This window comes from Parapedobacter sp. GCM10030251 (assembly GCF_042666505.1).
In the GTDB taxonomy this organism is placed as follows: domain Bacteria; phylum Bacteroidota; class Bacteroidia; order Sphingobacteriales; family Sphingobacteriaceae; genus Parapedobacter.
This window is the reverse complement of record NZ_JBHTDN010000005.1, coordinates 265,756-323,426: the sequence shown is the minus strand read 5'-3', so window position 1 is coordinate 323,426 and position 57,671 is coordinate 265,756. Positions and strand designations below refer to the sequence as shown.

Annotated in this window: 38 protein-coding genes (2 of these 38 only partly in view); 19 read left to right on the top strand and 19 right to left on the bottom strand. The window is 50.0% G+C overall.

The genetic code is table 11. From position 1 onward, the window contains the following. A protein-coding gene (locus tag ACFQRK_RS16265) for a protein-L-isoaspartate(D-aspartate) O-methyltransferase (protein ID WP_379008606.1) crosses the window boundary here: on the top strand, nt 1-175 show its end. 518 nt of this gene lie to the left of the window's left edge; the window shows 175 of its 693 coding nt (coding positions 519-693); its start codon lies off the left edge, out of view; the stop codon is at nt 173-175. On the opposite strand, the gene bshC is transcribed toward ACFQRK_RS16265, so the two are convergent. The 6 genes from bshC to rpmB form a co-directional block, all read right to left on the bottom strand. Further along, on the bottom strand, nt 169-1,758 hold the full coding sequence (gene bshC / locus ACFQRK_RS16260) for a bacillithiol biosynthesis cysteine-adding enzyme BshC (protein ID WP_379008604.1): 1,590 nt from the start codon (nt 1,756-1,758) through the stop codon (nt 169-171). The two genes, ACFQRK_RS16265 and bshC, sit on opposite strands and share 7 nt — an antisense overlap. Before the next feature lie 48 nt (nt 1,759-1,806). Beyond that, nucleotides 1,807-3,141: a 30S ribosomal protein S12 methylthiotransferase RimO gene (rimO, locus tag ACFQRK_RS16255; protein ID WP_379008603.1), complete on the bottom strand. Its 1,335-nt coding sequence runs from the start codon at nt 3,139-3,141 to the stop codon at nt 1,807-1,809. 9 nt (nt 3,142-3,150) lie between these two features. Continuing rightward, nucleotides 3,151-4,113, bottom strand: coding sequence for a signal recognition particle-docking protein FtsY (ftsY, locus tag ACFQRK_RS16250; protein ID WP_379008601.1), 963 nt, complete (start codon nt 4,111-4,113; stop codon nt 3,151-3,153). An 88-nt stretch (nt 4,114-4,201) separates the two neighbouring features. Beyond that, nucleotides 4,202-4,387, bottom strand: a complete 186-nt coding sequence (locus ACFQRK_RS16245; RefSeq protein ID WP_379008600.1) for a DUF4295 domain-containing protein — start codon at nt 4,385-4,387, stop codon at nt 4,202-4,204. A 46-nt stretch (nt 4,388-4,433) separates the two neighbouring features. After that, the gene (gene rpmG / locus ACFQRK_RS16240) at nt 4,434-4,616 is read right to left on the bottom strand and encodes a 50S ribosomal protein L33 (RefSeq protein WP_379008598.1); all 183 of its coding nucleotides are present in this window, start codon (nt 4,614-4,616) and stop codon (nt 4,434-4,436) included. A 51-nt stretch (nt 4,617-4,667) separates the two neighbouring features. Further along, nucleotides 4,668-4,901, bottom strand: coding sequence for a 50S ribosomal protein L28 (gene rpmB, locus ACFQRK_RS16235; protein ID WP_379008596.1), 234 nt, complete (start codon nt 4,899-4,901; stop codon nt 4,668-4,670). A gap of 251 nt (nt 4,902-5,152) precedes the next feature. Between rpmB and ACFQRK_RS16230 the strand changes: the two genes are divergently transcribed. Beyond that, nucleotides 5,153-8,341, top strand: a complete 3,189-nt coding sequence (locus tag ACFQRK_RS16230; protein WP_379008595.1) for a SusC/RagA family TonB-linked outer membrane protein — start codon at nt 5,153-5,155, stop codon at nt 8,339-8,341. Between the two features lie 74 nt (nt 8,342-8,415). Further along, the gene (locus ACFQRK_RS16225; protein WP_379008593.1) at nt 8,416-9,900 is read left to right on the top strand and encodes a RagB/SusD family nutrient uptake outer membrane protein; all 1,485 of its coding nucleotides are present in this window, start codon (nt 8,416-8,418) and stop codon (nt 9,898-9,900) included. On the opposite strand, the gene typA is transcribed toward ACFQRK_RS16225, so the two are convergent. After that, nucleotides 9,894-11,699 (bottom strand): translational GTPase TypA, encoded by a 1,806-nt coding sequence (gene typA, locus ACFQRK_RS16220; RefSeq protein WP_379008591.1) that lies wholly within the window; start codon nt 11,697-11,699, stop codon nt 9,894-9,896. The two genes, ACFQRK_RS16225 and typA, sit on opposite strands and share 7 nt — an antisense overlap. Nucleotides 11,700-11,747: 48 nt before the next feature. Next, nucleotides 11,748-12,935, bottom strand: a complete 1,188-nt coding sequence (gene kbl, locus ACFQRK_RS16215; protein WP_379008589.1) for a glycine C-acetyltransferase — start codon at nt 12,933-12,935, stop codon at nt 11,748-11,750. A 440-nt stretch (nt 12,936-13,375) separates the two neighbouring features. On the opposite strand from kbl, the gene ACFQRK_RS16210 reads away from it, so the two are divergent. Further along, nucleotides 13,376-14,689 (top strand): nicotinamide mononucleotide adenylyltransferase, encoded by a 1,314-nt coding sequence (locus ACFQRK_RS16210; RefSeq protein WP_379008588.1) that lies wholly within the window; start codon nt 13,376-13,378, stop codon nt 14,687-14,689. A 5-nt stretch (nt 14,690-14,694) separates the two neighbouring features. After that, nucleotides 14,695-15,210 (top strand): isopentenyl-diphosphate Delta-isomerase, encoded by a 516-nt coding sequence (gene idi, locus ACFQRK_RS16205; protein WP_379008586.1) that lies wholly within the window; start codon nt 14,695-14,697, stop codon nt 15,208-15,210. Nucleotides 15,211-15,220: 10 nt separating this feature from the next. Here the strand turns inward: idi and ACFQRK_RS16200 are convergent, their stop codons facing one another. Continuing rightward, nucleotides 15,221-15,787 (bottom strand): hypothetical protein, encoded by a 567-nt coding sequence (locus ACFQRK_RS16200; protein ID WP_379008585.1) that lies wholly within the window; start codon nt 15,785-15,787, stop codon nt 15,221-15,223. Nucleotides 15,788-16,027: 240 nt separating this feature from the next. Here ACFQRK_RS16200 and ACFQRK_RS16195 point away from each other — a divergent pair, with 240 nt between their 5' ends. Beyond that, entirely contained in the window at nt 16,028-17,584 is a 1,557-nt protein-coding gene (locus ACFQRK_RS16195; RefSeq protein WP_379008583.1) for a S41 family peptidase, read from the top strand. 14 nt (nt 17,585-17,598) lie between these two features. On the opposite strand, the gene ACFQRK_RS16190 is transcribed toward ACFQRK_RS16195, so the two are convergent. After that, nucleotides 17,599-18,264: an ABC transporter ATP-binding protein gene (locus ACFQRK_RS16190; RefSeq protein ID WP_379008582.1), complete on the bottom strand. Its 666-nt coding sequence runs from the start codon at nt 18,262-18,264 to the stop codon at nt 17,599-17,601. A gap of 358 nt (nt 18,265-18,622) precedes the next feature. Between ACFQRK_RS16190 and ACFQRK_RS16185 the strand changes: the two genes are divergently transcribed. Continuing rightward, entirely contained in the window at nt 18,623-19,864 is a 1,242-nt protein-coding gene (locus ACFQRK_RS16185; RefSeq protein ID WP_379008580.1) for an MFS transporter, read from the top strand. Nucleotides 19,865-19,997: 133 nt separating this feature from the next. Here ACFQRK_RS16185 and ACFQRK_RS16180 read toward each other — a convergent pair whose 3' ends face one another. The 5 genes from ACFQRK_RS16180 to ACFQRK_RS16160 form a co-directional block, all read right to left on the bottom strand. Further along, nucleotides 19,998-20,543 carry an NUDIX hydrolase gene (locus ACFQRK_RS16180; RefSeq protein ID WP_379008579.1) on the bottom strand — a complete coding sequence of 182 codons (546 nt, stop codon included), beginning with the start codon at nt 20,541-20,543 and terminating at the stop codon, nt 19,998-20,000. 2 nt (nt 20,544-20,545) lie between these two features. Continuing rightward, nucleotides 20,546-22,285, bottom strand: a complete 1,740-nt coding sequence (locus tag ACFQRK_RS16175) for a phospho-sugar mutase (protein ID WP_379008577.1) — start codon at nt 22,283-22,285, stop codon at nt 20,546-20,548. 95 nt (nt 22,286-22,380) lie between these two features. Next, a complete protein-coding gene (locus ACFQRK_RS16170) occupies nt 22,381-23,817 on the bottom strand; it encodes a sensor histidine kinase (protein ID WP_379008575.1) in 1,437 nt (478 codons plus the stop codon). A 347-nt stretch (nt 23,818-24,164) separates the two neighbouring features. After that, entirely contained in the window at nt 24,165-26,315 is a 2,151-nt protein-coding gene (locus ACFQRK_RS16165) for a phosphocholine-specific phospholipase C (protein ID WP_379008573.1), read from the bottom strand. A 103-nt stretch (nt 26,316-26,418) separates the two neighbouring features. Continuing rightward, nucleotides 26,419-27,417 carry a 2-hydroxyacid dehydrogenase gene (locus ACFQRK_RS16160; RefSeq protein WP_379008571.1) on the bottom strand — a complete coding sequence of 333 codons (999 nt, stop codon included), beginning with the start codon at nt 27,415-27,417 and terminating at the stop codon, nt 26,419-26,421. Nucleotides 27,418-27,487: 70 nt separating this feature from the next. On the opposite strand from ACFQRK_RS16160, the gene ACFQRK_RS16155 reads away from it, so the two are divergent. From ACFQRK_RS16155 to ACFQRK_RS16125, 7 genes are all read left to right on the top strand, one after another. Then, nucleotides 27,488-29,125 (top strand): DUF6377 domain-containing protein, encoded by a 1,638-nt coding sequence (locus ACFQRK_RS16155; RefSeq protein ID WP_379008570.1) that lies wholly within the window; start codon nt 27,488-27,490, stop codon nt 29,123-29,125. Between the two features lie 232 nt (nt 29,126-29,357). Next, nucleotides 29,358-32,342 (top strand): SusC/RagA family TonB-linked outer membrane protein, encoded by a 2,985-nt coding sequence (locus ACFQRK_RS16150; RefSeq protein ID WP_379008569.1) that lies wholly within the window; start codon nt 29,358-29,360, stop codon nt 32,340-32,342. 11 nt (nt 32,343-32,353) lie between these two features. Further along, nucleotides 32,354-33,865 carry a RagB/SusD family nutrient uptake outer membrane protein gene (locus ACFQRK_RS16145; protein ID WP_379008568.1) on the top strand — a complete coding sequence of 504 codons (1,512 nt, stop codon included), beginning with the start codon at nt 32,354-32,356 and terminating at the stop codon, nt 33,863-33,865. 47 nt (nt 33,866-33,912) lie between these two features. After that, complete coding sequence (locus ACFQRK_RS16140; protein ID WP_379008566.1) at nt 33,913-35,382, top strand: glycoside hydrolase family 30 beta sandwich domain-containing protein; 1,470 nt, start codon at nt 33,913-33,915, stop codon at nt 35,380-35,382. Between the two features lie 11 nt (nt 35,383-35,393). Beyond that, entirely contained in the window at nt 35,394-36,722 is a 1,329-nt protein-coding gene (locus ACFQRK_RS16135) for a DUF5125 domain-containing protein (RefSeq protein ID WP_379008564.1), read from the top strand. A 143-nt stretch (nt 36,723-36,865) separates the two neighbouring features. Continuing rightward, on the top strand, nt 36,866-39,676 hold the full coding sequence (gene uvrA, locus ACFQRK_RS16130) for an excinuclease ABC subunit UvrA (RefSeq protein WP_379008562.1): 2,811 nt from the start codon (nt 36,866-36,868) through the stop codon (nt 39,674-39,676). Beyond that, nucleotides 39,677-40,774 carry a glycosylase gene (locus ACFQRK_RS16125; RefSeq protein WP_379008561.1) on the top strand — a complete coding sequence of 366 codons (1,098 nt, stop codon included), beginning with the start codon at nt 39,677-39,679 and terminating at the stop codon, nt 40,772-40,774. A gap of 13 nt (nt 40,775-40,787) precedes the next feature. Here the strand turns inward: ACFQRK_RS16125 and ACFQRK_RS16120 are convergent, their stop codons facing one another. From ACFQRK_RS16120 to ACFQRK_RS16105, 4 genes are all read right to left on the bottom strand, one after another. Then, the gene (locus ACFQRK_RS16120) at nt 40,788-43,886 is read right to left on the bottom strand and encodes a HEAT repeat domain-containing protein (protein ID WP_379008559.1); all 3,099 of its coding nucleotides are present in this window, start codon (nt 43,884-43,886) and stop codon (nt 40,788-40,790) included. 302 nt (nt 43,887-44,188) lie between these two features. Then, on the bottom strand, nt 44,189-45,592 hold the full coding sequence (locus ACFQRK_RS16115; protein ID WP_379008558.1) for a right-handed parallel beta-helix repeat-containing protein: 1,404 nt from the start codon (nt 45,590-45,592) through the stop codon (nt 44,189-44,191). Nucleotides 45,593-45,773: 181 nt separating this feature from the next. Further along, nucleotides 45,774-47,009 carry an ABC transporter permease gene (locus ACFQRK_RS16110; protein WP_379008556.1) on the bottom strand — a complete coding sequence of 412 codons (1,236 nt, stop codon included), beginning with the start codon at nt 47,007-47,009 and terminating at the stop codon, nt 45,774-45,776. Between the two features lie 69 nt (nt 47,010-47,078). Further along, a complete protein-coding gene (locus ACFQRK_RS16105; RefSeq protein WP_379008554.1) occupies nt 47,079-47,864 on the bottom strand; it encodes a prolyl oligopeptidase family serine peptidase in 786 nt (261 codons plus the stop codon). A gap of 198 nt (nt 47,865-48,062) precedes the next feature. On the opposite strand from ACFQRK_RS16105, the gene ACFQRK_RS16100 reads away from it, so the two are divergent. The 5 genes from ACFQRK_RS16100 to ACFQRK_RS16080 all read left to right on the top strand — a co-directional run. Beyond that, nucleotides 48,063-49,706: a glycoside hydrolase family 32 protein gene (locus ACFQRK_RS16100; protein ID WP_379008553.1), complete on the top strand. Its 1,644-nt coding sequence runs from the start codon at nt 48,063-48,065 to the stop codon at nt 49,704-49,706. Between the two features lie 65 nt (nt 49,707-49,771). Then, nucleotides 49,772-50,941: an FG-GAP and VCBS repeat-containing protein gene (locus ACFQRK_RS16095; protein ID WP_379008551.1), complete on the top strand. Its 1,170-nt coding sequence runs from the start codon at nt 49,772-49,774 to the stop codon at nt 50,939-50,941. Nucleotides 50,942-51,757: 816 nt separating this feature from the next. Then, nucleotides 51,758-54,946, top strand: coding sequence for a SusC/RagA family TonB-linked outer membrane protein (locus ACFQRK_RS16090; RefSeq protein ID WP_379008549.1), 3,189 nt, complete (start codon nt 51,758-51,760; stop codon nt 54,944-54,946). A 30-nt stretch (nt 54,947-54,976) separates the two neighbouring features. After that, nucleotides 54,977-56,872, top strand: coding sequence for a RagB/SusD family nutrient uptake outer membrane protein (locus ACFQRK_RS16085; RefSeq protein WP_379008547.1), 1,896 nt, complete (start codon nt 54,977-54,979; stop codon nt 56,870-56,872). 30 nt (nt 56,873-56,902) lie between these two features. Beyond that, nucleotides 56,903-57,671 carry the 5' end (the start) of a SusC/RagA family TonB-linked outer membrane protein gene (locus tag ACFQRK_RS16080; RefSeq protein WP_379008546.1) on the top strand. The gene runs 2,342 nt beyond the window's last position, so only the first 769 of its 3,111 coding nucleotides appear in the window; the start codon lies at nt 56,903-56,905; the stop codon falls past the right edge of the window.

Sequence of the window (57,671 nt, the reverse complement as noted above, 5' to 3'; positions counted from 1 at the left end):
CGATAACATCCCGCACCCGCTAGTCGAGCAGCTAAAAGACGGCGGAAAGATGGTCATCCCCGTAGGACCACCTGCGGCAATTCAAACATTGGTGCTCATGGAAAAACGGGAAGGAAAAATCGTAGAAACCAACCTTACGCCTGTGCGCTTCGTCCCCTTCACGCGGAGTCAGTAAATAATCGTAAATTTAAATGCAAGCGGCTCAAAGTGCGCCACCAGCTCGCTGATCAGCCGATCCCCATACTTTACATACAGCAATCCGAAATTTTCGGACCGTTCCTGCAATACGCCTCCCGGGAACAGTTTTTCCTTAATCCGGTCGATCTGAATAAGTGCGTCCTCGTGGTTCCGTTTATCCGCCTTAAGTAATTTTTTCTCCAGGTTGTTGATGGCTTTCCTGAGTCTCGCCTTTACCGCATCGGTGCTCGGCCCTAATGTTGGGTCAATCTTATGCGCACGTAACCGCAATTTGCCGAAGATGGCATTAAGCTCCATCCATTCGTCATGGAGGTTCAACCGGTGCTTCGTATGCCTACGCACATATTCTTTTTTTAATTCATCCGTTGTCTTGAAAATACTTCGGAACGTTAAATCAAGGCGAAGCACTTTCACAGCCATGTTATCATCGGTTATCATCGCCGAATTGCGCGGCACTAAAATGGGAAACGCTATTCCATAATGCTGAAAACTCGCTTTTAGCTGCAACCAATATACCATCTCCGCCCCGCCGCCGATATACGCGAGGTTAGGCAGGATCAGTTCCTGATATAACGGCCGCATCACCACATTCGGACTGAACCGTTCCGGATGGTTGCGTATTTCTGTGCGCAATTCCGCTTCCGTAAAATAAATACCTTGATGAAGCACTTCATACCGTCCATCGTCGAGCCGGACGATGCGCTCGCGAAAAGCATCGGTTAAGTAAAAAAAATTGATTTCACGAGCATGCACCTGTGTTGCAAATCCAGCTTCCTTCAACGCCTTCGACGTTTGTTCGATGGCCTGATGGCTATGTTCACCAAGGATGTCCTGCTCGATTACCGAAGCAAAAGATTGCTTCAACGGACGATCGTCCGCGTCAAGGATAACGAGCCCATACGAACCAAACAGCCGGTGAACCAACAGTCGGGTGGCGTTGGCAAGGTTATCCTGTTGCAGATAAGCTTCATCGATCATTCTTGATAACCGGGAAGAATTTTCTGAAAGGCCGAGAAAGTTCTGATACTGCCGTACCACGTCTCCCATTCCTTCCGTTTTCATTCGCCCGGTGGCTCCCTGCGCGCTGGTTTCCCACGATATCTTTTTTCCGTGAAGCCGGGTATGATTGATTTCCGCGAAGTCATGATCTTCCGTAGCCATCCAGTAAATCGGAACAAAAGTATATGCAGGAAATGCGGCTTTCAGGTCCCGCGCAAGCCGGATGGCGCTTGCGATCTTAAAAATGAAATACAGGGGTCCGGTGAAAATATTCAGCTGATGGCCGGTTGTCACGGTGAATGTCTGCTCGTTTCCGAGCGCTTCCACATTGGCCGCCACGGCCTGTTGGTCCTGCAGCAGATCTCCATACTGTTGTTTGAGCCGTTGAACCAGCAGTTTTCTATCGACTGTCCCTTCCTTAGCTGCTATCTGTCTGGTGAAACCCTCCAGTTCCGGCCGGTTGCCGGCAAAAGGCCGTAACGCCGGATGGTCATCCAAATAAGCCAGCAGTGTATCTGAAAAGCTGTTGGTGTCCTTATAATCTATATAGGTTGCCTTCATTGCCAAGCAAAGATAAAGGTTGCCAGCAAAAGCAGCGATTGATAACGATTATTTGACAATGGTTCCATACAGATCGAAGTCTTCGGCCCGATCTATGCGCACCTGAGCAAATCGCCCGATGGTAACATACTGATCTACTGATGAAAGCAGCACCTCATTATCCACTTCGGGTGAATCATACTCCGTGCGGCCCACAAAGTATTCTCCTTCCACTTTATCCACCAACACTTTATACGTATTTCCGATCCGGGTTTGGTTTATGTCATAGGAAATGCCCTGTTGGATTTCCATGATCTGTTCCACGCGGGCAGCTTTTTCTTCCGCTGGAACATCATCAACCAGGCTGTATGCATGCGTATTCTCCTCATGCGAATAAGTAAAGCAGCCCAGGCGGTCAAAACGTGTTTCCGCAACCCACTGTTGAAGTTCCTCAAAGTCCCGTTCAGTTTCCCCCGGATATCCGCAAATAAGCGTGGTACGTAAGGCAATATCCGGCACCCGATCACGGATGGTTTCAATCAAATCGACAGTTTTCTGCTTTGTGATGCCACGCCGCATAGATCGCAGCATGTTATCGCTAATGTGCTGCAGTGGCATATCGAGGTAGTTGCAGACGTTCGGACGCTCGTTCATAACATCCAGGACATCCATCGGAAATCCGGACGGGTAGGCATATTGCAACCGGATCCATTCAATTCCGTCCACATCCGAAAGCCGGCGGATCAGGTCAGCAAGGTTGCGTTTTCCGTAAAGGTCCAAGCCGTAGTAGGTGAGGTCTTGCGCAATGAGTATCAGCTCCTTTGTGCCGTTCTTTGCGAGGTGTTGCGCCTCTTTCACCAAGCTTTCCATCGACTTGGATACGTGCTTACCCCGCATGAGTGGAATGGCACAGAAAGAACACGGGCGATTGCAGCCCTCGGCGATCTTGAAATAGGCGAAATGCGAAGGCGTGGTGAGCATGCGTTCGCCAAGCAATTCGTGCTTGTAATCCACACCCAGAGTACCCAGCAACGCTTGCAGATCATTCGTTCCAAAGTAAGCATCCACATTGGGAATCTCTGCTTGCAGATCGGGCTTATAGCGTTCGGAAAGGCAGCCGGTCACAATCACTTGCCCAACTTTTCCTTCCTCCTTGAGGGCACTGTACTGCAAAATGGTATCGATCGACTCCTGTTTGGCGTTGTCGATAAACCCGCATGTATTGATAACGACGATATCATCCGCCTGTACATGGGATGCCTCGTGAACCACCGGCATGTTATTGCCGCGCAACTGCCCCATCAGCACTTCGCTGTCGTGGATGTTTTTCGAACAACCCAACGTTACTACGTTTACACGGGGTCTACCTGCGTCTGCAGGCGATTTTATTTGCTTCGTCCTCATCTAATACGGTCACTTAAACAGCGAATCCACAAATTCCTTCTTATTGAATAATTGCAGGTCCCCTATTTTTTCGCCTACACCGATATATTTCACGGGAATTTTAAACTGGTCCGAAATGCCGATCACCACCCCCCCTTTGGCCGTTCCATCAAGCTTCGTAAGGGCCAGCGCATTCACATCAGTAGCTTGGGTAAATTGCTTGCATTGCTCAATGGCGTTTTGCCCGGTCGAGGCATCAAGCACCAGCAGAATTTCATGCGGCGCACCGGGAATAACCTTCTGCATCACTTGCTTGATCTTGGTAAGTTCGTTCATCAAGGCTACTTTATTATGAAGCCGGCCGGCCGTATCAATGATGGCTACGTCATCGCCATTGGCTACCGCCGATTTAACGGTGTCAAATGCGACCGACGCCGGGTCCGACCCCATCGCCTGTGCGACGACGCGCACTCCTACACGTTCCCCCCACAGCTTAATCTGGTCTACTGCCGCAGCCCGGAAGGTATCGGCTGCGCCCAACACCACGCTGTTTCCGGCCTCCTTGAGCTGGTGGGCCAATTTACCGATGGTTGTGGTTTTCCCAACCCCGTTTACTCCCACCACCATAATTACGTAAGGCTTATGGTCACCGTATTCGAAATGCTCAAAATCCGAACTATTGTTTTCAGCAAGCAACGCCTGTATTTCTTCCCGTAAAATACCGTTGAGCTCGGAAGTATTTACATACTTATCGCGCGCCACACGCGACTGGATACGTTCAATGATTTTCAGCGTAGTGTTCACTCCCACGTCGGAAGTAACCAACACCTCTTCCAAATCATCCAGCACTTCATCGTCAACGGTGGATTTCCCCACCACGGCTTTGGTTATCTTGGAGAAAAACCCTTCTTTGGTTTTCTCAAGGCCCCGGTCGAGCGCCTCGTGCGCCTCGGGGGTATCCTGCTTTTTTTTGAAAAAATCAAATAGTCCCATTCAGCCAATATGATAAAAGAATTTATAACAAAAAAGCCCTTCCGGTAGGCTTCCGAAACGGCTTTCTTACATATCCTGTACACAAAGACTACTGTGCCGCCGATTCAATAACGGCTTCGCGGGCCACTTCAATGGCTTCTTTTACGTGGTCGTTGTGCGCAATCAGTTCTTTAAAGGTATATGCACCGGTCTTCGGAGACCTAACGGCGGTAATGACCCTCGTGTAATCTTTACCTTTACCCGTTTTGAGTGATGCTACTGCTTTCTTTGCCATGTCTTATTACGTGTTGTGCAGATTGCTGCTGAAAGCAACCGCGGATTTACTTAATTTCTTTATGAACGGTCACTTTTCTCAAAATAGGATTGAATTTTTTCAATTCTAACCGCTCTGTGGTGTTTTTCTTATTTTTGGTGGTAATGTAACGCGACATCCCAGGAAGCCCGCTTTCTTTGTGCTCGGTACATTCCAAAATCACCTGCACCCTATTTCCTTTTTTTGCCATGATCTTATTCTAGTTATTGTCCGCCATAAACCAGACGGAACATTGTCTCAATTAAACGTACCCTTTTTTGATAAATTTGCTAATCACGGCTGTAATGCCATTTTTGTTGATCGTCTTTATCGCTGAGGTGGACACTTTCAGGGTAATCCAACGGTTTTCCTCGGGAATAAAAAACCGTTTGGTCTGCAGGTTGGGGTAAAACTTACGCTTCGTCTTCTTGTTCGAATTGGAAACGTTATACCCGTTCATCGCCCCTTTTCCTGTTAAATCACAAACTCTTGACATGATTGTATGCTGTTTTATCTTTTAAATGCCTTTTTCGCAAAGAGTTTGCAAATATCAGCATTTGTTTTTTATTATACAATTTTTTTTTGTTTTAAGGAGCAACCGTTCGATCACCGGACCCTAGGTCGTCACTTTTTCAAAACAAAACCCCCAAAGTACTGTATTTAGTTTATCCAGCATACCTTAATAAGCAGATGCATACTGTAAGTTACCGGCTAACTGTTATTGCTTGTATGCTAACGTGATGTACTATGGTAAAACGCAGAAGTAAAAGGGTGCTTAAATCGATTATGATCTGCTGGATGCTGTGCACATGGCTAACCGGTTATTCCCAACAAGACACCCTGAAACGCGAGGCGCCCCGGGACACCATAGCCGGCATCCGTGACACCTCGCAATCTGATTCAGTACAGAAACGGGTAAGCGGCAAGGTCACCGACGAAAAGGGAACGCCGCTTGCCGGTGTCTCCATCGGCATCAAGGGTTTGGAAACAAGTACGCAATCCGACGACCAGGGCGTGTTTGAAATCCGCGTTTCCACAGATTCGGCAGTCATGCTTACCTTTTCGATGCTGGGCTTTGAACCCCTTGAAATGCCCCTGCGTGTCGCCGACGGACAGACCATCGTACTCCGGCCTTCGGAAGCCGAAACACTGGAAGAAGTGGTTGTCATCGGCTACGGTACCGTGCAACGGAAAAACCTGACGGGCGCGGTGAGTTCTCTGGAAGGTGAGGCATTCCAGAACAACGCCATCACGAATACGGAAGATGGAATCGCCGGCAAAATCGCCGGTGTACGGGTAAGCCAGCGCACAGGTGGACCGGGCAAAGCCGCTAACATTAAAATACGCGGACTGAATTCCATCACGGCGTCCAGCAATCCGTTGTATGTCATCGACGGCATCCCCCAGGATCACATGCGGAATGTAAATCCCCGCGATATCGCTTCGATTGAGGTGCTCAAAGACGCGTCCTCCGCGGCCATATACGGTGCGCGGGGAGGAAATGGGGTGGTTGTGATTACTACGAAGTCTGGTGCATCAGGGGCTACTCAAGTGGATTTCCACAGCTATGCAGGCTATCAGGAAGTAGACCGCTTCCTGCCCATGATGGATACACGTGAATATACGGCTTATATCCGCTATCTACGCGATTCACGCTTTCAGCAGACCGGGGGCGACTTGTCATTGCCGATTTCCAGCCGACCGGCCGAATATCAGTATCCAGAAGCATACCTGAATCCGGCTGCACTACCTGACAACAATTGGCAGGATATTGTCTATCGCCGGGCAGCTATGCAGAATTATGCGCTGACCGTGTCCGGCGGCGGCGATGTAGGCACATTCTTATTGTCGGGTTCTTACCTGAATCAGGATGGCGTTATGCGGTACACGGGTTTTGAACGATACAATCTGCGCGCCAACACCCACGTCAACATCGGAGAAAAATTTAAGGTGGGTGCCAACGTAGCCGCTTCCTTTAACCGTATGGATGATCCGGAAACCGATGGGAAAGAAAGCAATGCCCATTATGCCTTGGCTATGCCTCCGGTGGTGGGCATTGAGGAGAATACCGAAACAACCGGCTATTCACCTGCCCAAACATACATCAATCCCCTTGCCCGGCTACGCGAGATGACAGCGCGTGCAAAGGCAAGCGAGCTGCAGATCAATAGTTTTGCCGAGTACTTTCCGATTGAATCGATCACCCTGCGTACCCAAATCGGTTATATCTCCGCACACGCTTCATACCAGGAATTTACCCCTGCCAATGTAAACCGAGGAGAACAGGCCAATGGCTATGCTTCCAGTACAGACAATTATTCGTTTAGCATTCAGAATACGGCCACCTACCGGCCGAATCTGGGAGAAAACCACTCCTTGGAACTTCTATTGGGCCAGAGTTACGAAAATATCCGCCAAGAGGTCCTCGCCGCCGCTGGCGATGGCTACCCGAATGACCTGCTTCCAACGCTGAACAATGCCAACAACCCCACTTTGGCAAGCACAACCATTGGTGAAAGCGCAGTCACGTCGTTCTTCGGTCGCGCACAGTATCAATTTCTCGATAAATACCTCCTATCGGTAAGCGCCCGGTATGACGGTTCATCACGTTTTGGGGCCGATAATAAATGGGGGCTGTTTCCCGCCGTGTCCGCCGGATGGAAAATAAACGAGGAGCCATTTCTGCAGGATGCCGACTGGCTTTCCTTGCTGAAGATACGGGTGTCGGTCGGTAAAGCCGGTAACGACCGGATCGGAAATTATGAGCATATCTCGCTGCTGGGCATTCAGGATTACAATTTAAACGGAAAACTTGTCAATGGTCTCGTTCCCGGCAACATTGCAAATCCGCATATCAGCTGGGAAACCACCGTATCAAGGGATGTCGGCTTGGATTTCTGGTTGATTAACGACCGAATCCGTTTGACTGCCGACGCATATTTCAATAAAACGACAGATCTGCTCCTGAATGTACCCGTCACCCGGGTAAGCGGTTTTTCGACCATCCGTCGTAATATCGGGGAAGTGGAAAACAAAGGCATCGAATTGCAGCTCACCACCCAGAACGTCAAAACGGAGAGCTTTACCTGGGAAACTTCCCTTAATTTTTCGAAGAACAATAACAAGGTACTCGCGCTTGCGCCGGGTATCGACCAGCTTATTATGCTAAGCACGTTGAATGACTTCAATGCATACGCAACTATCGTAGGCCAGCCCGTAGGAAGCTTCTATATGTATAAGACGGACGGGGTTTTGATGCCGGAAGATTTTGATGCCGAGGGAAACGCATTGGTGCCTATTGTTAACGGACAACAAGAAGGCAACGTGAAGATCGTTGATCTAAACAACGATGGGCAGATCAATGAACGGGATCACACGATCGTTGGCAACGCCCAGCCAGATTTCATATGGGGCTTGTCGAGCCGGCTGGTATACAAAGGGTTTGATTTCGGCTTTGATATCCAAGGGCAACAAGGGGGCGATATCTTTTATCTGGGTAGGCGCGGATTCCATAATGGGTTGGGCGAAGGCACCAACCAATACCGCGACTGGCTGCATGCCTACAAACCTGCCGCGTATGCCGGTAATGTTCCGGAAGGGATCGATATGGCTTGGGACGGACGAACGCCAAGCGTGGTGGGAGTAAACCCACCTTACAATGATACATGGATATACGATGCCTCGTTTGTACGGATCCGAAACATTACGCTGGGCTACAACTTCGCCCATGCTCTCCTGAAACGATGGAAGGTGCGCGCGATCCGGCTGTTTGTCATGGCAGACAATCTCCACACCTTCACCAACTATCCCGGGGCAAATCCAGAAGCGAATAATGCCGGTGGCGCCGACACAGGGGAAAACACCCGGCCCGGCACCGACTACGGGGGGTACCCACTTTCCAAACGGTTTACCATTGGCATGAATGCTTCATTTTAACAACGAATCGATTTAACAAATATCGATGCAAAAGGTAAGGTAAATTCAGCAAGGCATAAAAGAAGTCACTGATTATGAAAACATCCATGACCCTAACAATACGCAATGTGCTCACACTCGTGGCAATCGCGATGTCCCTGGGGTTCAGCGCCTGCAACAAAGACCTGGAACTGACTCCCGAATCGTCGTATAACACGGCTGATTTTTATAAAACCATCGGCGATTTCCGGCAAGCATTGTTCGGCGCATACGGCGGTTTGCGCTCCGTTCATGGTTTTGACTATCCAATGATGATGGAAAGTCTGAGCGACAATGTTAACAGCCTTCAGAATACAACCAATAATCCGCTCGCCCGTTTCGGTTTCACGCCGGGCGACGACCGCATTTTAGGTGTATGGGCGGCCTACTGGAGCGTAATCAACCGCACTAATAACATCTTGGATCAAATCGACGGCGGCGAATTTCCGAATGAGGAAACCAGAGCCATTATGAAAGGTGAAACGCAATTTATCCGTGGTTATTGCTATTTCCAACTGGGCTGGATTTTTGGCGGGATGCCGATCATCGACCACGCAATGAGTGCCGAAGAAATCACGACGATTCCGCGCAGCACGCAAGCGGAAACGTTTGCCTTCGCCGTGGCTGATCTGGAGGCTGCTGCGAACGCCCTTCCGGAAAGCCAGGGCGGAGACAACCTCGGCCGGGCCACTCGCTACGCGGCGAAAGCCATTCTCGCACGCCTCCATTTGTTTAACCAACAGTACGACGCCGCACGACCACTCCTCGAAGATATCCTCGCTTATGAGGGATTACGTCCATTCGATCAATTTTCCGATTGCTTCCTGAACACGCGGGACAATGGATCGGAACACATATTCCAGATCCAATATACGTCGGGTCTGAACAGCCAGGGCAACCCGCTGGTATACTCGCTCGTCCCCGAAAACCTCCGCTCCGAGCAGTTTCCACAGGGGGGACGATCCACCTGGCTAGCGGTGTCCAACGACCTGTACGAAGCTTATGATACCAGTGATGTGCGGCGCGACTTTACGATTCAGAAGGGCTACAAAAGCGCAAACAATGTAGTGGATAGCCTAACACTGCTTTTTATCAAATATGCGCATGGCACCGTCCCGCCCAACAACCTCGACAACGACGTAAATCTTTCGATTGTACGCATCACCGATGTGCAGCTTATGTATGCAGAAGTGCTGAATGAAATGGGATATGTGCCCGATGGAGAAGCATTTACCCTGCTAAACAACATACGCGCCCGTGCCGGACTGGACAGCTTGACGAGCGCGGAAATCCCCGACCAGCAGACGTTCCGTGATACCCTGCTTAACGAACGCCGTTTGGAGTTTGCCTGTGAAGCGCTGCGATGGTTTGACATTGTTCGTCAAGGCCCTGAGCGTGCAACCGCCATCATGAACGCTTTTCTCGCCCGGGAAGAGGAGGGCGGAGGCTCCATCACGTTCGACCCAAAATACCTGTTGATGCCGATACCGGACAGTGAAATACGTACCAATCCGGCATTGGAGCAAAACCCCGGTTATTGAAATTTCTTTGCGTTGATCTTCCGCTCGTTTTCCGTAAGATAGATTTTTCGAAGCCGGATACTCTTTGGTGTCACCTCGATGTACTCATCCGCCTGAATATACTCCATGGACTCTTCGAGTGAAAACTTGATCGCCGGCGCGATACGCACATTGTCATCGCTTCCCGACGCCCGCATATTGGTCAGCTGCTTGCCCTTCACCAGATTCACGACAAGGTCATTATCCCGGATATGCTCGCCGACGATCTGCCCTTCATAAACTTCCGCCCCCGGGTCTACAAAGAAACGGCCACGATCTTGTAGCTTATCGATGGAATAGGCCGTAGTTTGCCCCTTTTCCATGGATACCAATACGCCCGCCAAACGACCCGGAATGACTCCCTTCCACGGTTCATAGGCTTTAAAGCGGTGAGCCATTACGGCTTCTCCTGCCGTTGCCGTCAGGACATTGTTACGTAAGCCAATGATGCCACGCGAAGGAATGTCGAATTCAAGGTGTTGCATGTCGCCTTTGGTCTCCATAATCAAAAGTTCGCCTTTGCGCTGGGTCACCAATTCAATCACCTTGCCTGATACCTCAGCCGGCACGTCGACTACCAAAGTTTCGATAGGCTCGCATTTAACCCCGTCGATTTCCTTAACAATCACTTGTGGCTGGCCTACCTGCAGCTCGTATCCTTCCCGGCGCATCGTTTCGATCAGCACCGACAGGTGAAGAATGCCGCGTCCGTATACCAAATAGGAATCCGGAGATTCCGTGGGCACGACTTTCAGTGCCAGATTTTTCTCCATCTCTTTGTAAAGACGCTCCTGGAGGTGGCGTGAAGTCACGAACTTTCCTTCTTTGCCAAAAAATGGAGACGTATTGATGGTGAAAAGCATATTCATCGTCGGCTCGTCGATCTTGATGACCGCCAATTGCTCCGGATTATCAAAGTCAGCAATCGTATCGCCAATGTCGAAACCTTCGATCCCTACTACTGCGCAGATATCACCCGCTTTGACTTCCTGTACCTTCACACGGCCGAGGCCCTCGAATGTATGCAGTTCTTTTACGCGCGACTTGACAATTTTGCCATCGCGCTTCACCAACGATACCGGCTGATTTTCTTTGACGGAACCGCGGGCTACCCGACCGATCGCAATACGTCCTACGAAGGAGGAATAGTCCAACGAGGTGACCTGCATCTGCAGGCTTCCTTCGTGATAGGGTGCAGCAGGGATGTATTTCAAAATGGCTTCGAGCAAATCGGTAAAGTCTTCCTTGGGTTGCTTCCAATCGGTAGACATCCACCCTTGTTTGGATGATCCGTACAATACGGGAAAATCCAATTGTTCTTCCGTTGCGTCCAGGCTGAAAAAAAGATCAAATACCGCCTCGTAAACTTCGTCGGGCCGGCAGTTTTCCTTATCGACCTTGTTAACCACCACGATGGGCTTCAGGCCCAGGCCAAGCGCCTTTTGGGTGACAAAGCGCGTTTGGGGCATAGGTCCCTCGAAAGCATCTACAAGGAGGATGACCCCATCGGCCATCTTCAATACCCGTTCTACCTCCCCGCCGAAGTCGGCGTGACCCGGTGTATCAATGATGTTGATTTTGACGTCTTTATAGGCTACCGATACATTTTTTGAGACAATGGTGATGCCCCGTTCCCGTTCCAGGTCATTGTTGTCCAGTATCAGCTCACCCGTCTGCTCGTTCTCACGGAAAAGGTTGGTGAAGTGGAGGATTTTATCAACCAAGGTGGTCTTGCCGTGGTCTACGTGTGCAATGATTGCTATGTTTCTGATTTTTTGCATCCAGCAAACTATTTGTCAATTTTGAGGGCGCAAAGGTAGAGAAATTCTTTAAATAACACCTAATTCTTTACCTACTTTTGTGAAGGCCGCTAGGGCTTTATCCAAATGATGTTGCTCATGGGCGGCCGAAAGTTGCACCCGGATGCGAGCCTTTCCCTGAGGTACTACCGGATAATAGAACCCGATTACGTAAATACCTTCTTCCAGCATTTTCGCAGCAAATTCCTGGGCCAAAGGCGCATCGTAAAGCATCACAGGTACGATGGGGTGTACACCCTGCTTGATATCAAATCCCGCCGCGGTCATTTTCTCACGGAAATACCGCGTATTATATTCCAGCTTATCACGCAGCTCGGTGGTTTCACTCAGCATATCAAGCACAGCGATGGATGCCCCGGCAATGGCCGGTGCCAGGGTGTTCGAAAAGAGATATGGGCGTGATCGCTGGCGCAATAAGTCAATAATCTCCCGGCGGCCGGAGGTGAACCCTCCCGACGCGCCTCCAAGCGCCTTACCTAACGTGCCCGTGATAATATCCACCCGATCCATGACTCCGTGCAGTTCGTGGGTCCCACGACCGGTTTTGCCAATGAATCCGGTACAATGTGATTCGTCAGTCATTACCAACGCTTCGTATTCGTCCGCCAGGTCACAGATTTTATCCAGTGGTGCAATGCTGCCGTCCATCGAAAAAGCTCCATCCGTGACAACGATGCGGTGACGGGCTCCCTGGGCCGCCTTTAGCTGCGCTTCTAAATCCGACATGTCACAGTTCCTGTAACGGAAGCGCTGCGCTTTGCACAGCCGAACCCCGTCAATGATGGAGGCATGGTTCAGCTCGTCGGAAATGATGGCATCCTCCGCACCGAACAACGGCTCGAACACGCCACCGTTGGCGTCGAATGCAGCGGCATAGAGAATGGTGTCTTCCGTGCCCAGAAACTCCGATATTTTGGCTTCCAAAGCTTTGTGGATATCCTGCGTTCCGCAAATAAAACGGACAGACGACATGCCATAACCGTGTGTATCGATCGTTCTTTTTGCAGCGTCGATAACTTTTGGATGGGACGACAGTCCCAGGTAGTTGTTGGCACAGAAGTTTATTACCTCTGCCCCGCTCTGTATTTTGATATCGGCTCCCTGCGGGGTGATAATGACGCGTTCGGTTTTATATAATCCTGCGCTTTTAATGGATTGCAGTTCCTGCTGCAACGTGGTTTGAAGGGTCTTATACATGTGGCAACGTATTTTTTAACGTAAATCGAGCAAGCGCGTTCAGCGAGTTAAACCGCAAAGCGGGCTCAATAACGCCGATCAAAAGTAAAAAAAGTTAGGCTGCATCCCAAAACTTTCATTCCCTGCAGTGCTTTTCTTATTCTCGCTTTCCTTTACCTCCTTAATTAACCGATGGAGATCGTGCTGTTACCATAGACTGCTTCGATTCAGTTAGGCTGCCGTTAGTTTACACCAGATCCACAATAATTATAAGTGATTATGCAGCAATTATGCAGTAGTTTTCCAGTAAGTATGCAGTTATTAGACCTTAGTATTATCTTCATAAGCATTGGATATCTACTTTGTTTTAACCGGAGATATGATAGGAAGGAGGTATAGGTATGTGGACGATCCGTTGAAGACAACCTGTGTGCAGCCAAAGAAATCGCTATCTTTGCGCCATGGCACGCGAAATCTATGAAACCAAACGAAAAGCACTACAAATAAATCTCAATGGGGAAATCTACGGAACATTTGCTGAGATCGGTGCCGGACAGGAGGTAGCCCGTAACTTTTTCAATGCCGGAGCGGCGTCCGGTACCATAGCCAAAACGATATCAGCTTATGATATGGCCTTCAGCGACGCCATTTACGGCGCTGAAGATTCCGGAAGATACGTAAGCCGTTCGAGACTGCGCAAGATGCTCGAACACGAATACGAATTGCTTACCGAAAGGCTAACGGGCGAAAAATATCAAAACAAACGGCTATTTGCTTTTGCAAATACCGTCGCCGCGCTTAACTTCAGCAAGTCGAACGAACCGCACGGTTGGATCGGCATCCGGTTTCAACACGAGGTGGGCGGCGCACCCAATGAGATTATCTTCCACGTACGCCTACTGGACAGCGACAACTTGTTGCAACAAAAGGTATTGGGCGTACTGGGCGTCAATCTTGTTTTTGCGGCTTATTATTATACCAACGACGTGCAAACCATGATCGAATCACTAGCCGACAATTTGTCTCCCGGTGCCGTCCAGATCGATCTGGTGAAGGTAAACGGACCAGTATTTCAAGAAGTAAACGAACGGCTCATCAATCTGTATCTCATTGCGAAAGGTTTTTCGAAGGCGGCTATTTTCAATCCACAGGGTTCTGCATACCAGAGCAAGGATTTTCTTTATAAAAAAGACATCATCATTCTGCGCACCAAATACCGGCAAAAGTCTAATCCCAATTTCGATTTATTCAACCTGGCGGTGGCACAGTTTAAACGCAACCTTCAAATATCCGACGATAATTTGGTTGTCATGATAGAAGTACTGATGAGCAACGTGCTCGATCAAACACCGCAGTTTACGTCGGAAGATCTTCAATATTTTGCTGAGCGTGCTGAATACCTGTGCAGCACTGGGAACCACATTCTCGTATCCAATTTCACCCGCAACCATTACTTGGCAGAATATCTGTCGCAATTTAAACCGAGAAATGTGGGGATTTCGACGAATATTTCCAACTTGCGAAACATTTTTAACTCCAAGCAATACAACCAGGGCAAGTACACCGATGAGCTGCTGGCCTATGCAAGCGGACTTTTCAGCAAAAATGTTAAACTGTACGCCTACCCCTATCTCAACAAGCAGGATAATCAGATCATTACAACAGCGAACATGCCGGTATCGGACGAAGCACGCCCGCTCTTTGAGTTCCTGGTCAAGAACAAGTACATCATCGATATCGAAGGATACGATGAACGGCATGTTAAAACGGTATAACGACAATGGCCATAAACGAACAAGTAATCCTGGTGGATGAGCATGACCATCCCCTCGGAACGATGGAAAAACTGGAAGCGCATCAAAAGGGGCTGCTCCACAGAGCCATCAGTGTTTTTATTTTTGATAGCGGCGGCCGTCTCTTACTTCAACAGCGGGCAGCCCATAAATACCACAGCGCAGGGCTATGGACCAATACCTGTTGCAGCCATCCGGCACCCGGCGAAACGGCTCTGGAGGCGGCTCATCGCCGACTGGAAGAAGAAATGGGCTTGCGCGCACCCTTGACCTTTGCCTTTACTTTCTGCTATCGCGCATCTTTTGACAACGGACTGGTGGAAAACGAATTAGATCACGTATTCATCGGACATACCGACCATGCGCCTACTCCCAATCCGGCAGAAGTGGCCACGTATCGATGGGCAGATCGCGAGACAATCGAACGTGAAAACATGGAAACCCCCGAAGTGTATACCGCTTGGTTCAAGTTAATCTATGGGAAGGTGTTCGAAAAAGCTTGAACAAAAGCCCTCAATGCAACCGCTTCATAAGCTGTTCTTCCACAGCTTTGTAGACCTGCAGCGGCTTTCGGTTACGCCAGCTTAAGTCGTCCAGCTTACCCCCGAAATTGATAAAGTAATCGAGGTTGCTCGATTTGAATTCGTCAATCACGTGGCCGCGGAAATTAATGCCCGCTATCCAGCCATCCTCAATGTCCTGAAACCACTCTTCATAATAGCAGTCGTCCGAAGCGTGGAAATTAAGCACATTCTCACCAATCATGATAAATTTGTTAATTCCCGCATCGACCATCAAGTCGATCACTTCCCTTTTGAGCAGCATGATATCGTTGTATATCGCATCATTCCATTCGCCGATCAACTCGATAATGGCATAACCTCGCTGGTAATCGGCAAACAAAACTTTAAGGTACAGTGTGTTGGAGCCAAAATTATCCCATTGAGGATGAAGCAGGAAGTTGTATACCTGTTTGTCAAATTCAAATTCACTGTACTCCGTTCCGTAAAACGGAGACAACTCATCTTCGGCTGCGATGTAATCATCTCTCCATCGGTAATAAGGCTCAATCTCGTGCATCGCTTTGCGTATTTTATTTTTGCAAAAATGAGAATATTTCGTCAGAAAATAAATTGCCTTCACCCTGGCCGACCTCGCATAGCCTATCGATAATGGCCGCTTCCGACAGACTACTTTTTTCGCCAAAGCGAAACCATTTTTTTGTAAATTTTGCATGTTTCAGGCAGAAAATGGGGGAAACTATTTAATTTAGCGCGTGTTATCAAGGATATGCGCAAGGACACTAAAAGAAATTTATTTATGGCTGCTACCTATGGGGCAGCGTTGTTACTAGGTCTCTTGCTTGGACAAAATTATGCCGACGAAAACAGCCATTCAGGTACAAATAGCTTGCTACCCCTGGGCATTACGGACAAAACTGGAAAAGTACAGCGCATGATCGATCTGATTGCCGAAAATTATGTGGACAGCCTAAATATCGATCAACTGCAGGATCTTGCCATCGATGAAATTGTGGAGCAATTGGACCCGTACTCCGAATACCTTAGACCTAATCAGGCACAAAAACAGCACGAAGCGCTCGAAGGAAGCTTCGAAGGCATCGGCATCGAGTACTATAATTTAAATGATACGTTGATGACCGTAGGTTTGGTGACCGGCGGGCCTGCCCAACGAGCGGGTATGCGCGTAGGAGATAAATTGATAGCAATCGATGGAGATACCATTGCCGGAGTCAACATCTCTGAGAAAGCTATTGAAGCGAAAGTACGCGGCCGTCGGGGAACAACCATCGAGCTCAGTATAAACCGCAATGGCAAAAGTTTGCCTCTGCCGCTAAAAATAATTCGCGACCGGGTAGATGTAAGCAGCATCGATGCGGCATATATCCTAGACAGTGCAACCGCATACATTAAAATCAGGCGTTTCGGTGCAAAAACGAGCGACGATTTCAAGAGCGCCCTTCAACAACTAAAGAAACAAGGCGCGCAGCGGTTAATTTTGGACCTCCGGGAAAATGGGGGCGGATATTTTAACGCCGCAACGGCGTTGGCCAGCCAGTTTTTCGTCGACAAACGGCTGATCGTATACACAGAAGGAGCACACGAACCCCGAACCGATTATTATTCAAGCGCCGATGGTGTATTTGGCGATGGCGATCTGGCCATCTTGATCGATGAACAGTCTGCATCTGCCAGCGAAATCGTTGCAGGAGCGATCCAGGACCTGGAACGCGGCATTATCGTTGGCCGACCGTCATATGGAAAGGCCCTCGTGCAAGAACAGTTTGGTTTTGGCGACGGCTCGGCGCTAAATCTGACGGTGGCGCGTTATTACACGCCTTCGGGAAGATGCATCCAGAAATCATATACAAATCCAAGAATCAAGAGTCTTCAAAAGAAGGATACACCTGATTCCGCGCGGCGCGATACCGACAACTTGAGTTTTACAACCTTATCGGGCAAACATGTGTATGCTGGCGGGGGCATTTCACCTGATGTTTGGGTTTCCGCAGACAGCAGCAAAATAAGTGCTTTATATCGGAATATCCGTCAGGCGAACCTGATTGAAGACTATGTTTATGGGCGGCTGACAAAATCGTTGCCGGCCTACTCCGTGGAAAATTACCTGAAAGGGTATTTTTTGCCCGACCGGGAATATGCTAATTTTTTGCAGTACGTAACGGATAATGGCGTTCCTTTCACCCTTATGGAGGCCGATCGGATAAAACCCATGGTCCGGAGCGACATAGAAGCGCTGTTGGGCCGTTATTATTTTGGCAATGAAGCCTTTTTCAAAGTCCGCAACCGCTCAGACAAAGTACTGGCGCAAGCACTGATTGCGCTGCAGGAAAACTGAGACCCAGCATGTCCTTATTTCACAATCTGGCCATCTAGCAATTCGATGATCCGATTGCCATATTCGGCATTTTTTTCCGAGTGTGTCACCTGTATGATGGTTACCCCATCTTCTTCATTGAGCTGTTTGAAAAGGTTCATGATTTCCTCGCCCTGCTTCGAGTTCAGATTGCCGGTAGGTTCATCCGCCAACAACAGCTTGGGAGTCGTAGCCAATGCCCGCGCGATGCCTACTAATTGCTGCTGACCTCCGGATAATTGCGTCGGAAAGAGATCTTTTTTACCAACGATGCCAAACCTATCAATCAAGTCCCCGACGATCGCCTTGCGTTCGCTGCCTTTCAGATTTTTGTAGATAAGCGGCGTCTCGATGTTTTCATACACGGTCAATTCGTCGATGAGGTGATACGCTTGGAATACAAAGCCAATGTGCTGTTTATATAACGCCGAGCGCTGCTTTTCCTTCAATCCGAGTACATGCTCGCCCATGAACAGATATTGCCCCTCATCGGGTTCGTCCAAAAGTCCTAAAATATGGAGCAAAGTGGATTTCCCTGACCCGGAAGGCCCCATAATGGAGACGAACTCACCCTCGGCGATATGAAGATTTATGTCTTTGAGTACGAAGGAACGGCTCCCCCCCACATTATACCATTTGAAAATATTGTTCAGTTGAATCATGTTTTGCTCGGTTTTCAGCTATCGGATTTTTTCTATTGTTTGATTATGCGCGCTGCGTTAGTAATCGAATTGACGACACGTGTCTGTCAGATTCAAATATATTAATTACATCGTTCCTTGCCAAAATCTCTCCATTAGTATAACGCGTTATTAACGAGATACATATCAGAAACCGAGTTGGAGCAGTGTGCGATACCGGACAATTGATTGTACGATTTCGTACACTTTTCTTGCACCCTCCTGCAGCAATTATCAGGCTTGTATCATTTTTTGGCGATTTTATCCGGCTGCATAAGCAAGCAAAGAAAAATCGCATTACCTTTGTGTACTTTTTACACTAAGTGTTAAATAACGCACGATGCAAACAACAATAAAGAAAAGTCTACTGTCGCTTCTATTTGGGGGATTGGGCATTGGCATCACTGAATTTGTAATGATGGGCTTGCTGGAAGATATCGCAAGTGACCTGTCCATAGACATCCCAACAGCAGGTCACTTAATCGCTGCGTACGCCCTTGGCGTGGTCATCGGTGCGCCATTACTTGTAGCCACTGCCAGCAAATATCCGCCCAAGCGCATTCTCATCGGACTGATGGTGCTTTTCACGGTTTTCAATGCATTTACCGCCTTCGCTCCGGGCTATACGTCATTGCTCATTTCGAGGGTGCTAGCGGGTTTACCGCACGGGGCCTTTTTCGGCGTAGGGTCAGTGGTGGCCAGCCGTCTGGCCAAGCCGGGTAAGGAAGCGCAGGCCATTTCCATCATGTTTGCCGGTCTCACCATTGCCAACCTGATCGGCGTGCCGCTGGGTACCTACATTGGACACCACTTTATGTGGCGGTATTCGTTTGCCATTGTGGTATCGGTGGGCATCGTAACGTTGCTCGCACTGAAACTGTGGATGCCCAGTATGCCAGTGAAACATGCGGGCGACCTAAAGACCCAGTTGGGCTTTTTTAGGCGTTCTGAAGCTTGGTTGATCGTCGGAATGATCGCTATTGGCACAGGCGGCCTTTTTTCGTGGTACAGTTATATTTCGCCGTTGATGACCAAAGTGGCGGGCTTCTCCGAGTCGTCCATGACATACATCTTAATGTTGGCCGGCCTGGGGATGTTTGTCGGCAATCTCGCAGGCGGACGCTTGGCCGACCTTGTTTCGCCGGCCAAGGCTTCCCTCATACTGCTCGTTGCAATGGCCGCGGCGTTGGTTGCACAACGATATTTGTCTGTTTATCCGATTCCCTCTTTAGTGATGACTTTCGTGCTGGGCGCCACGGCTTTTGCTTTAGCAGCTCCCATCCAGATGCTGATGATCAATACCGCCAAAGGGTCGGAAATGCTGGCCGCCTCCGTAAGCCAGGCCAGTTTCAACATTGGGAACGCGCTGGGTGCCTTCCTGGGTGGGTTACCCATTGCCATGGGACATGGCTATACCTCACCGGAATGGGTGGGCGCTGCCATGGCAGCATTCGGCGCTCTTTTCGCATTGGCATTCATTCTACAGCAGGCACGGAAAAGCCCCGCGCCGACCGTTACGGAAAGAATACAACGCACCCCTCGGATTGCAGAGGCGGCGGAAGCGGAAGCGCCGGTCTTTTAAAGGCCATCGCTCCCGCCGCATGCGGTAAGCGGTCATGCTAAGCAGGCCATCGCCGCGATTACATGCTGGCGATTGCCTCACTCACTAACTACATCTGTTGTTCGATATCGGACACTTTATTTCAAAAGCCCAGCTATTTCAATAATCCCAGATGCACCAATGCATAGAACAGGGCAGCGGTATGCAATGCCTGCCCGAACTGGTTTCCGACTAGGAGTTGTTTCAATTCTTCGGGAGAAACCAGCATAACATCGATCTCCTCCTGTTCGTCGAGATCCTGTTCCTGCACCTTCACGCCGCCGGTAAGCAGGAACGTATACGTACGGTTATTTGCTGTAGCAGGATTCGGGAAAAGCGTGGCTAATTCCTCCACGGCATCAAATCGGTACCCAGTTTCCTCCAGCATTTCCCGGACAGCGGCAGTGCGAGCATCCTCACCGGGATCAATGACTCCGCCCGGTATTTCAAGCACATCCTGCGCTACGCCATGACGGTATTGCTTGACGAGAATAAACTGATTGTCGGCCGTAAGCGCCACCATGTTCACCCAATCGGGGTACTCCAACACATAGTACTCCGGCACCACATGCCCGTTTGGCATGCGGCAGACATCTTTTCGCAGAACTGCCCAGGGTGCCTGCACCAAATATTCAGACGAAAGCGTTTCCCAGTGCAGCATACTTAAGCGATATCTTTCATGATCCGGTCTACCCGTTCTTCCAGTTCCTGCCCTACACGCTCGAAATCCGCAGCGCTGTTAAGCGGCTGCCGTACACTGCAGTAAAACTTAATCTTCGGTTCCGTGCCCGAAGGACGGGCCGAGATCACGTCCCCATCCACGGTGATAAACTGCAAGACGTCTGACTTGGGCAGGTTAATCACTTCGCGCTTACCCGTCTTCAGATTGTACGATTCACTTTTTTCGTAATCCTTGATCTCAGCAACATCAATGCCGCCAAGGGTTTGGGGCGGTTCGGACCGCAGGCGTTCCATCATCGCCCTGATTTCCTCGGCTCCGGCCTTTCCCTTCTTGGTCAGCGAGATCAGTTTTTCTTTATAGTAACCATGCTGTACATATAGCGCTATTAGCGCGTCGAACAACGTTTTGCCCTGGTCTTTATAATAAGCTGCCATTTCAGCGATGAATACGGCAGATACGACCGCGTCCTTATCGCGCACCAGTTCGCCTACCAGATAGCCGTAGCTTTCCTCACCGCCCACAAGAAAGCGGCCCTGCCCGCCTTTCAACGTAATCAGTTCGCCGATGTACTTAAAGCCCGTGAGGGTATCATAGTAAGTCACGCCGTATTGCTTGGCGATATCCGCAATCAGGTTAGTTGTCACGATGGTTTTCACGACGTAATCATCGGGACGCAAATCGCCCTGTTCTTTCTTGGCTGACAGCACATAGTTGACCAACAGGCTTCCGATCTGGTTGCCATTGAGCAGTTGATAATTGCCATCCTTGTTTTTTACCGCGGCGCCAACACGGTCAGCGTCGGGATCAGTAGCAAAGATAACGTCGGCTCCGATTTGCTCGCCGGTTTTGACCGCCAACGACATCGCTTCCTCTTCTTCGGGATTTGGATACACTACGGTCGGAAAATTGCCATCGGGTTTGGCTTGCGCCTCCACCAAATGTACATTGACAAAACCCCAACGCTCCAAGGCGGGTGGTACCAGCGTAACGCCCGTTCCATGGATGGGTGAGTAAACGATTTTCAGGTCCTCCTGGCGCTTCACTGCTTCCGGGCGGATGATCAAGCTTGCAATGGCATCCAAGTAAGCGTCGTCCATTTCCTTGCCCAACAAATGGATGTTCGCTTCTTCGGGGGTAAATTTGATTTGGCTTGGATCTTCGATGGCATATACCTCTCTAATCACGTTTTTATCATGAGGCGGCACCAGCTGCCCGCCATCGTTCCAATACGCTTTATAACCGTTGTATTCTTTCGGGTTGTGGGAGGCGGTCAGCATCACTCCAGCTTGGCACGCTAGGTGCCGTACAGCAAATGACAGGTGCGGAGTGGGACGCAGTTCGGAAAACAGGTAAACCTGAATACCATTGGCCGAAAAAACGTCGGCTACCAAACGCGCAAACGATTGGGAGTTATTCCGGCTATCATATGAAATTGCCACTTTAATTTGTTCTCCTGCGTAGGTTTTAAGCAGGTAATTGCTCAATCCCTGCGTCGCCCGGCCGATGGTATATTTATTCATACGGTTGGTGCCCGCGCCCATAATACCCCGAAGGCCGCCCGTCCCAAATTCGAGATCCTTATAGAAACTGTCCGTTAATTCCGTGTATTGCTCTGTATCAAACAATTCTTTCACAGACGCTATCGTGGTTTCATCGTACGGCGCACGCAGCCAACTTTCAGCACGCGTCTGGATCGCTGGATCTAAATTCGTTGTCATCATAATCAAATTTCTTTCCTTTCAAACATAGTAAAATGCAGGGCATTCACGAAATCCTATCTTACAAAAATAATTCCATTGCGCTATCCGGCCATAAATCAATTGGAAGAGTGCAATATGTTCTTCTTTGAAATGATCCGAGACGAGGGGTTATCAGGCCGATCGATATGATACAGCGGCAATGCAAGATAAAAAACGGAGCCCTTACCCAGTTCGCTTTCTGCTCGGATTTCTCCGTTTAATCTAAGGGTAAGCTCCCGGCATAGAAATAAACCTAGCCCGATGCCTTTTTCGCTTTCGGTTCCATAGGTCGATTGAATATGGCCATTAAAAATATGTTTGACATCTTCATCCGTCATACCGACGCCGTCGTCGCGGACAGCGATTGTACACTGGTTGGTTGCCGGACTTTCGGATACGGTTACGCTAATTGTCCCTCCCTGAGGTGTAAATTTAAGGGCATTCGTTACCAGATTACGGATAATCACCTCGAGCATTTCAGCATCCGAAAGCACCCGGATGCCTAATCCAATGTCCAGCTGAAAGGAGATTTCTTTTTTTTCAGCCATAAGCCCCTGCACCGCCATTACACGCTCAATAATTACCTCGGGTTCTACCCAAGTAAGCAAGGGCCTGATTCCCTTAATTTGTCCGGATACCCAAGCGAGCACATTATTAAGCATCGCCGATGTATGGTGGGCTGCGACTAACAGATCGTCTTTTAGCTTCTTTTTTACTTCGGGCGGAAGATCTTCATTATTGAGGATTTCGAGCGTACCCGTCATGGCGTTCAGCGGGTTTCTTAAGTCATGACCCAGAATCGAAATCAATTCTATTTTTTCCCGATTTGCCTTCCGCAACAAGTTATTCTGTAACCTAATCCGCTTATTTTTATTTTCAATTTGCTTGGCCCGGAGCTCAGCGGCCACCCGTTCGCGTTCGTAGGCCTTCCGGAGGTAGCTGGTTGCCGCAAAAATACAGATGATAATAATGGGGAAAGACGTGGTCAAGTCGGTGAAGCGCGAGCTTCTTGAGTCATAGCTTCTAATTACAACAGATGGATGAGCATATTCCATGACCAGCAAGCCAACCGGTAAGATAAGGTGCAATCCCGTCCAGATCCAATGAAGTTTTTGCGCAGTAAATGCGATCACAAGCAGGTAGGTTAGCAGAAAAAAATAGAGCGCCGGCCCTGCGTTACCACCATTGTAGAAGTATGTAAAAATAACGAGCAGGTAGCTGTACACTGCATAGACGATTAATCCTACACGGTGTAAACCCCGGTAACGCGATAAAAAGAACATGGTGACCAGCATTCCTTCGGTCACGATCAACCCGATCGCAATTTCCCACAAACCGAGATACAGGTCTAAAGGAATCAAAATCGCCAACAAGAGGATCATGTATAGCGACACGACATTAAAGCCACGGTTTTCGCGTGGCAGCTCACTCGGCTTTCCGGTCAATGCCAGCCAGCAAGCGCCAAGCGAGTCAAAAAAAGAGTTGCTGTATTTGCCTTTCAATGCAATTTTCAACCTAAAAGCACGGATTTACAAACATAATTGAAAATCGTTTAATTTCCGTTCTTCCCGGACCACTTTTCTGTCACTTCCAAAAACCTTTTTCCATTACGCCGAATTTGGATTTATGCAAAGCAAACGCTATTTTCATCCGGAAAATGAAAGTCCTCTTTTTAGCGATCGTGTTGTTATTTATCGGAGGATATCTCGGCACCTATCTATTATCGAAAAATAGCAGGCATTCTTTTCTGTCCGCTCACGCACGCAGTCGTGTCCGGAGCTTCGGGCTCACTTGCTTCTTTCTTGCGGTGGCGTTGTGCGCCTTGATGTTATACCTCCGGATTCGGTACTGACTCGAGGGACTATATTTCCGTTGCCATTGCGGGGTCACTGATGCCGTTCCGCCCTGTTTCAACCCTTCCTGCAAAACGGTGCGAAAATCCACTAGCGGCTTTTACCGTGAAGTCGTACCAACAGTTACTCATTTCAAGATTTACCCGTTCCTTTTGCGTTTTGCCGGGAGCCAGGACAACAGGCCCCAGCTTTTCATAACCGTATGCATTTGCCTCAACTTCTATCGTTAGCCGAGCGGGCGAACCGTTCCGTAAAAAGATAGACAGCCCGCTATTGCGGTGATTATATTCCAGTTCGATTTCCGGTTCAGCATTGCCCATATTTCCCGCGAATTTATGAAAGTAACCGTTAGGGCCATATACTTCGAGGTCATACGCACCCTTGGTTTCACCGACCGTCCATTCGTCTGTCAATGATTTGCCTGCCTCTACGGTGTACCGGCGTGGGATTCGATCCAGCCTATGCATATCATATACATGATATACCGCACCTTTGCCGCCCTTGTTTGCAAAAAGCAACTGCACCTGATTCTGGTCTTTCAGGCGTTTCAGTGTGCAATGCAGGCGGTAGGGAAGCGCTCTTGAAAGACGGGTTCCCCGCTCTTGATACAATTGGGAAGGTTGTTGCGGAGCCGTCGCCTTGGGAAGTTCCTTTGAAGCGGCATCTATGCGTTCAAATCCGGATGTGTCCGGCATGATCGGTAGCTTCGGATCGTTGGGCGTGACAAAGTCGAATGCCGACGTCAGGTCGCTGCTAACCGCACGATGCCAAGGGGAGATAGCCGGAATGACAATGCCGAATCTTTTCTCTAAGAACTGTCCCACCGATGTATGGTCGGCTACGGCAGAATCAACCCAGCCACCTTTACTCCAAGGAGACAAAATGTACAGGGGCACGCGCGGCCCCATGCCCCAAGGGCGCAAATTGCCGGAAATGTTATCCCTTTTGTCGATATAGACGCGATCGGTCTCCATATCTTCCAGATTATCCTTATCGTCATGGAAATACATGCCAGCAACGTCTATCGTAGACTTGCCCGCGAGCGTGCCATCCAGGTTATAAGAAGGAACCGCGGGAGCCGGCAGGTGATCGAAAAGACCATCATTCTCATCGAACGTCAGGAAGAATACCGTTTTGCTCCATACCTCCGGATTGGATGTAATGGCCGACAATACCTGATGCGTAAAATCAGAGGCACGGTAAGGACTGGAAGGGGCGCCCGGATGTTCCGAGTTGCTTTGCGAAGGCAATATCCAGCTCACTTGGGGCAGTTTTTTGTTTTTTACGTCATTGGCCAGGTCCTCCAGCGACCAATGCCGCATCCCGTTTTCGTAAATCGGATCGCCAGGCTTGGCGTTCCGAAAACTATCGAACGCCAGGCAACCATGCATGGCTCCGGTCCAATTGTCATTCGGGTCTTGATAAATGCGCCAACTTATCCCGGCTTTCTGCAATACGTCGGGAATGGTGGGCCACCTGAACGCGCTTCCTTGGTATGTATATCCCGGCTCGGGCATTTCACCCTTGATCCAGCAGCGGAGATTAACCGGCTCGGAGTCCGCATCCGTACAATTGATACCCGCTGCCCGTTTTAACGGGTCACAAACCGACCCAGACCAGAAAACGATCCGGTTCGGGTCTGTCCCGGTCGCGATGGAGCAATGATACGCATCGCTGATGGTAAAATATTCGGCCATGGCGTACTGAAAAGGAATTTCCTCCCGGGTGTAATAAGCCATGGATGAGGGTGTTTTGAACAACGGCCAAAACCCATATTTTCCTTGATTCCAAGCAGCTTGCGTATCTGGAAAATTGTGCGGAGTGCCGTTGATGAAAGCCGCATTTGACGCTTTCTTATCGACTCGATAAGGAGGCACAATTTTTTGGCCATCCGATTGATGAAATGCCCGCTGGCCGCTTTCAAGGGGAATCGGAAAACGGTCTCCAAAACCACGCACGCCTTTCATGGCACCGAAATAGTGGTCAAATGAACGATTTTCCTGCATGAGGATGACAATGTGCTGCACATCTTTTATCGACCGTGTGGCCGTATGCGCCTCTACCGCCAACGCTTTTTGCAAAAGGGGCTCCCAGAGGGAGGCGGCCAGTCCGGCCGTCGCAGATATTTTAATGAAATCTCTTCGGTGTAACTTCGACATGCTATGAACTATATAGGTTATCGGGTCTAAAGTTAAGATAAATTGCTTTTATTCGTTACGGATGACCCCCACAAAAGCCAGTCCACCGGCAATCGCCTGCTGCTTATACCAGCAACGCTGCCGGATTTTCGGGATTAAGTCCCTGTGAAAGGCGTGACAGGTTGGTCAGCGTCGTAGAAGCAATCTCTTCTAATGCTTCAGCCGTAAAAAAGGCTTGGTGGCCCGTCACCAACACATTAGGAAAGCTCATAAGCAGCTGGATCGCATCATCGTCCAATATCGTCTGTGAAAGGTCCCTGAAAAAGAGCTTCTCTTCCTGTTCGTATACATCAATCCCCAGATAGCCGATGCGCTTGGATCGCAGCCCTTCTAACGCGGCCGTCGTGTCAATGAGCCCACCGCGGCTTGTATTGATAATCATAACGCCCGGCTTCATAAGCTTTAGCGATGCGGGATTGATGAGGTGCTTCGTATCTTCGGTCAACGGGCAATGCAACGAAATAACATCTGCCCGACTATACAGTTCGGACAACGGCGTATACCGCACGCCGGCGGCTTTAAGCGCATCGTCCTCAGCCAGGTCATAGGCAAGTAATTCGCAGCCAAAACCGCTCATAAGGCGGATAAATGCTTTTCCGATATTGCCCGTACCGACGACACCGATCGTTTTCCCGTGAAGATTAAAGCCCATGAGACCATTGAGCGAGAAATTCTGCTCCCGCACACGGTTATACGCTTTATGGGTTTTTCGGTTAAGGGTGAGCATCATGGCCAAGGCATGTTCTGCTACCGCTTCAGGCGAGTAGGACGGTACCCGGCAAACGCGCAGGCCGTATTTTCTCGCGGCGTCCAGGTCGACATTATTGAAACCAGCACATCGCATGGCAATGTATTTCACGCCCCGGTTGGCCAATGCGCCCAATACCTCCGCGGAGAGCTTGTCATTTACAAATGCACAAACAGCATCCGATGCTTCAACTACATTGACAATGTGCGGCCCCAAATGTGTTTCATAAAATATGAACTCGAAGCCGAAAGTTTCGTTGAGCCGCCCAAAAAACGTCCGGTCATAGGGCTTTGCAGAGAAAAAACTGATTTTCATGGGTTAAAGATAACAAGTTACTTCCGGAACATAACGCTTCGTTACACCCGCCTTTCTATAAGCCCATTTTATGTACTTTTGTAAGATGAAGCCGAGCCCTTTCTTGTTGCTGCTCATCATAGCCTTAGTTGCTTTTCCCGCTAAGGCGGACGATGCTGTGCTTGTGCAACTTCGGCAAGTGATGCAAAACAGGAGTCTATACGATACGATAAAAGAAAACCAGCTTGCTGCCCTCAAGCAACAGCTGCACTTGAACAAGTCGAATCTCATTCGCAGATATCAAATAAACCGGCAGCTTATCGAAGGGTATAAAAAATACCAAGCCGACTCCGCCATTTTTCACGCACAACAAAACCAACAGATAGCAGAGAAGTTAGCCAACACTCTCTTCAAAGACGAAACCGCGATCCAATTGGCCTGGCTATATTCCTCCGGTGGGCTTTATATCGAATCGGAAGGATTGCTCAAGGGAATCAACCGTAATACGCTTGCCGACGAGCTGCTACCCAATTATTTCGAAACCTACCTTGCTTTCTGTAGCCGTTATGGACAAAGCAATGGCAACGACATCTATTACCGGAAAAGCGAATTATATCGCGATTCGCTATTGGCTGTGCTCGATACGGCCTCATTAAAATATAAAATCACTGCGGCAACGCGCATCCTATACCGCGGGCAACCCAGACAGGCAGAAACGAGATTGCTTGCCTTGCTCGGACAGACCGACAGGAAAAATCCAGAGCAAGCGCTCATTACTTACCTCCTTGGGATCATCAGTAAAAATAAGGGTGATATTGACCGGCAACTGCATTATTTTGCTTTATCAGCCGTTACCGACGTCATAAACTCCATCAAAGACAATGCGTCTTTCCAAAGCTTAGCACTCACGTTCTACGATATGGGCGATATTACACAGGCCTATCAGTTTATGGAGTCAGCGATCAACGACGCCATTTTTTGTAATGTCCGGTATCGTACAGTAGAGAGTACCACCTATTACCCCATCATTAATGCGTCTTTCCGGACACTCGAACAGGAACAGAAGGCAAAACTCCGGCATTTCTTGATTTTAACCAGCTTGTTGTCTATCGGTTTGATTATTGGCATCGCGTACAGCTATATCCAGGTGAAACGCCTCGCTAAAACCCGAAAGGCCCTTTTCGAAACCAACCAACAGCTTAGTCAGCTAAACCATGCCCTCCAGGAGGCCAACGAAAACCTGTTCGAGGCGAACCATATCAAGGAAGAATACATCGCGCATTTTTTTGACATTTGTTCGGCTAACATTGAAAAGCTCGAAAATTATCGCAAATCCCTTCATAAGAAAGCCGTCAACAACCATTACGATCTATTACTCAAGGAACTAAAATCGACAGACCTTGCCGAAAACGAATTGGCCGAGCTGTATTATAACTTTGACACCATCTTCCTCAACCTTTATCCGACATTCGTTTCCGAATTCAACAGTTTGCTTTTACCGGATGAAGCAATCCATCCAAAGCCCGGAGAACAACTCAATACCGAGTTGAGGATTTTTGCGTTGTTGCGCCTGGGCATCACAGATAGTGTGAAAATCGCCGGCTTCTTGCGCTATTCCCTGCAAACCGTTTATAACTATCGCACGAAAATAAGGCACAAAACAGCGATGTCGCGCGAAGAATTTGAAGCAAAAATCAAGCAAATCGGTACGCTTCGGCAGATTTCCTGATCCAAATCCTTTCTTTAGGGCTACTTTTTCCGTGGCCTGAAAAACCCTAATATGCTGAATACAAACAACCTACACTTTAAAGCACCTTACTTTTTCCCCTCATCACGTTTCTGGGTATGGCGCTTGCGCATAAAGGACGCTTAATTTTGTCTGACACAAGCGATAGTCGCTATGTGATATAATTGGGGTCACCAATTACACCCAATTAGTAACCTGTATTAACATCTTGGATATGCAGCTTTTTTTTATTCAATTCAAAAGGGGTCTATTCCCTATTCTTTTACTACTGGCATGCATCAGTGCCTCACCCGGCTTTGCCCAACCCAATGTCCGGCGTATTACGGGTACCGTGACCGATGCAAGCACTGGCGAACCGTTATTGGGGGTGTCCGTATCTCAAAAGGGAACAACTAACGGAACAACAACCGACGAAAATGGCTTTTTCGTGCTTAATAACGTGCCCGGAGAGGCCATTATCGCTATTTCTTTTATCGGTTATCATTCTCTCGAACTGCCTGCCGCAGGTCAACCCATGGTGGTGCAACTCCACCCCGCGTTGAACGTGCTGGAAGACGTGGTGGTGATCGGATATGGATCTGTAAAACGCAAAGATGTGACCACCGCTATTGCCAGCGTTTCGATGGACGACCTCAATGAACGGCCGATCGTATCGGCAGCGCAGGCGATTCAAGGTAGAGCCGCCGGTGTGTCTGTCATTCAACCCAATGGTGCTCCCGGAGGCGAAACGTCTATCCGGATACGGGGAACTACTTCATTTAACGCTAGCAACGACCCGCTTTACGTGGTGGATGGCGTACCGGTAGACAACATTAATTTCCTCTCGCCGCAAGACATTGCCGACATGCAAATATTGAAAGACGCATCTTCCGCGGCTATCTATGGTTCACGTGCAGCCAACGGGGTGGTGCTGATCACTACCAAAACCGGTAAGCCGGGTGAGGCACGCATTGCAGTAAACGCCCAAGTGACCCAAAATCGGGTTGCCAACTCGATCACACCCCTAAACACTGCGCAATACGCCGAGCTGATGGACGAGATCGGCATCGTAAATTTACCGGATGGGCTGACTGATCAGACCGATTGGTTTAAGGAAACCTATCGCCCCGGCCAGATTCAAAACTATCAAGTATCTATCTCGGATGGTACGGAGAAGCTGAAATACTTCCTTTCAGGCGGTTACCTGGATGAACAGGGCACACTTAATGCGGCTTTTTACAAACGGTATAATTTTAGGGCTAACATTGACAATCAGGTGCGGAAATGGCTTAATGTCAATGCCAACGTCACCTATTCCGACTATTCCAACAACGGAGTCAACACCGGAAACGGTGCCAATCGGGGCGGTGTGGTACTGTCGGTGATCAACACGCCAACTTTCGCTCCGATATGGGATCCGGAAAATCCCGGGCAATATAACACCAATTTCTATGGCGTCAATATCACAAGTCCGCTGGAAAATTTAGCCCGTAGCAAGGATAACAAGAACCGGGAAAACCGGATAATTGCTTCGGGACACGCCTTAATTACTTTCCTTCCCGAACTGTCGCTCAAGTCTTCATTTACCCTGGACCGCCGCAATGCGGTAAATACTTCCTTTCTGGATCCCTATACCACCTCCTGGGGCCGCAACCAGTTCGGTGAAGGGTCGGATAACCGCAACACCAATACGGTGCTCACCTGGGACAACGTGGCGAATTACAGTAAATCGTTTGACCGGCATAGCCTGGAGGTGATGGCGGGGTCCTCTTGGACCCAATCTGATTACTCCAACAGTTGGATTAACGGTTCGCATTACCGGAACGGACTGATACAGACGCTTAATGCCGCCAACCGCATTGCATGGGACAATACTGGAAGTGGCGGTTCGGACTGGACCATCATGTCCTTCTTCGGGCGCATTTCTTACAATTTTGACAGCAAATACCTCGTGACCGCCAACCTTCGCTCCGATGGCTCTTCCAAACTTCATCCCGATCACCGATGGGGCGTATTTCCAAGCCTCTCGGCAGCCTGGCGACTTTCCGCCGAACCGTTTCTTCAAGACGTCGCTTGGCTGGATGATCTAAAAATCCGCGGGGGCTGGGGACAGACGGGCAACCAATCCGGAGTGGGCGACTATGGATATTTGCAGCGGTACAATCTTACACGTCTCCCGTGGTTTGAAGAAGAGTATGCCAATGCGGTGCCCACCATTTTGCCCGCCAACCTGCGTACACGGGACCTTACATGGGAGACCACTACCCAAACGGGTGTCGGCATCGATTTTACGGCTTTCAGCAGTAGGCTAACCGTAAACCTGGATTACTACCACAAGAAAACCACTGACATGCTCATGTACGTCACTCTTCCGCCGGGCCAAACGTCCGGTTCCATCATCCGCAACGAGGGAGAAATGAGCAACCGCGGATTCGAAATGGCCGTAAATAGCCGCAACCTGACCGGCGAGTTTGGTTGGGAAACCGACTTCAACATCTCCTTTAACCGCAACCGATTGGACAAATTGGCGCTTCAGCAGGTATACACAACGGCTAGAACCAGTGATGTGATCCGTGAAAACGTGGTGCGTAATGAGCCAGGGCGAGCACTCGGTGGATTCTTCGGGTACATCAGCGATGGTGTAGATCCGGAAACGGGCGATATGATTTATCGTGACCTGAATGCAGACGGCCGGATTTCTTCTACTGACCGGACCTACATCGGCGATCCAAATCCCGATTTCACATTTGGGCTGACCAACTCGCTTTCTTGGAAGAACTTCAGTCTCAGCGTTTTCCTCCAAGGATCCTACGGAAACGATGTGTTCAACGCTTCACGTATCGAGACCGAAGGGATGTACGACGGCAAAAACCAGTCGACCCGTGTGCTAGACCGCTGGCGCATCCCCGGTCAGATCACCGACGTACCACGAGCCGGGTTTACCTTACGTAACTCCTCTTACTTTGTGGAGGACGGGAGTTACCTCCGGGTAAAAAACCTATCACTCGGGTATAACGTCCGTACAAACTCGCTGACCCGACTGGGTATCAACCGGATTCAGCCTTATATTTCGGCCACCAACTTACTTACCTGGACCAATTATTCGGGAATGGACCCTGAAGTCAACCAATGGGGCAATAGCGGGGCCGTACAGGGGATAGATTGGGGCACCTATCCGCAAAGCCGCTCGTTTGTAGTTGGCGTTAATCTTGAATTTTAATCCTGAATGCGATGAAACGACATCTTCACATATTAACAATATCATGCCTGGCAGCGATGCTGTCGTCATGCTCCTTGATCACCGAACCCATAGACACCTACTCGGACGTCACCGAAGGCGTCAGCGAGACCGGAAAAGAGGTCGCCTTTAAAGATAAGGCCGCCGTGGTAGGACATATGCAGGGCCTCTATCGCCGGCTCAACGATCGGCAAGAACACTGGTACTTAGATTTGTTGCTGATCGCCGAGGCACATGCAGACAACGCCTATGGGGGTACCACCGGCGCGGAGGTGGTGCCTTTTGAAAACAACGCCATCGAAGGGTCAAATTCGGTCATAGCTCGCGACTGGAACGGTTACCTGGAAGACATCGCTAGAGCCAATCGGTTGATTGTCAACATCGACAGCGTTGAAGACGCCTCGCTTACGTCGGCTGAGCGAGCCCGTTATAAAGCCGAAGCTAAAATTTTCCGGGCGTTGGTTTATTTTGATATGGTACGGATCTGGGGCAATGTGCCGCTCATTACGACAGAAGCACCGGACATTACCGCTGAAAACATCGAAGAGGTATACGACCTTTATTTCCCGGATCAAGCACCGGAAGAAGAGGTCTACCGGCAGATTGAGAAAGACCTGTTAGAAGCGCTTCCAGATGCTCCCGACGTCAATCCGGCAGACAAGACCCTATTCAGCAAATCGGTAGCCCGCGCAATGCTGGCCAAAGTGTACGCTGAAAAACCGATACGGGACTACACAAAGGTGATTCAATATGCCGATGAACTTGCCGCAGACGGCTTTGACCTCGTGAGCGACCTGAGCGACCTGTTCGGGGCCAATGAGGCCGGTACAGACGCCAAAATGCGCAACACCGTAGAGTCCATCCTGGAAGCACAGTTCTTTCCCGGCAGTGGCAATTGGGTAACTTGGATGTTCGGCAGGGACCTGTCCAATTGGAATAATAGCTTCACCTGGGCCAAATGGGTCACACCTTCCCGAGACTTGATCCGGGCCTATCAACAGGAGGGCGACCAAAAGCGCTACGAACAGGCCATCGTGTACTATCAGACAACCTGGAGCAATTACTATCCTGCCGACAATTATCCATTTATGTACAAAATCCGTTCGGCACACAACAGCATCATTAAACTACGTTATGCCGATATCCTGCTGCTAAAGGCTGAGGCCTTGATCATGACCCAAGACCTGGAAGGTGCAGGTGCCATCATTGATCGCATTCGCCAGCGTGCCGGTCTGGGTCGCTTGCCGAGTGCCATACGCAGCAATCAGGACGCCTTATTGGATGCCCTCCTGAAAGAGCGACGGCTGGAACTCGCGTTCGAGGGCCAACGCTGGTTTGATCTCGTTCGTTTGGAAAAGGTGGAAGCGGTGATGAACGCAGTGTACGCCCGGGACGAAGGCCGGCTCCGGCAGGTTTATCCTTTCAATGAAACCTCCTATCGGCTGCCGATTCCACAGGACGCAATTGATCAGAATCCGAAACTTGAACAAAATCCAGGCTATTAACCTCGTATTATTATGTTATTATGAATCTCAGCTTTTTTTATCAACATATGTCAAAGCTTCTATTGGTTGGCTTCCTTTTCGCCACGTGCAGCTCGAACAATGACACTGCCCCCCAGCCTGAACCTGAACCTCCGGTTGTGGAAGGCGATGTGGATATCCTTGTGACGACCGCCAATCGGTCACAGGACCTCGCTTGGCAATCCGCAATTTTTGGCTCCTCATCTAATATGTCACCCACGACCATCCGGTTGAACCGCAATGAAAAGTACCAGACCATGGATGGTTTTGGTACGGCCGTGACCGGATCGGCTAGCTACAACCTGATGCAGATGGCCGCCGATGACCGGACAAAATTCCTCAAGGAAACATTCTCCCAAACGGAAGGGTATGGCCATAGCTACATCCGTATTGCTATTGGTTGTTCGGACTTTTCGCTCAGCGAATACAGCTTATGCGATGAGCCGGGGATTGAAAATTTTGCCCTGCAAAGCGAAGAACTGGAATATGTCATCCCAATCTTAAAGGAAATCCTGGCCATCAATCCGGAGATCAAAATCATCGGCTCCCCCTGGACTCCGCCACGTTGGATGAAAGTCAACAACCTGACCGACCTGCAACCCCATATGTCATGGACCAGCGGCCACCTCAACCCGGCTCATTACCAGGACTACGGTACATATTTCGTCAAGTGGATCCAGGCGATGGAAACGCAGGGAATTCCCGTTTACGCCATCACCCCCCAGAATGAACCGCTTAACCGTGGCAATTCAGCGTCACTGTTCATGGGATGGCAAGAACAACAGGCTTTTATCAAGGAAGGCTTAGGGCCGGCCTTGCGGGGCGCGGGGTTAAGCACCAAAATCTATGTCTTTGACCACAATTACAACTACGACAATATGACCGATCAGGAGGATTACCCTGTTAAGGTGTATCAGGATCCGGCCGTCGCGGCATATGTCGCAGGCGCTGCATATCACAACTACGGAGGCAACCGGGCGGAACTTCTGGACATTCAACAGCAGCGTCCCGACAAAGAACTGATCTTTACGGAAACATCCATTGGTACGTGGAATGATGGGCACAACCTGTCGGTACGCCTGATGAAAGATATGGAGGAGGTGGGCCTTGGCACGGTAAAGAACGGGAGCAAAGCGGTCATTGTATGGAACCTTATGCTGGACAGCGAGCGGGGTCCGAACCGCGAAGGCGGGTGCCAGACCTGCTACGGGGCAGTCGATATCAACAAAGGCAATTACCAAGCCATTCAACGGAATTCGCACTATTACGTCATCAGTCATTTGGCAGCAGTCGTTAAACCGGGAGCCACCCGCATTGGCACCTCCGGCTTTACATCGACCGGACTACTCTACGCCGCTTTCGAAAATCCGGACGGTAGCCTGGCCACGGTGCTGCTTAACAACAGCACGGAACCAAGGCGCATTACGCTGGATGATGGCACAAACCATTTTAGCTACGACGTACCCGCAAAGGCGGTCGTCTCTTACCGTTGGAAATAGCACTTCACGACATGAACAAGCAACTTTTTTACGCATTGATCTTGACAGGCCTGCTGACGGGTGCCTGCAAAAAGGAAGAAACCAAACCGTCAGGGAACCCGATCATCGATCCCAAAACCGAATTTTCGTCGGCATATTTCGGAGATAGCTTGGCCTTTACCGTAAGCGTTTCGGATGCTGAAGTCCCGCTTTCTACCCTCAAGGCGCGTCTCTATTACAGTGACGAGCTAGTTTCCGAAACGGTCATCCGCACAAAGACAAACGGCGATTATACGGGTAAGATCTTTGTTCCTTACTATGCCAACGTGCCTAATGGCACCGCGACGCTCAAGTTGGTCCTTCAAAACATTAACTTCACCGTCGCCGAAGAACAATACGACCTACCGCTTGAGCGACCGGACTATCCGTATCTGACACTCGTGACCGACGTTGCCGAATACCGGCTCGAGCGCACCGGCCCATATACCTATGCGGCGACCTCCACGTTTCCCGCCCGGATGAGCGGTTACATTAAAACGCCCACATTCGGTGAAGCGGGCAACGAATTGACATTTGGGTGGATAGATAATGCCATCAAAGAAGGAAGCACGAATAATATTCCTTTTTCCAACGCCTTCTCCGGCGAATATACCATTTCGTTCAACAGCTTGACATATGAAGCTGCTCCGTTTATCATCGCTTATGCAATCAACCAGACCGTGATGAAGCGGGTAGACGACACCCACTACAGCGTCGACCTCGCGTTGAACCAAGAAGAGGAGGTGATCATTGACGGGTTTGATGATCTCGCGAGCTGGTGGATAGATCCGGATTATTTTGCCAAAGATGGCTCGGATAAACTCCTTTTCCAACCCAAGAGTGGTAACTACCGGATTACGGCTGACTTCAATAATCGGTACTTCATCGTTGAAGCACTCAATGGAAGTGATCTGGCGGCACTCCAACCGGATGGCACCGGTGCCGTCTGGATCATTGGAGAAGGCATCGGCAAACCGTCCGTTTCCGCCAATGCTGTCGGCTGGACACCGGAGAAAGCATTGTGCATGGCGCCCATACAGGATAAAGTCTACCAAGTTACGGTTGTCGCAGGCACTACGGTCGCTGCCGACAACATCAACTTTAAATTCTTCCATCAAAAAGGATGGGGTGGCGAATTTAAAAACGACGCCCTCAGCACCACCAGCGACCTGATTTTCGTAGGCGATGGCAGCAATGGCCGCGATCCAGGCAATCTGGGGTTATTGGAAGGAAAAACACTCGAAGCCGGTACGACATACGTGTTGACACTCGATCTCACGGCCGGAAACGACCAAGCCGTCTTGAACGTAGAAACACGTTGATCCTAACAAGGCAATCGCTTTTCGACAAGATTTACCTCATACTTAAAATCCCCGGAACAACCGCCGGGGATTTTTCGCGTACTAAAAAAATTATCCGTACTTTTGCATTTCTCCGTACGAAATCAGCGGACGGATTTATCCATATGAATACAGCAACAACGCTCGATCCCAAAACCCATATTCTTATCAAAGGTGCCCGTGTACACAATCTCAAAAACGTCGATGTAGCCATACCTAAAAACAGGCTTGTCGTCATTACCGGCCTTTCCGGTTCGGGGAAGTCCTCGCTGGCCTTCGATACACTTTATGCAGAGGGCCAACGAAGGTATGTGGAAAGTCTTTCTTCCTATGCCCGGCAATTTATGGGTCGCATGGCCAAGCCGGAAGTTGACTACATCAAAGGAATCGCTCCGGCAATTGCCATTGAACAACGGGTGATCACCAGCAATCCCCGCTCTACCGTAGGAACGTCAACGGAGATTTACGATTATTTGAAGTTGCTGTATGCGCGTGTCGGAAAAACCTATTCACCGGTTTCAGGGACGGAGGTAAAAAAAGATACCGTCACATCGGTAACCAACTTCGTCACTTCCCTTCCCATGGGAACCATCGCCACCATCTGTGCTCCGTTGCATCCCAGCAATAACCGAAAGTTGAAAGAAGAATTGGCCATTCTCCTGCAAAAGGGGTTCGTACGGGTCGTATCTGGCGGCGCTGTCCAGAAAATCGAAACTTTGTTGGAAAATGAGGCGTTTGAGAACCGTACCGCCCGGGAAGGCGACCTCCAGATCGTCATTGACCGTGCCACGGTCGACGGCGAAGAAGACACGGCCAACCGCATTGCCGATTCGGTACAGACCGCCTTCTTTGAAGGGAAGGGCGACTGCTATGTGGACGTGAATGGCACCATCCATACCTTTTCCGACCGATTTGAACTCGATGGCATCACCTTCGAAGAACCCACTCCTAATTTCTTCAGTTTCAACAATCCCTATGGGGCATGCAAACGCTGCGAAGGCTACGGACGAATCATCGGCATTGACCCCGATTTGGTCGTTCCGGACAAAAGCCGGTCCGTGTACGATGGAGCCATTGCCCCCTGGCGCGGTGAAAAAATGGGCGAATGGTTGCAGCGCCTGATCCGCAATTCGACAAAATTTGATTTTCCGATACATCGGGCTTATGCCGATCTGACGGATGAACAAAAGGGGTTGCTGTGGACAGGTAACCGTTACTTCGAGGGCTTGAATCGCTTCTTTGAGGAACTTGAGGAGCAAACCTATAAAATCCAGTACCGGGTGATGCTTTCCCGCTACCGCGGCAAAACCGACTGCCCGGAATGTAAAGGGACACGACTTCGGAAAGACGCCTCCTACGTAAAAATCAACGGGAAATCCATTTCGGATATCGTACTGATGCCCTTGGATGATGCACTTGCATTCTTTCAGAATCTCGAATTGTCGGACAACGAATCCAAAATAGCTCAACGCCTCCTCACCGAAATTTGTAACCGCCTGCAGTTTCTGACCGACGTCGGTTTGAGTTACCTAACCCTCAACCGACTGTCAAATACACTCTCAGGGGGCGAATCTCAGCGGATTAACCTCGCAACTTCGCTGGGCAGTTCGCTGGTAGGTTCGATCTACGTACTGGACGAACCCAGCATTGGTCTGCATCCGCGCGATACCCAACGTCTTATCGGCGTCTTGAAGTCATTGCGGAACGTGGGCAACACCGTATTGGTTGTGGAACACGAGCAGGAAATGATGCAGGCTGCCGACTATTTGATTGACATCGGGCCAGAGGCAGGAGTAAACGGCGGTAGACTGGTGTTTGACGGAACCTATAACCAGATTCTAACGGATGAACATAGCCTTACCGGTAAATACCTCAGCGGCAAGGAACACATACCGGTGCCAAAAAGCCGACGTAAATGGCACGATTCCATCCTCGTCAAAGGAGCCCGGGAAAATAATCTGAAAGGCATCGATGTTCGCTTTCCCCTCAATGTCTTCACCGTCGTAACCGGCGTATCTGGTTCCGGAAAAACATCGCTGATTAAACGCATCCTATATCCTGCACTTCAAAAAGCGATCGGTAATTATTCCGGTGAGCAAACCGGCCAGTATGACGGTATCGATGGCGATATCCAGCGGATCGAGCAGGTAGAACTGGTGGATCAAAATCCCATCGGCCGGTCCTCTCGTTCCAATCCGGTCACTTATGTAAAGGCTTGGGATGAAATCCGCGCCCTGTATAGCTCCCAATCGACCGCTAAAGCCGCCGGACTGAAACCTGCCGCGTTTTCTTTTAATGTAGAAGGCGGACGCTGCGACGTATGCCAAGGAGAAGGGGAGGTCAAGATCGAGATGCAGTTTATGGCCGACATCGTACTCCCTTGCGAAGCCTGTGGAGGAAAACGCTTTAAGCAGCACGTGCTCGACATTACGTGGAAGGACAAAAACGTCTCCGACATTCTCGACCTCAGCGTGGACGAAGCATTGGAGTTCTTTGCCGATCAGCCGAAAATTATCGCAAAACTACAACCGCTAGCTGAGGTAGGCCTGGGTTATGTGAAATTGGGTCAGTCTTCAAGCACGCTCTCCGGAGGAGAAGCCCAACGCATTAAATTGGCTTCTTTTCTCATCAAGGGCAACAACAGCAAAAACACGCTTTTTATCTTTGACGAACCCACCACCGGACTTCATTTCCACGACATCAAGAAATTGTTGAAATCGTTTGACGCGCTCATCGCACAAGGGAACAGTATCCTCGTTATTGAGCACAACATGGATATGATCAAAAGTGCCGACTGGATCATCGACATCGGCCCCGAAGGCGGACAAGCGGGCGGCAATCTGGTATTTGAAGGTATACCCGAGGATATGGTGAAACATACGGATACCTATACGGCTCGATTCCTAAAGGCCTATATGAAGACATCCCTTATCTAGATGGCACTCGCAATTACCCGATACCGTTGGAAATCCTGGCTAGCGATAACCCTCGTACTAAGCCTGGCATCCTGCCATAGCGATGCCACCAAAAAGGAGCAGGTATCAAAAGAAAAGATGGCCCAGGTATTTGAAGCCGTCAAAACTCCTTACAAATACGGCATTGTACTGGCGCATCCCGATTCGACCAAAATGGTCGATAGCCCCACCATCTTCCGGATGGACAGTACTTGGTACATGACTTATATCGTCTTCGACGGCAGGGGTTATGAAACATGGTTGGCCGAAAGCCCCGATCTGCTCCATTGGGACACCAAAGGGCGGATTCTCTCGTTTACCGATTCAACATGGGATGCCTCCCAAAAGGCCGGATACGTATCGCTCGTCGATATCGAATGGGGAGGTACCTATCAGCCGAAACAGCACAACGGTAAGTATTGGCTGTCTTACCTGGGGGGTTCCGATCACGGATATGAAGCCGGCCAGCTAGGCATCGGTTTAGCCTCCACGCAAGATATCACGGTTCCTGCGGAGTGGCTGCGCAAGCCCTCACCTATTTTGTCCGCATCGGATGCCGATGCACGATGGTATGACAACCTGACGATCTACAAAAGCTTAATCATAGAGGACAAGGAAAAGGTAACGGGTTACCCTTACGTCATGTATTACAACGCAAAAGGGCAAGAAAAAGATGCAAACGGACAGGGGTTTGAAAGCATTGCCATGGCCGTTTCTGACGACCTGGAAAACTGGAAGCGCTATGGGGAGCAACCGTTAATTACCATGCATCAGGGTATCTGCGGCGACGCACAGATCACGAAAATCGATGATCTCTACGTCATGTTTTACTTCGGTGCTTTCTGGCGTCCGGGAGCATTCGAACGTTTTGCCTGCTCCAATGATCTCATCCATTGGACGCCTTGGGACGGCGAAGACCTCATTGCGCCATCAGAGCCCTATGACAACGAATTTGCGCATAAGCCTTGGGTAATTAAATGGAATGACGTCGTCTATCATTTTTACAACGCGGTAGGCGACCAGGGTCGCACAATTGCTTTAGCCACGTCCGTAGACCTGCGTAAAACAACTGAAAATTAATTTTGGCTAGCGCCTATTTCTTTTTCATAATATAGGCAAACAAATCACGTACCTCCTGGTCGTTTAACGGGTCTAATACCCGCTCGGGCATAACCGATAGCGGCAAGGTTTTCATCGCTTTAATCTGCTTGGCGGAAATGCTGATTTGCCTGCCGGAAAGCGGCTGAAGCGTGGTAACATCGCCCTCTTGCGCGACAATCCGCCCTTCCAGCATGCGGCCGTCGCGGGTCGTTATCTGCTGAAGGGTATAGCCCTCGCGGATTTCGGCATTGGGATCCACAACGTTCAGCAGGAAGGTATTCAGGTTACTGCGCTCGTAGCCGGTGAGATCAGGGGCGGTGATTCCACCTTCTTCAAATAACCGGTGACAGATACCGCAGTGTATCGCAAACAGCATGCGGCCTTTCGCTTCATCCCCTTTGCCAGACTTGATCAAATGTGCATAGCGACTCATGCGCGCTTGTTTTTCTTCGGTATCCAAAGGCTTCACATTGGGCCAAAGCCGGTTGGAGGTCGCCGTAATCTCCGGATCGTTCAGTAGCTGGAAACGGCGCGCTTGTTGATCAAGTATATCCGCGGCGCTGATCCGTTTATCTTGCTCGATCAACCGAAATAATTCACGTGTCCATACCGCCCGCGAGGAAGCCATATCGATGGCGGCGGCCCGCAAGCCGGCATCCGCACGGAAACCCGGGTAGGCTTTCAACACCCGCATGCCGATGTCGGGCTGGTCGTACCGCCGTAGCGCAACGATAGCCGCTTGTTTCAGCGCATTGCTTACCTGCCCGTTCTCCACCAGGGCAAGCAGTACCGGAATGGAAGAAGGCTGATCGGTTTCTCCCAAAATCTGGACATAGGTAAGCCGGTGATCGGCATTCGCTTGCTCGTCGGCAATGACAGCGAGCGCCTGTTTGACCGCCTGTGGATCCCCTTGCCTAAGGGCCAACGCCAGGGGGCCGCCAAAAAATTCAGCTTGATAAGGTTTCAGCGCTTGTGCCAGTTCAGGCGAAAGGCCGACAACGTCACTGCCGCGCAGGCCTTCCTTGAGGCCGCGTACCACGAGCCGGGTAAGTGCCTTACTCGGCGAAAGCTCCATCTGCCGGACGATCGCCGCATAGTTCGCTGCACCTCCAGCCATCGCATAACGTTGCGACAACCGGGATAAGATGAACTCTTGGGTAGTCGTTTGTTTCCACACAGCCGGGTCGTTAAACAACGCTAAGACCAGTTCGCGGTCTGTTTCGGCCTTCGATTCGATGGCCCACCAAATCTGCAGGGGTATATCCGGGTCTTTGCTATCGTCGTAATGCGTCAATAGGTTTTTGATGATGGGCATCGCATCCCGAGCAGGCAGACGTTTGGCCGTAGCAGCCAGCTGGCTCCGTACCTCGGCGTGCGGTTCAGCAGCAGAAAGGTTAACGAGTTTCGCAGAGACCGTTGGATTAACATTGCTGGCATCTCCCAATAACCGGATAGTCCAAAGCCTGACATAGGGGTCTTTATGGCGTAGTGCACCAAGCGCGGTTTTTTCATCAAGGCCGCCACACAGGTTAATCGCCCAAAGGGCTTCCAAAGCGGTCTGACCGTCCGTCTCCTGCTGCAGCAACGGCAACAACCGCGGCACGGCCCGCGGATCCTGACGATCGGCAAACTGCAGCAGGGCTTGTTGGCGGAACCATTTGTTAGGACTTCGTAGCAACTCAATAAGCTGGTCGACGTTGTTCTTGCTCAGGTCAAAAGAAGCATGGTGTTTGCCACTATCTGTTTTGGCCCGAAGCCGATAGATCCTTCCCGACCCTTTGTCCCACGTGTCGCGCGGATCGACGTGTGACAGGCGGCTGTCATACCAATCTGCCATGTATACGGCGCCGTCGGGACCAGCAACGATATTAACCGGTCGAAACCAATGGTCTCCGGTTTCGACAATTCGTCTTTCATCAATATTCTTCAGCGAGGATCCATCCGGTTCGATACGGGTGAGCTGTACGTAGTTGAGCAGCGGGTTGACCGCAATAAATTTACCCTCATAGCGAGTGGGCAGCTCCCCTCCTTCGTAACGGATCAACGAATGCGTAAAACGGGATTTATCCCCCTGAAGAGCCATGTTGGGAAGATTGCCGAACGTATAGGGGTTCATATACGGCCCGTGTTTGCCGAGACTGCGCGGATAAAAGCCACCTTGCTTGAAATTGGGCCCCCGATCGTAGGCATTATTACCCGAAAAAATGCGCCCCTTGCTGTCGAACTCAATATTAAATGTATTGCCTCCGCCTTCTGCAAACACTTCGAAAACCTCCGTGTCCGGATGATAACGCCAGATCACTTGCCCCTGGAAGGCGATATTCTTTGATACGGATGAACTGACATTAGCAGTTGTTGTGCTTCCCTGTGCACCATATAGCCAGCCGTCCGGCCCCCAGCGCAGGCTATTTGCCACGGCGTGTGTATCCTCCAGGCCAAATCCCTGCAATTTAACTTCCGGTGTGGCGTCCGGAATGCCGTCGCCATTTTTATCGGGGTATGCCAGCAAGTAGGGCGGATTAAGTACCCAGATCCGCTCCCTACCGGTAATTACACTGGTCGCAATATTCAGTCCGGTGATTGCGTCGGTAGACCGGTCGAAGACCCCATCGCCATCGGTGTCTTCAAAGAAGGTGATTTTATCCGCCCCCTGAACACCTTGGGGCGGAGCCGCCGGCAGTCTGTCAAATTGTACCCGTAGATAATTATCAACACTCACGATTTTAACGCCGTTTGGATACGGATACTGATGGTATTGTACGACCCAAAGACGGCCCCGGTGGTCAAAGCTTAACTCAACAGGCTGGGTGATCTGCGGCTCCGACAATACGAGATCTAGGGCAAGGTCTTCCGGGACATGGAAATTTTCCAGCGCTTTGTCCGGAGGAGTGGCCTGAGAGGAATCCGTCAGCGCGCCCAATCCCTTAAACGTTTCCAAATATCGTGCTACGTCTTCATTTGCGGCCATTTCGCTAATACTTTTCGCATCCGGTTGCTTATCACCCCGGCAGCCCGTCAGAAAAGATAGCGTGGCTATCAGTACGAAAGAAATTTCCCATTTCCAGGTTGTAAATCTTGAGTTCCCGCTCATTCGCCTGTTAGTTATTCATGGATTCTCTTCCGTCTCGTCATACACAAGTCGCCTCAACCCTGAACGCTCGGGATGCGATAAGGACCGCCACTCCCCGCACTTGAACGTCCTGCATAGATTAAACCAACATTTCATATTCAGGGTTAGCATTCAGAACGCTTCCGGGTAAAAAACCGGTCGAAGCAACGACTGTACAAGAACCGGCCGCTCAATATAGCCGCATTCTCCCGATAAGACTACTATTTTTCTCCAGAATACTGATCCCATTTTTCCGTTATTGCCCGATGCAACGACCCACGCAGCTAACCGCCACTGATGACTTGATTGTGTTCGATAACAGCCCCCCGGGCGTGGTCAACAATGGCTCCGTCCTTCCCTTTCACAACTTGGTTATGCCGAATCACCGTGTGCGCACAATTGCCTTGCAAGAAGATCGCTGCAGCCATATCGGATCGGTTTGGCGCTTCATCAATCGTGCAATCGGTCACTTGAACATATGTGCTCTCCACAATGCGCACGCCGGTGTGCCGCGCATTGTGGATGTGAGAGCCTCTGACGGTTACCACTTGGCTATTTGCAATGACGATTGCACCCCCGTCGGTCACCTTACCGTAACCTGCTCCTTCGATGAGGTTATCGTTCAATGTAACATGGTTTGCCCGATCGACACTGATACCCCCGGGGGCATCTACCTCTGAAGTATAATAATCCGCGTTATGATCAAAAAGGTTGGAATTGATCAGTATGTTTTTACTATCGGCTATCTTTACATGGCGGTCATAGGCGCGCATAAAGGTATTACCGGTTACGGTTACCCCCCGGCAGTGGTCCAAGTGGATGTTCACCGCCTGGTTACCGATGTGGTTGTCGGATATGCTCCATAAGCCAATCTTATCTGCGTTGCCGGGCACACCGGTAAAGCGTATGTTGGCTCCGTCGGGACTGGGGATCGCCTGAATCGTGTTACCGACAATGGTCCCTTCGCGTACACTGCCCCCCTGTGAACAGTCGATCCAGATATCCGCGGAAACTTCTCCGTCAGGACTGCAATTATACTCGATGTCATTGCCCGTGATCTGGAAGTTGCGGATTTCTCCACCGCGAACTTTAATCCCTCCTTGTTGACAATAACTGATGTGGCTGTCGCTGACAATTAGTTGGTGGATATTCACATCATCCAGGTAAATCCCGATACCCCGGGCATGATAAATGTGGCAGGCATCAATGAGCACATTCCGATTTCGCGACAAAAGATGAATTCCGTATCTGACATCACGAATCAATACCCCGCTCAAAATCGGCATGAACGTATTTACAAGCGCGATTCCATCGGCCTCTGCATGTGCGCCAACAATTTCAAGCGCCGTCACTGACGGCATTCGTTCTTTTTCCCAGGTAATTGGCTTTACGGAAGCCGGTAGTGCCGAGCCTTTATCATGCGAGCCGACTATCCGCAGTGCGGGTCCCACACCTGCCATCACGATTCGGGCACTGCCCCCTTTTCCTGAAATTCCCAGCGGCCCGATGCGGGCCAGATCAATTGCTAAGGTTTCGGTGATCCGGTAGGTTCCTTTGGGGAATTCCAGCAAGCCGTCCGCTGCGTGGAGGACAGCCCTGCGGATCGCCTCCGTATCGTCTGTCTGCCCATCGCCTTTTGCGCCGAAATCCTTGACGTCTGTGGCCAGTCCCACTAGGGGAAGTGTCATGGAAACTAGCAGAATAAATAGGAGGCGAACTAAAAAAATAGCTTTGCGGATCCTTTCCAGCAACGCTCGTTCGTTAAAAGGGTCGCTTGGTCGTTTCAAATTTAGTATTACTGGTTATCTTGGTAAATTTAGTATATTTATCAAGCAAATGAAATTTTGAAGGGAAAACGAATCGGGGCGCTTATTCGTAGCGCAACGCCTCCACCGGATCCAGCCGAGAAGCCTTTGAGGCCGGATAGTAACCAGAAAGCATGCCCACACCCACGCACACGGCTACTCCCAACACCATCCAGTGCCAAGGGATAATGAAACTTGCACCCATAATTATCGCTAGGATATTACCGATTAATATACCCAGAAAGATACCGGCAAATCCGCCCATGAGGCAAATCACCACGGCCTCCGTGAGAAACTGCCTCCGGATAACGCGCGGCGTCGCGCCAATGGCCTTGCGTATGCCGATCTCGCGGGTGCGCTCGGTTACGGACACCAGCATAATGTTCATCAGACCGATGGATGCACCAATAAGTGTAATCAAAGCGATGACAATCGCTCCCCATCGTACATACATCAAACTATCAAATAGTATCTGTGCCACCGCATCACTCTTGGTAATTTCAAAATTGGTTTCCTGACCAACCCGAACGCCACGCACATTACGGAACAAGGCAGTTGCCTCGCCGATAGCCGAATCCATATGCTGCGGATTCCCTACCATAACGGTGATGGTATAAGAAGGTTGCCCGAACGCCATCACCGCCCGAGCTTTCAGCAGAGGAACAATACACGCTTTGTCGCCGCCAAAACCGGCACTCGACCCCTTATCTTCCAAAACCCCGATGATGGTGTAGCGCGCATTCCCAATGGTGATGAATGCGTCGATCGGATCCTCATTCCCTTTGAATAAACGCTCAACAATTTCCGAGCCTACAATAACGACGCTACTCCCATATTCGATTTCCCGTTGCGAGAAATTACGCCCTAAAGACAGCTTATATCCCGCGGTTTCCAGGTAATTCTCATCGGCTCCCAGGATGTTAATATTGGGATTGGTCTCCGCACTTTTATATTTAGCAACGGCCCCCGTAGATGCATAGGTACTTAACGATACCACGGCCGGATAGTCGAACTGGTCTTTAAAATCCATGGCTTGGTAATACGTGATCGGCGGAAATTCCTTAGGCCGTGTTCCTCCGCCCCCGATTCGCACATTTAATCCCCTATTCCGGATATTGAAAGAATTGGAGCCCATGGCGGAAAAGGAATCGGTCAGCGAGCTTTTGATGGCATCAATCGAGGTAAGAATCCCGACCAATGCCGTAATGCCGATCGCAATAATCAATGCCGTGAGAAAGGTGCGCAATTTATTGCTGCTGATTGACTGCAGCGATAACTTCACATTTTCCGTATTGGACATTTGTACCGACATCTGACGTAACTATCGCTAATTAGACCCTACTCATTGCCCATTGTTACAACGGCTGGCTTATTTCTTCGTCTTGCCGAAGAGCCACGAAAGCAGGTTAGGCTCGGCAAAAGCGGCGTCCCAACTATTGTGATTGGCTTCCGGATAAAACGTGTATTTTGGACGGGCTCCCAGCCGATTTAACTCGGCAACCAAGGCATGCGAATGCGTCGAGGGCACCACATCGTCTTTCTCGCCGTGAAATATCCAAAGCGGCACATGCGCATATTTTTTAACATTGGATGTGTGATCTCCGCCACATATGGCGAATGCGCCGGCAAATACGTTACGTTTACGCCGTAGAGCTTCATAGGTGCCCATACCGCCCATTGATAAGCCGCCTACGTAAACCCTCTGCTCGTCTACCGCTTCATTTTCTAGCACATCATTAACTAAACGCAGAAACAATGCCATGCCCTTGGTTGGTCTCCCGGCGGTGCGAAAATAGAACTCCCGCCTTCCGTCGTCCTGCGACCGGATATCTACGTTGCTCCAGTACGAATCGGTCGGACATTGTGGAAATACCACGATCGCCGGAAATGCCTTGCGTACGCTGTCCGAAACAAACAAACTGGCTCCATGGACGAGCTGCTTCTCATTGTCGTTCCCCCGCTCACCTGCTCCATGGAGGAAAAATAGCACCGGATACTGCCCCTCCGGATCGTAATGTTCCGGATATAATATCCGATAAGGCAGCGTGTCGCCCTTGTAAATAAGTTGTTTGGACTGAAAGCTCGAAAAATCCTGCGCTTGGGTGATCATAGATAGCAATAGGCAACCGAAAAAAATCAGCGTGGTTTGTTTCATATGTAAAAGTAGGTCAACTTATCTTATCTCATCAAAAGTACTATTTTATTCCTTTTTGCCAAAAAACTAGTCTGTTTACGTTGCGAATACCCGCTTAAACAAGTACCTTCGTATGAAGGTACTAACCAAAAAAACCCGGAAGCGCACTGGACAGGCGTTCGTAATCCCAAAACAACAAGGTGAATAAATTAAAACAAGATGAAATTACCACCCATTACCGCATTCACTCTGGCTACCCTCCTTTTAATAAGTTTTTCGCTATTTGCTGACAATATCGAAATAAAAATCGCTAAAAATTACCTCAACTTTCCAGTGTCGCACAAACAGGATCGCGCAAAAATGACCTTCCAGGTAGCTGGAAAACCTGATGTATCCGTGGTCGTCCGTCTGGCGTCAGGAGAGGCCGACTACTGGGTGTTTAAGGACGTTTCAGATCTGATCGGCAAAACGATCAAAATCTCATACGAAGGTGACAGCGCGGGGCTCCGTAAAATTTACCAAGACGATGTAATCGCCGGGCACGACAGCCTCTATAAAGAAAAAAATCGGCCGCGGTTCCATTTCACCACCCGGCGCGGCTGGATAAATGATCCCAACGGATTGGTTTATCACAACGGAGAATACCACCTCTTCTACCAGCATAACCCCTATGAAAAGGAATGGGAGAATATGCACTGGGGGCACGCCGTCAGCCCGGACCTGGTCCATTGGCGGGAATTACCGGTGGCGTTGTTTCCGGATGAGCTTGGCACGATGTTCTCGGGATCCGCGGTCATTGATCACGCCAATACCGCAGGTTACAACCAAGGCGACAGCGCCGCGATGATTGTAGCCTACACCGCAGCAGGCCCTGAAAAACAAGTACAATGCATCGCATACAGCCTCGATAATGGACGGACGTTCACCAAATATAACGGCAATCCCGTGATCGACTCGAAACAAAAGTGGAACAGTCCGGACACGCGCGATCCGAAAGTCTTCTGGTATAAACCGGGAAACCATTGGGTGATGGTACTCAACGAACGCGACGGACACTCCATCTACACGTCTGCCAACCTCAAAGATTGGAACTACCAAAGCCATGTAACGGGATTCTGGGAATGTCCTGAACTCTTTGAGCTTCCGATAGACGGCGACCCACAACGTACCAAGTGGGTTATGTACGGTGCATCAGGGACATATATGATCGGATCGTTTGATGGGAATGCATTCAAACCCGAATCCGGTAAACATCGCTATGTTACCGGCTCCATCTATGCGGCACAGACCTTTACCGATATGCCGGATAATCGGCGTGTCCAGATCGGCTGGGGACGAATAAGCCATCCGGGAATGCCCTTTAACGGGATGATGCTGCTTCCCACCGAACTGACCCTGCGAACCACCAAGGATGGCCCCCGGTTGTTCAATAGGCCCGTGAAAGAAATCGAACAGCTGTGTACCCCCGTTAACCAGTGGAAAAATCTGACTTCAGACAGGGCAAACGAATTGCTGAATGGATTTGAAAATGCCGATCGCTTACGAATCCGAACCACCCTCAAACTGTCACACGCTACCAATGCCGGATTGAACTTGTTCGGGCAGCGAATCGTAGATTATGATCTGAACCCCAACACCCTGAACGGCGTGTTCTATTCGCCGGAGGACATGACCAGCATGGAGCTGTCGGCCGACATTTATATTGACCAAACCAGTATCGAGGTTTTCATAGACGACGGGGCCTATGCGTATTCCATGGAAAGAAAGCCCGAAAGTGACAACAAGGAGGGTTTCCATTTTTGGGGAAACTCGATTCAGGTTACCAACCTCGAAGTGTCTTATGTACAATCCATCTGGAAATAACCTATTACCGCAACTGCCGCAAACAAGCGGAAACTAAGGTTGTTGAATAAAAAATTTTAAACTGGATGAAAACGTTTCTCATAGAACTCGCTTTACTGCTTTCTCCCCCGCAAGACCCTTCTTTCGAACAGCAATTGTTGGACGATCAGGTTTCCATAGGCTATGGAATAGCCATTGGCGATGTCGACGGCGATGGAAAGCCTGACATCCTGCTAGCCGATAAAAAAGCGTTTGTCTGGTATCGAAATGGCGATTGGCAAAAGTTTGTCATGGTCGAAAATCTAACCGAGCATGACAATGTCTGCATAGCGGCGCGAGACATTGATGGCGATGGTAAAGTAGAGGTGGCCGTGGGTGCCCAATGGAATCCCGGAGAAACGTCAGATACTGCACAGTCCGGCTCCGTCCATTACCTCATCCGCCCCGATGATCCCACCCAGCGGTGGACTCCCGTTGCGTTGCACCATGAACCTACGGTGCACCGGATGCGCTGGGCCAAGGCTGACGTGGGCTTATTTCACCTAATTGTGTTACCTCTCCATGGCCGGGATAACAAAGACGGAAAAGGGAAAGGAGCAAAAGTAATTGCGTATGAAATGCCCGAAACGCCCACGCAGCCCTGGAAACACTGGGTCATCGATGAATCCATGCACCTCACGCACAATCTCGATGTACACAACGAAGATGGAAGAGAATCCATTTACATTGGCGGAAAAGAGGGCGTAAAAGCATTTGCCTACACGAAGGGAAAATGGCGCTCACAAAGCGGTCTAAAGCACTTGGGAAAAGATCACGGATTGGGAGAGCTCCGTTTGGGAAAAGCGGAGGAACACGTTCCGATCCTAGCCGGCATCGAACCGCTGCACGGCAATGTGCTGACGGCTTATGTTCCCCGAACCGGTGCGCGCAAACTAAACCAGGCCGAACGGATCGTGCTCGATGAAGACCTCCAGGAAGGACATGGGCTAGCAGTAGCCGATTTCATTGGCCAGGGGAGGGATCAAATCATCGCCGGATGGCGGAAGCAGAATAAGGCCGGTTTAATTGGTATCAAACTTTATATTCCCTTCAATTCGCTGTGGGAAGCCTGGAGCGTACGGGCCATTGACATCGGCGATATGGCGTGCGAAGACCTTGCTGTAGCCGACTTAAATGCGGACGGCAAGCTGGATATCGTCGCTTCCGGCCGCGCTACACACAACCTGAAAATTTATTGGAACCGTACAGGCGAATGAGGCAATCTCGGATAAGATGCCCCCGGGGATCAAGCTAGCCGAAAAACCGACCGTATTCACATAGAGCCGCTAGGGCCTGCCAATAAAGCCGACCCATTGGTCCATCGGTAACGTATCAAAACCCACGACCTGCCCAACGGTTGGACCTGCGAGCGACCGGTTTACGCGATGCCCCGCAGAGAAACCTCATCGAATCAGAATAGAAATAGGGGTATACGCATCCGGTCCGGGTGTTTTTAACCGGCAAGCAGGATAGAGCGGGACAGGACGGCATAGGCCGGGTTGCTGTCACTCAATGTAATGGTTACGTTTGTTCTGTTATAAATTTAAATTAAATATCACTAGGAAGACCGTGTAAGTAAGTTGGGAGCCCCTTAATAGGTAGGCTTCCGGGAAATTGTAGGCTCGTATTGTGCGCGTTGGGTACTACGGTTTGATGTATTAAGGGACACCAATTATAAATCTAAGTCGTATCGAATCATATTACCCCGAGAACGAGTCGGGATATTTTTAGCCGTACTTTTTAGACTGAGCTTTAACTATAAGGAACGCTTAGTAGAACGGTTCTTTGACATTTCGATTTTTCCGTGGGCGATTGATCCCCGCGATCCAACGGGTACGTTGATCGCTCCGTGTGAAGATTTTCCCGATGCTCAACTGAACAGTCTACGGAATCCCGGACTGCTTTGTAAAGGCGGCAGGTCAATTAAATCGAAAAGTCAACGGACAACTACAACGTTTATAAACGATAAATTTTTAAGACTTAACACATCACGAGTAACAGTATTATCAAACTAACTTTAAAATCATGTAATTATGCTTAGACATTTACAGCGTAAAGCAAAACCATGGCTGTTTGCTGTTTTTGCTGCCTTTTTCATCGTTTCATTTCCGGCGATATCGGCCGCACAACAAGAAGTGAGCATTCGTGGGAAAGTGAGCGATGAGCAAGGGCCATTGGGTGGCGTAACGGTCAACATCAAACACCGATCTGCTGCCGTATCCACCGATCTGGAGGGTACATTTTTGTTGACGGGCGCACACATTGGGGATACCCTCGTATTTCGCCTAGTTGGCTACATTGACAAGGAGCTGCCCGTGCGTAACACGTCGCCCCTGAATGTCCAGCTAATGCCCGATAACGTCGGGTTGGACGAAGTCGTGGTCGTTGCCTATGGGGTGCAGAAAAAGGTGACGGTCACCGGTGCCATTTCTTCCGTCAGTCCCGACGAGCTACGGGTATCGTCGTCGGCCAGCCTTGCCAATGCGCTCGCCGGCCGTGTTGCCGGCCTCACCTCCATGCAACGCGTGGGTGGCCAGCCCGGGCGCGACGATGCGACCATGTACCTTCGGGGCGCGGCAACGATCAACGGGACCAACCCGCTGATCCTCATCGATGGTGTGCCTCGGGACAACATCCGCACCTTGGATATCAACGAGGTAGAATCGGTATCCGTACTGAAAGACGCATCCGCGACCGCGATCTTCGGGGTGCGCGGCGCAAACGGCGTCCTGATCATCACCACGAAGCGGGGGAAAGTCGGCAAACCTGAACTTTCCGTGAATGTTACCCAAAGTTATTCGAAACTCACCCGTGAACCGGAAATGCCGGGGTCGGTTGAGTACATGAAACTGCGTAACACCGCGTTGGAAAATGACGGATTTGAAGCTCCCTTTACGCCCGCCATTATCGCCAAGTTCGAAAATCCGCTTGCCGGATTGGATCCATCCGCACCCGATTACGAGGAACAGGCCGCCAAAAGGAAATGGATGTATCCCAGTAATGACTGGTACCGGATGCTGACAAAAAAATGGTCGCCGCAGACAACCTTAAATACTAACATGAGCGGAGGGACCGATAAAATCACCTATTTCCTGAATGTCGGCTACCTGCGCCAGGGCGGAAACATGCATACCCTATCGGAGGACATCCTGAAATATGACCCCTCGTTTAAGCTGGATCGTTATTCATTCCGGTCCAATGTAGATTATACGGTGAACAAATGGCTCAAGGCGTTCCTGAATTTAGGCACCTACATTGAGAAAGTAAACATGCCAAATTCTGCCATTATGTACAATGGCGACCGGAACTGGCTGGTACGGGATATGATGTATCAGGCGCAAACCATTTTACCGATGACGCCCGGACCCGTAACCATTCCAGGCTATGGCGTTCCGCCCAATCTTCCGCTAGACCCCACTTACCTGACCAGTGGACACTATGCCGACCGTTCGCCGTTCACGATCATGAACTGGTACGGTTACGACCTGCAGACCCGCTCCAACCTGAATTCCTCCTTTGGACTCGACTTCAATTTGGACGGAATTACGAAAGGGCTTGCCTTAAAAGGGATGATTTCGTACGACGCCATGGGAAGCAATATAGTGCGGGGAAACAGGAATCAGACCGAATACCAAGCCTTTATCAACCCCGAGACGGATGAACTTACCTTCTCCGTGTTCCAGTTGAAACAAGATAACTTTTGGTTAAGTTATGGACAGGAATCAAGATACAACGTCAACATGCAGGGGCAACTCCTGTACAACCGAACGTTTGGAAAACATAACGTAGCGGGTATGCTCCGTGCCGAACGGGATTACTGGGATTCGGGTGGAGCCGACATTCCGTTCAATGTATTCGGTGTTGCGGGACGCGCCACATATGATTACGATACGCGATACCTTGCTGAAGTCAACTTCGGTTATAACGGATCGGAACAGTTCTCCCCCGAAAAACGGTTCGGCTTCTTCCCGTCGGGATCGATCGGCTGGGTAGTCAGCGAAGAACCGTTCCTGAAAGACAATCCCTACCTTACCCTACTGAAGATCAGGACTTCCTACGGAAAGGTCGGCAACGACCAAATGGACAGACTCCGTTTTCTCTATTTGGATGACATTACGGTTGGCGGAGGAGGATTCTCCGGCAGTCTCGCCGCAGGCAGACGGGTCAACGAAGGATTGTTGGGAAATCGGATGCTTACCTGGGAAATCGCCAATAAATATAACTTGGGGATAGATTTTTCCATTATCAAGGACATTACCGGCCAAATCGACATCTTCCGGGAGAACCGCTCGCAAATTCTCCTTCAACGAAAAAGTATCCCGATATGGCAAGGCGTGCCAGTCACTAACATTCCGAAAGTAAACATGGGCGAAGTGTTGAATCAGGGCTATGAAATTGAATTGGGCTACAACAAGCGCGTCAGCGACTACCTGTTTCTCCACTTTCGGGGACAGCTTTCGTATAACCGGAACAGACGCATCAACGTGGACGAGGTACCACGTGACGATACCTATGCCTACAAATACCGCGGAACAGGTTACCCGCTCGGTCAGAGCTGGGGCTATCTCATCGATTGGGACCAGGACGGTGGCTACTGGAACGAAGAAACGCTGGCGGCGGCAGACCGTGTTACCTACGCATTCGGAACCCCTCGCCCCGGCGATTTTGTCTACAAAGACCTGAACGGGGATAATGTGATTGACGACAAAGACCAGGCGCCCATCGGCGTCGGAAACATTCCGCGGTACAGCTATGGCTTTTCATTCTCAGCCGAATGGAAATCATTCGATGCCTATATCTTCTTCCAGGGGTTGAGCAAGTTCAATTCCGGATTTGCCTCGCAAGGCACGTATGAAACGACACTCGACGGGACGTTTTTCCCTTACCACAAAAACGCCTGGACCGAAGAGCGTTGGAGAAATGGCGAAGAGATTACCTATCCGGCGCTTCACTCGGAAGAAGGAGTGAACCACCGGCCAAACTCGTTCTTTGTCTTTGACCGCGATCTCATCCGACTGAAAAACTTTGAAGTCGGTTATACGCTCCCGGCCAATTCACTCCGGTTACTGGGAATCTCCAATATGCGGGTTTTTATGAACGGACAGAATGTGTATACCTGGTCACCCAAATTCAGGCCGACCCACCTCGATCCTGAGAACGACGACTCGATCGGCTACCCACAGACTTCGATCTTTAGCTTTGGCGCCAACATCAAATTCTGACCATACGAATACTGTAATAAAGAAATTGCCATGACTAATCATATCATTAAAATCACGAAAACACTGGCATCGGTTGCGTTTATATTACTCAGTGGATGCTCCAAAGTGTTAGACCAGGCGCCCGACGGGAAAATTGCCCTCGAGGAGGTTTTTCAAGACGATGAAAAAACCGCCGCCTATTTGAATTCCTGTTACGCATACATTCCCGGTGAAGGGAAAGCCTATTTTTTTCATATGCGCGGACCGGTAGACTGGAGCGACGAGTCTTGGGATACGGATGCCGAAGCCGAACCCTGGATTACCTCCGGAAAGCTGTATAGCGGAAATGTCTCGGCCGCCTCACACTTTAATGAGGAATGGGACAACGCCGGCAATGGCAAGTATTGGATACGTATGTGGGAAGGTATCCGTAAGTGCTCGGTATTCCTGGGCAATATCGACGGGGCCAAGGTAAAGAGCGAGACCAACCGCGCGCGATGGAAGGCCGAAGCACATTTGTTGCGGGCCTATTATTACATGGTACTGCTCAAGTTTTTCGGATGCCCCCTCCCGATCGTCAGGGAAGCCCACGGTTACGAAGATGATTTTTCCCAAACCGTTCGCAGCTCCTATTACGATGTGGTGCAATTTATCATCGAAGACTGCAATGCCGCGCTGTCGACTCCGGAATTGCCCTGGCGCATCACTTCCGGTGCCGAGGCGTTCCGACTTACCAAAGCCGTCGCAGAAGGGATTAAGTCGAGAATGTCGCTCTATGCAGCAAGTCCGTTGTACAACGAAGGAAACGACTATTGGGAAGAGGCTTATCAGATTAATAAACAAGTTCTTGAAAATCTGAAAGCCAATGGATACGAATTATACAACAAGGTCAATTTCCCGTCTTGGAGCGACAACCCGGACGTGTTTCTGCCCAACGATGCCGCGAAGCTTTTCAATGAGTATTTCTGCAACAGCATGGCTTACGAAAGCAATCCGACCGACAAGGAAACGATTTATCAAACCAATGCAGGCCAAGACGGTTTCGGCACAGAAGGCGTAGGAGCCCAAGGGGGATACAAGGCCGGCAGCTGTCCGTCGCAGGAAATCGTAGATTGTTTTGAAACCATCGATGGGCAACCGATTCTGAACCTTGCGAAACCATACCAGGATGAAGTTACCCATTTACAACCCAACTTTAATCCTAACAATACGCTCTATGATGAGCAAAACCCGTACGAAAACCGCGATCCCCGATTTTATGCGTCCATCTACTACAACGGCTCAAAACGCAAGTGCTACTGGCCTTTCGACGAAACTATGGAAAGCGCCGAAAATTATCCCGCAGGTAGGGGCTATCGCACGCGGGTGATTGCGACCTGGGAAGGCGAACCCCAGACAGGCAAGCACCCAACCACTCGGAAAGCTACGCGCACCGGCTATTTCCTGCGGAAATTCCTCCATCCAAATACCGGACAGGAAGTCGTGAACGTTGGCATGGCCTATCCGAAAGTAATGAGACTAGGCGAGATTTATCTGAATCTTGCGGAAGCAGCGGCGGAAGCCGGCCACCTGAACGAAGCCTATGAGGCAGTCAACGCCATTCGCCGGCGCGTAAGCATGCGCGACCTGCCGCAGGGGCTTTCCAAAGATGAGCTCCTGCTTCGCATCCGTAATGAGCGCCGGGTGGAACTGGCATTCGAAGCACATCGTTACTTTGATGTCCGTCGCTGGCATAAACCCGAGGAAAATCTGGAGAAAACCGATCGGTGGATTACCGCAGCACGTATTACCCGCAAGGCAGACGGAACGTACACGTATGCCCGGGGGCCGGTGTCACGCGAGCGCTTGAGCTACTCGCAGAAGTTTTTGTGGTTTCCCATACCCCTGGATGATGTGAACATCATGTTAGGTCTGACCGGGGAGAACTGGCAAAACCCGGGGTGGTAATTTGATTGTTAATTCAAACGAGATTCATTTATGAATAATTCAACATATAAAGCTGTATTTCCGATCGTTTCGATGCTTTTGTGGGTGGGACTCCTTCAAGCACAGGTCACCGGGACGGTCCAAGACGAATATGGCGCCATACTGCAAGGGGTAACCGTTGCCTCAGAAAACGGCAAAAACGTTGCCGCGACCGACAAGAACGGTAATTATGAAGTGCGAATAGACGACGGGAGCAAATACGTCGCCTTCACACTGAACGGATACCTGTCGCAAACCCATGAGGTTACCGAAGGGGTACTGAATGTGACCCTGAAACGTGCCGAAACGTATGACCTGGATGAAAATTTGCACTTCGGTAATTATACCCAACGGAAGAAAGAGGTCACCGCTTCAACAGCTATGGTGACGAGTGACGAGTTACGTCGTTCTCCGGTCGGTAACCTCTCCATGTCACTTGCCGGACGCCTACCGGGAGTGTTCACCCGTGAGACCTATTCGGAACCGGCACGAACCAACACGGAACTGTGGGTGAGAGGTTATTCTTCTCCAAACGGCGGGACAGCGATGGTGGTCATCGATGGCTTCCCGTATGATTACAATGCCAATGAGCTTTTCGAATACATCACTGCCAACGAGGTTGAATCCATCAGCGTATTAAAAGATGCATCCGCCCAGGCATTGTACGGGATTCATGGCGCGAATGGTGTGATTGTCATCACAACCAAGCGGGGTGTAAAACAGCCCCTGAAAATAGACGCTGAGATTAACCATACGTTTGAACAAAGGACGACAACCCCAC

Bases quoted from the DNA above. Each gene is read 5' to 3' on its own strand.
- ACFQRK_RS16095 (WP_379008551.1), top strand. From the start codon at position 49,772: ATGAAAACGTTTCTCATAGAACTCGCTTTACTGCTTTCTCCCCCGCAA.
- ACFQRK_RS16160 (WP_379008571.1), bottom strand. From the start codon at position 27,417: ATGAAAATCAGTTTTTTCTCTGCAAAGCCCTATGACCGGACGTTTTTT.
- ACFQRK_RS16210 (WP_379008588.1), top strand. From the start codon at position 13,376: ATGGCACGCGAAATCTATGAAACCAAACGAAAAGCACTACAAATAAAT.
- ACFQRK_RS16115 (WP_379008558.1), bottom strand. From the start codon at position 45,592: ATGACACTTCCCCTAGTGGGACTGGCCACAGACGTCAAGGATTTCGGC.
- ACFQRK_RS16145 (WP_379008568.1), top strand. From the start codon at position 32,354: ATGAAACGACATCTTCACATATTAACAATATCATGCCTGGCAGCGATG.
- ACFQRK_RS16190 (WP_379008582.1), bottom strand. From the start codon at position 18,264: ATGATTCAACTGAACAATATTTTCAAATGGTATAATGTGGGGGGGAGC.
- ACFQRK_RS16200 (WP_379008585.1), bottom strand. From the start codon at position 15,787: ATGCACGAGATTGAGCCTTATTACCGATGGAGAGATGATTACATCGCA.
- ACFQRK_RS16180 (WP_379008579.1), bottom strand. From the start codon at position 20,543: ATGCTGCACTGGGAAACGCTTTCGTCTGAATATTTGGTGCAGGCACCC.
- ACFQRK_RS16195 (WP_379008583.1), top strand. From the start codon at position 16,028: ATGGCTGCTACCTATGGGGCAGCGTTGTTACTAGGTCTCTTGCTTGGA.
- bshC (WP_379008604.1), bottom strand. From the start codon at position 1,758: ATGAAGGCAACCTATATAGATTATAAGGACACCAACAGCTTTTCAGAT.
- ACFQRK_RS16120 (WP_379008559.1), bottom strand. From the start codon at position 43,886: ATGAGCGGGAACTCAAGATTTACAACCTGGAAATGGGAAATTTCTTTC.
- ACFQRK_RS16105 (WP_379008554.1), bottom strand. From the start codon at position 47,864: ATGAAACAAACCACGCTGATTTTTTTCGGTTGCCTATTGCTATCTATG.
- rpmB (WP_379008596.1), bottom strand. From the start codon at position 4,901: ATGTCAAGAGTTTGTGATTTAACAGGAAAAGGGGCGATGAACGGGTAT.
- idi (WP_379008586.1), top strand. From the start codon at position 14,695: ATGGCCATAAACGAACAAGTAATCCTGGTGGATGAGCATGACCATCCC.
- ACFQRK_RS16230 (WP_379008595.1), top strand. From the start codon at position 5,153: ATGGTAAAACGCAGAAGTAAAAGGGTGCTTAAATCGATTATGATCTGC.
- kbl (WP_379008589.1), bottom strand. From the start codon at position 12,935: ATGTATAAGACCCTTCAAACCACGTTGCAGCAGGAACTGCAATCCATT.
- ACFQRK_RS16125 (WP_379008561.1), top strand. From the start codon at position 39,677: ATGGCACTCGCAATTACCCGATACCGTTGGAAATCCTGGCTAGCGATA.
- ACFQRK_RS16225 (WP_379008593.1), top strand. From the start codon at position 8,416: ATGAAAACATCCATGACCCTAACAATACGCAATGTGCTCACACTCGTG.
- ACFQRK_RS16165 (WP_379008573.1), bottom strand. From the start codon at position 26,315: ATGTCGAAGTTACACCGAAGAGATTTCATTAAAATATCTGCGACGGCC.
- typA (WP_379008591.1), bottom strand. From the start codon at position 11,699: ATGCAAAAAATCAGAAACATAGCAATCATTGCACACGTAGACCACGGC.
- ACFQRK_RS16110 (WP_379008556.1), bottom strand. From the start codon at position 47,009: ATGTCCAATACGGAAAATGTGAAGTTATCGCTGCAGTCAATCAGCAGC.
- ACFQRK_RS16245 (WP_379008600.1), bottom strand. From the start codon at position 4,387: ATGGCAAAGAAAGCAGTAGCATCACTCAAAACGGGTAAAGGTAAAGAT.
- ACFQRK_RS16155 (WP_379008570.1), top strand. From the start codon at position 27,488: ATGTACTTTTGTAAGATGAAGCCGAGCCCTTTCTTGTTGCTGCTCATC.
- ACFQRK_RS16135 (WP_379008564.1), top strand. From the start codon at position 35,394: ATGAACAAGCAACTTTTTTACGCATTGATCTTGACAGGCCTGCTGACG.
- ACFQRK_RS16185 (WP_379008580.1), top strand. From the start codon at position 18,623: ATGCAAACAACAATAAAGAAAAGTCTACTGTCGCTTCTATTTGGGGGA.
- ftsY (WP_379008601.1), bottom strand. From the start codon at position 4,113: ATGGGACTATTTGATTTTTTCAAAAAAAAGCAGGATACCCCCGAGGCG.
- ACFQRK_RS16140 (WP_379008566.1), top strand. From the start codon at position 33,913: ATGTCAAAGCTTCTATTGGTTGGCTTCCTTTTCGCCACGTGCAGCTCG.
- ACFQRK_RS16090 (WP_379008549.1), top strand. From the start codon at position 51,758: ATGCTTAGACATTTACAGCGTAAAGCAAAACCATGGCTGTTTGCTGTT.
- ACFQRK_RS16150 (WP_379008569.1), top strand. From the start codon at position 29,358: ATGCAGCTTTTTTTTATTCAATTCAAAAGGGGTCTATTCCCTATTCTT.
- rimO (WP_379008603.1), bottom strand. From the start codon at position 3,141: ATGAGGACGAAGCAAATAAAATCGCCTGCAGACGCAGGTAGACCCCGT.
- uvrA (WP_379008562.1), top strand. From the start codon at position 36,866: ATGAATACAGCAACAACGCTCGATCCCAAAACCCATATTCTTATCAAA.
- ACFQRK_RS16085 (WP_379008547.1), top strand. From the start codon at position 54,977: ATGACTAATCATATCATTAAAATCACGAAAACACTGGCATCGGTTGCG.
- ACFQRK_RS16100 (WP_379008553.1), top strand. From the start codon at position 48,063: ATGAAATTACCACCCATTACCGCATTCACTCTGGCTACCCTCCTTTTA.
- ACFQRK_RS16175 (WP_379008577.1), bottom strand. From the start codon at position 22,285: ATGATGACAACGAATTTAGATCCAGCGATCCAGACGCGTGCTGAAAGT.
- rpmG (WP_379008598.1), bottom strand. From the start codon at position 4,616: ATGGCAAAAAAAGGAAATAGGGTGCAGGTGATTTTGGAATGTACCGAG.